At 66.7% G+C, this 55,323-nt stretch carries 60 protein-coding genes, 2 tRNA genes and 1 pseudogene (3 of these 63 only partly in view); 6 read left to right on the top strand and 57 right to left on the bottom strand.

The genetic code is table 11. The features are described from left to right. On the bottom strand, positions 1 to 2 hold a 2-nt sliver of the coding sequence (locus ACWD35_RS17545; RefSeq protein ID WP_451352131.1) for a hypothetical protein. It extends 709 nt beyond the left edge of the window; a 2-nt sliver of its 711-nt coding sequence is all that appears in the window; the start codon is cut by the window's left edge — 2 of its three bases fall inside, at positions 1 to 2; its stop codon lies off the left edge, out of view. Continuing rightward, a protein-coding gene (locus ACWD35_RS17540; protein ID WP_451352130.1) for a hypothetical protein crosses the window boundary here: on the bottom strand, positions 1 to 1,042 show its 5' portion. 2 nt of this gene lie to the left of the window's left edge; 1,042 of the gene's 1,044 nt are visible here — the first part of the coding sequence; it begins with the start codon at positions 1,040 to 1,042; its stop codon straddles the left edge of the window (only 1 of its three bases is visible, at position 1). Before ACWD35_RS17540 ends, ACWD35_RS17545 begins: the two co-directional genes overlap by 4 nt. A 120-nt stretch (positions 1,043 to 1,162) precedes the next feature. After that, positions 1,163 to 1,357 carry a hypothetical protein gene (locus ACWD35_RS17535; protein ID WP_451352129.1) on the bottom strand — a complete coding sequence of 65 codons (195 nt, stop codon included), beginning with the start codon at positions 1,355 to 1,357 and terminating at the stop codon, positions 1,163 to 1,165. A 120-nt stretch (positions 1,358 to 1,477) separates the two neighbouring features. Then, positions 1,478 to 1,738 (bottom strand): annotated as a pseudogene (locus ACWD35_RS17530) (helix-turn-helix domain-containing protein); the annotation flags it as partial. 209 nt (positions 1,739 to 1,947) lie between these two features. Next, the gene (locus ACWD35_RS17525; RefSeq protein ID WP_451352128.1) at positions 1,948 to 2,193 is read right to left on the bottom strand and encodes a hypothetical protein; all 246 of its coding nucleotides are present in this window, start codon (positions 2,191 to 2,193) and stop codon (positions 1,948 to 1,950) included. Next, on the bottom strand, positions 2,190 to 2,573 hold the full coding sequence (locus ACWD35_RS17520; protein ID WP_451352127.1) for a zinc finger domain-containing protein: 384 nt from the start codon (positions 2,571 to 2,573) through the stop codon (positions 2,190 to 2,192). The genes ACWD35_RS17525 and ACWD35_RS17520 overlap by 4 nt, the downstream gene beginning before the upstream one ends. A gap of 157 nt (positions 2,574 to 2,730) precedes the next feature. After that, entirely contained in the window at positions 2,731 to 3,093 is a 363-nt protein-coding gene (locus tag ACWD35_RS17515; RefSeq protein WP_451352126.1) for an HNH endonuclease, read from the bottom strand. Between the two features lie 5 nt (positions 3,094 to 3,098). Further along, positions 3,099 to 3,269, bottom strand: coding sequence for a hypothetical protein (locus ACWD35_RS17510; RefSeq protein WP_451352125.1), 171 nt, complete (start codon positions 3,267 to 3,269; stop codon positions 3,099 to 3,101). Positions 3,270 to 3,365: 96 nt separating this feature from the next. Beyond that, positions 3,366 to 4,448, bottom strand: a complete 1,083-nt coding sequence (locus tag ACWD35_RS17505) for an AAA family ATPase (protein WP_451352124.1) — start codon at positions 4,446 to 4,448, stop codon at positions 3,366 to 3,368. Positions 4,449 to 4,672: 224 nt separating this feature from the next. After that, positions 4,673 to 5,953 carry a PH domain-containing protein gene (locus ACWD35_RS17500; RefSeq protein ID WP_451352123.1) on the bottom strand — a complete coding sequence of 427 codons (1,281 nt, stop codon included), beginning with the start codon at positions 5,951 to 5,953 and terminating at the stop codon, positions 4,673 to 4,675. Then, on the bottom strand, positions 5,950 to 6,468 hold the full coding sequence (locus ACWD35_RS17495) for a PH domain-containing protein (protein ID WP_451352122.1): 519 nt from the start codon (positions 6,466 to 6,468) through the stop codon (positions 5,950 to 5,952). Before ACWD35_RS17495 ends, ACWD35_RS17500 begins: the two co-directional genes overlap by 4 nt. A 56-nt stretch (positions 6,469 to 6,524) precedes the next feature. Next, the gene (locus tag ACWD35_RS17490; protein ID WP_451352121.1) at positions 6,525 to 6,764 is read right to left on the bottom strand and encodes a hypothetical protein; all 240 of its coding nucleotides are present in this window, start codon (positions 6,762 to 6,764) and stop codon (positions 6,525 to 6,527) included. Positions 6,765 to 7,064: 300 nt separating this feature from the next. Continuing rightward, positions 7,065 to 7,280 (bottom strand): hypothetical protein, encoded by a 216-nt coding sequence (locus tag ACWD35_RS17485; protein WP_451352120.1) that lies wholly within the window; start codon positions 7,278 to 7,280, stop codon positions 7,065 to 7,067. A 173-nt stretch (positions 7,281 to 7,453) separates the two neighbouring features. After that, a complete protein-coding gene (locus tag ACWD35_RS17480; protein WP_451352119.1) occupies positions 7,454 to 7,753 on the bottom strand; it encodes a hypothetical protein in 300 nt (99 codons plus the stop codon). Between the two features lie 118 nt (positions 7,754 to 7,871). Continuing rightward, positions 7,872 to 7,943 (bottom strand) — tRNA-Arg (locus ACWD35_RS17475). Positions 7,944 to 7,969: 26 nt separating this feature from the next. After that, a tRNA-Glu gene (locus ACWD35_RS17470) sits at positions 7,970 to 8,045 on the bottom strand. After that, a complete protein-coding gene (locus ACWD35_RS17465) occupies positions 8,031 to 8,327 on the bottom strand; it encodes a hypothetical protein (RefSeq protein WP_451352118.1) in 297 nt (98 codons plus the stop codon). The genes ACWD35_RS17470 and ACWD35_RS17465 overlap by 15 nt, the downstream gene beginning before the upstream one ends. A gap of 149 nt (positions 8,328 to 8,476) precedes the next feature. Beyond that, on the bottom strand, positions 8,477 to 8,890 hold the full coding sequence (locus ACWD35_RS17460; protein ID WP_451352117.1) for an SsgA family sporulation/cell division regulator: 414 nt from the start codon (positions 8,888 to 8,890) through the stop codon (positions 8,477 to 8,479). A 326-nt stretch (positions 8,891 to 9,216) separates the two neighbouring features. Next, positions 9,217 to 12,012, bottom strand: coding sequence for a UvrD-helicase domain-containing protein (locus ACWD35_RS17455; RefSeq protein ID WP_451352116.1), 2,796 nt, complete (start codon positions 12,010 to 12,012; stop codon positions 9,217 to 9,219). Positions 12,013 to 12,326: 314 nt separating this feature from the next. Next, positions 12,327 to 12,578: a hypothetical protein gene (locus tag ACWD35_RS17450; RefSeq protein WP_451352115.1), complete on the bottom strand. Its 252-nt coding sequence runs from the start codon at positions 12,576 to 12,578 to the stop codon at positions 12,327 to 12,329. Positions 12,579 to 13,140: 562 nt separating this feature from the next. Next, positions 13,141 to 13,584: a hypothetical protein gene (locus tag ACWD35_RS17445; protein WP_451352114.1), complete on the bottom strand. Its 444-nt coding sequence runs from the start codon at positions 13,582 to 13,584 to the stop codon at positions 13,141 to 13,143. A gap of 441 nt (positions 13,585 to 14,025) precedes the next feature. Then, on the bottom strand, positions 14,026 to 14,442 hold the full coding sequence (locus ACWD35_RS17440; RefSeq protein ID WP_451352113.1) for a hypothetical protein: 417 nt from the start codon (positions 14,440 to 14,442) through the stop codon (positions 14,026 to 14,028). 170 nt (positions 14,443 to 14,612) lie between these two features. Further along, positions 14,613 to 16,520, bottom strand: a complete 1,908-nt coding sequence (locus ACWD35_RS17435; protein WP_451352112.1) for an AAA family ATPase — start codon at positions 16,518 to 16,520, stop codon at positions 14,613 to 14,615. Positions 16,521 to 16,671: 151 nt separating this feature from the next. Continuing rightward, positions 16,672 to 17,691, bottom strand: coding sequence for a class I SAM-dependent methyltransferase (locus tag ACWD35_RS17430; RefSeq protein ID WP_451352111.1), 1,020 nt, complete (start codon positions 17,689 to 17,691; stop codon positions 16,672 to 16,674). A 65-nt stretch (positions 17,692 to 17,756) separates the two neighbouring features. Then, positions 17,757 to 19,442, bottom strand: coding sequence for a hypothetical protein (locus ACWD35_RS17425; protein WP_451352110.1), 1,686 nt, complete (start codon positions 19,440 to 19,442; stop codon positions 17,757 to 17,759). A 109-nt stretch (positions 19,443 to 19,551) separates the two neighbouring features. Continuing rightward, positions 19,552 to 20,793, bottom strand: coding sequence for an AAA family ATPase (locus tag ACWD35_RS17420; RefSeq protein ID WP_451352109.1), 1,242 nt, complete (start codon positions 20,791 to 20,793; stop codon positions 19,552 to 19,554). A 339-nt stretch (positions 20,794 to 21,132) separates the two neighbouring features. After that, the gene (locus ACWD35_RS17415) at positions 21,133 to 22,191 is read right to left on the bottom strand and encodes a hypothetical protein (RefSeq protein ID WP_451352108.1); all 1,059 of its coding nucleotides are present in this window, start codon (positions 22,189 to 22,191) and stop codon (positions 21,133 to 21,135) included. Between the two features lie 95 nt (positions 22,192 to 22,286). Continuing rightward, positions 22,287 to 23,237: a hypothetical protein gene (locus tag ACWD35_RS17410; protein WP_451352107.1), complete on the bottom strand. Its 951-nt coding sequence runs from the start codon at positions 23,235 to 23,237 to the stop codon at positions 22,287 to 22,289. 271 nt (positions 23,238 to 23,508) lie between these two features. Between ACWD35_RS17410 and ACWD35_RS17405 the strand changes: the two genes are divergently transcribed. Further along, positions 23,509 to 23,979: a LysM peptidoglycan-binding domain-containing protein gene (locus ACWD35_RS17405; protein WP_451352106.1), complete on the top strand. Its 471-nt coding sequence runs from the start codon at positions 23,509 to 23,511 to the stop codon at positions 23,977 to 23,979. Between the two features lie 84 nt (positions 23,980 to 24,063). On the opposite strand, the gene ACWD35_RS17400 is transcribed toward ACWD35_RS17405, so the two are convergent. The 3 genes from ACWD35_RS17400 to ACWD35_RS17390 all read right to left on the bottom strand — a co-directional run bounded on the left by ACWD35_RS17400 (position 24,064) and on the right by ACWD35_RS17390 (position 25,388). After that, entirely contained in the window at positions 24,064 to 24,297 is a 234-nt protein-coding gene (locus ACWD35_RS17400) for a hypothetical protein (protein WP_451352105.1), read from the bottom strand. Continuing rightward, the gene (locus tag ACWD35_RS17395; RefSeq protein WP_451352104.1) at positions 24,294 to 24,605 is read right to left on the bottom strand and encodes a hypothetical protein; all 312 of its coding nucleotides are present in this window, start codon (positions 24,603 to 24,605) and stop codon (positions 24,294 to 24,296) included. Before ACWD35_RS17395 ends, ACWD35_RS17400 begins: the two co-directional genes overlap by 4 nt. 264 nt (positions 24,606 to 24,869) lie before the next feature. Next, positions 24,870 to 25,388: a hypothetical protein gene (locus ACWD35_RS17390; RefSeq protein ID WP_451352103.1), complete on the bottom strand. Its 519-nt coding sequence runs from the start codon at positions 25,386 to 25,388 to the stop codon at positions 24,870 to 24,872. Positions 25,389 to 26,500: 1,112 nt separating this feature from the next. Between ACWD35_RS17390 and ACWD35_RS17385 the strand changes: the two genes are divergently transcribed. Then, on the top strand, positions 26,501 to 27,496 hold the full coding sequence (locus tag ACWD35_RS17385) for an ATP-dependent DNA ligase (protein ID WP_451352102.1): 996 nt from the start codon (positions 26,501 to 26,503) through the stop codon (positions 27,494 to 27,496). 35 nt (positions 27,497 to 27,531) lie between these two features. On the opposite strand, the gene ACWD35_RS17380 is transcribed toward ACWD35_RS17385, so the two are convergent. Further along, positions 27,532 to 29,445, bottom strand: coding sequence for a helix-turn-helix domain-containing protein (locus tag ACWD35_RS17380; RefSeq protein WP_451352101.1), 1,914 nt, complete (start codon positions 29,443 to 29,445; stop codon positions 27,532 to 27,534). 825 nt (positions 29,446 to 30,270) lie between these two features. Between ACWD35_RS17380 and ACWD35_RS17375 the strand changes: the two genes are divergently transcribed. From ACWD35_RS17375 to ACWD35_RS17360, 4 genes are all read left to right on the top strand, one after another. Further along, positions 30,271 to 30,729, top strand: a complete 459-nt coding sequence (locus ACWD35_RS17375; protein WP_451352100.1) for a hypothetical protein — start codon at positions 30,271 to 30,273, stop codon at positions 30,727 to 30,729. Positions 30,730 to 30,804: 75 nt separating this feature from the next. Continuing rightward, positions 30,805 to 31,494, top strand: a complete 690-nt coding sequence (locus ACWD35_RS17370) for a hypothetical protein (protein ID WP_451352099.1) — start codon at positions 30,805 to 30,807, stop codon at positions 31,492 to 31,494. Positions 31,495 to 31,797: 303 nt separating this feature from the next. Then, positions 31,798 to 32,031, top strand: coding sequence for a hypothetical protein (locus ACWD35_RS17365; protein ID WP_451352098.1), 234 nt, complete (start codon positions 31,798 to 31,800; stop codon positions 32,029 to 32,031). Between the two features lie 198 nt (positions 32,032 to 32,229). Further along, the gene (locus tag ACWD35_RS17360) at positions 32,230 to 33,420 is read left to right on the top strand and encodes a cytochrome P450 family protein (protein WP_451352097.1); all 1,191 of its coding nucleotides are present in this window, start codon (positions 32,230 to 32,232) and stop codon (positions 33,418 to 33,420) included. Positions 33,421 to 33,759: 339 nt separating this feature from the next. Here the strand turns inward: ACWD35_RS17360 and ACWD35_RS17355 are convergent, their stop codons facing one another. From ACWD35_RS17355 to ACWD35_RS17235, 25 genes are all read right to left on the bottom strand, one after another. Further along, the gene (locus tag ACWD35_RS17355) at positions 33,760 to 33,939 is read right to left on the bottom strand and encodes a hypothetical protein (protein ID WP_101401362.1); all 180 of its coding nucleotides are present in this window, start codon (positions 33,937 to 33,939) and stop codon (positions 33,760 to 33,762) included. A gap of 439 nt (positions 33,940 to 34,378) precedes the next feature. Further along, a complete protein-coding gene (locus ACWD35_RS17350) occupies positions 34,379 to 35,185 on the bottom strand; it encodes a hypothetical protein (RefSeq protein ID WP_451352096.1) in 807 nt (268 codons plus the stop codon). A 332-nt stretch (positions 35,186 to 35,517) separates the two neighbouring features. Further along, the gene (locus tag ACWD35_RS17345) at positions 35,518 to 35,748 is read right to left on the bottom strand and encodes a hypothetical protein (protein WP_340375811.1); all 231 of its coding nucleotides are present in this window, start codon (positions 35,746 to 35,748) and stop codon (positions 35,518 to 35,520) included. A 38-nt stretch (positions 35,749 to 35,786) separates the two neighbouring features. After that, the gene (locus ACWD35_RS17340; protein ID WP_451352095.1) at positions 35,787 to 36,305 is read right to left on the bottom strand and encodes a hypothetical protein; all 519 of its coding nucleotides are present in this window, start codon (positions 36,303 to 36,305) and stop codon (positions 35,787 to 35,789) included. 276 nt (positions 36,306 to 36,581) lie between these two features. Then, positions 36,582 to 37,070: a hypothetical protein gene (locus ACWD35_RS17335; protein WP_451352094.1), complete on the bottom strand. Its 489-nt coding sequence runs from the start codon at positions 37,068 to 37,070 to the stop codon at positions 36,582 to 36,584. 213 nt (positions 37,071 to 37,283) lie between these two features. Next, on the bottom strand, positions 37,284 to 37,421 hold the full coding sequence (locus ACWD35_RS17330) for a hypothetical protein (RefSeq protein WP_451352093.1): 138 nt from the start codon (positions 37,419 to 37,421) through the stop codon (positions 37,284 to 37,286). Positions 37,422 to 37,533: 112 nt separating this feature from the next. Continuing rightward, positions 37,534 to 40,407: a hypothetical protein gene (locus ACWD35_RS17325; protein ID WP_451352092.1), complete on the bottom strand. Its 2,874-nt coding sequence runs from the start codon at positions 40,405 to 40,407 to the stop codon at positions 37,534 to 37,536. Continuing rightward, the gene (locus ACWD35_RS17320; RefSeq protein WP_451352091.1) at positions 40,407 to 41,150 is read right to left on the bottom strand and encodes an AAA family ATPase; all 744 of its coding nucleotides are present in this window, start codon (positions 41,148 to 41,150) and stop codon (positions 40,407 to 40,409) included. The genes ACWD35_RS17325 and ACWD35_RS17320 overlap by 1 nt, the downstream gene beginning before the upstream one ends. 25 nt (positions 41,151 to 41,175) lie before the next feature. Further along, entirely contained in the window at positions 41,176 to 41,517 is a 342-nt protein-coding gene (locus ACWD35_RS17315; RefSeq protein WP_451352090.1) for a hypothetical protein, read from the bottom strand. A gap of 63 nt (positions 41,518 to 41,580) precedes the next feature. Continuing rightward, the gene (locus ACWD35_RS17310) at positions 41,581 to 41,745 is read right to left on the bottom strand and encodes a hypothetical protein (protein WP_451352089.1); all 165 of its coding nucleotides are present in this window, start codon (positions 41,743 to 41,745) and stop codon (positions 41,581 to 41,583) included. A 15-nt stretch (positions 41,746 to 41,760) separates the two neighbouring features. Continuing rightward, positions 41,761 to 42,066: a hypothetical protein gene (locus ACWD35_RS17305; RefSeq protein WP_451352088.1), complete on the bottom strand. Its 306-nt coding sequence runs from the start codon at positions 42,064 to 42,066 to the stop codon at positions 41,761 to 41,763. Positions 42,067 to 42,561: 495 nt separating this feature from the next. Then, complete coding sequence (locus ACWD35_RS17300; RefSeq protein ID WP_451352087.1) at positions 42,562 to 43,197, bottom strand: hypothetical protein; 636 nt, start codon at positions 43,195 to 43,197, stop codon at positions 42,562 to 42,564. Between the two features lie 345 nt (positions 43,198 to 43,542). Then, the gene (locus ACWD35_RS17295; protein WP_451352086.1) at positions 43,543 to 43,794 is read right to left on the bottom strand and encodes a hypothetical protein; all 252 of its coding nucleotides are present in this window, start codon (positions 43,792 to 43,794) and stop codon (positions 43,543 to 43,545) included. 100 nt (positions 43,795 to 43,894) lie between these two features. After that, positions 43,895 to 44,128, bottom strand: a complete 234-nt coding sequence (locus tag ACWD35_RS17290) for a hypothetical protein (RefSeq protein WP_451352085.1) — start codon at positions 44,126 to 44,128, stop codon at positions 43,895 to 43,897. 240 nt (positions 44,129 to 44,368) lie between these two features. Further along, positions 44,369 to 44,860 (bottom strand): hypothetical protein, encoded by a 492-nt coding sequence (locus tag ACWD35_RS17285; RefSeq protein WP_451352084.1) that lies wholly within the window; start codon positions 44,858 to 44,860, stop codon positions 44,369 to 44,371. Positions 44,861 to 44,893: 33 nt separating this feature from the next. Next, positions 44,894 to 45,403, bottom strand: a complete 510-nt coding sequence (locus ACWD35_RS17280; RefSeq protein WP_451352083.1) for a hypothetical protein — start codon at positions 45,401 to 45,403, stop codon at positions 44,894 to 44,896. 8 nt (positions 45,404 to 45,411) lie between these two features. Beyond that, the gene (locus ACWD35_RS17275; protein WP_451352082.1) at positions 45,412 to 45,840 is read right to left on the bottom strand and encodes a hypothetical protein; all 429 of its coding nucleotides are present in this window, start codon (positions 45,838 to 45,840) and stop codon (positions 45,412 to 45,414) included. Further along, on the bottom strand, positions 45,837 to 46,172 hold the full coding sequence (locus tag ACWD35_RS17270; RefSeq protein ID WP_451352081.1) for a glutaredoxin family protein: 336 nt from the start codon (positions 46,170 to 46,172) through the stop codon (positions 45,837 to 45,839). Before ACWD35_RS17270 ends, ACWD35_RS17275 begins: the two co-directional genes overlap by 4 nt. A 528-nt stretch (positions 46,173 to 46,700) precedes the next feature. Then, positions 46,701 to 48,551, bottom strand: a complete 1,851-nt coding sequence (locus tag ACWD35_RS17265; RefSeq protein ID WP_451352080.1) for an SNF2-related protein — start codon at positions 48,549 to 48,551, stop codon at positions 46,701 to 46,703. Positions 48,552 to 49,135: 584 nt separating this feature from the next. After that, the gene (locus ACWD35_RS17260; RefSeq protein ID WP_451352079.1) at positions 49,136 to 50,032 is read right to left on the bottom strand and encodes a hypothetical protein; all 897 of its coding nucleotides are present in this window, start codon (positions 50,030 to 50,032) and stop codon (positions 49,136 to 49,138) included. A gap of 235 nt (positions 50,033 to 50,267) precedes the next feature. Next, positions 50,268 to 50,582 (bottom strand): VRR-NUC domain-containing protein, encoded by a 315-nt coding sequence (locus ACWD35_RS17255; RefSeq protein WP_451352078.1) that lies wholly within the window; start codon positions 50,580 to 50,582, stop codon positions 50,268 to 50,270. Then, on the bottom strand, positions 50,582 to 51,109 hold the full coding sequence (locus ACWD35_RS17250) for a hypothetical protein (protein ID WP_451352077.1): 528 nt from the start codon (positions 51,107 to 51,109) through the stop codon (positions 50,582 to 50,584). Before ACWD35_RS17250 ends, ACWD35_RS17255 begins: the two co-directional genes overlap by 1 nt. Before the next feature lie 369 nt (positions 51,110 to 51,478). Continuing rightward, positions 51,479 to 54,652, bottom strand: a complete 3,174-nt coding sequence (locus ACWD35_RS17245) for a hypothetical protein (protein ID WP_451352076.1) — start codon at positions 54,650 to 54,652, stop codon at positions 51,479 to 51,481. A 125-nt stretch (positions 54,653 to 54,777) separates the two neighbouring features. Further along, a complete protein-coding gene (locus ACWD35_RS17240; protein ID WP_451352075.1) occupies positions 54,778 to 54,951 on the bottom strand; it encodes a hypothetical protein in 174 nt (57 codons plus the stop codon). A 7-nt stretch (positions 54,952 to 54,958) separates the two neighbouring features. Next, a protein-coding gene (locus tag ACWD35_RS17235; protein ID WP_451352074.1) for a DNA primase family protein crosses the window boundary here: on the bottom strand, positions 54,959 to 55,323 show its 3' portion. 1,477 nt of this gene lie beyond the right edge of the window; 365 of the gene's 1,842 nt are visible here — the last part of the coding sequence; its start codon lies off the right edge, out of view; it ends in the stop codon at positions 54,959 to 54,961.

Raw genomic sequence — 55,323 nt, 5'->3', positions numbered from 1 at the left:
ATGACTGCACCGCCTCGGTCGCCGGGTGGTTGGCCCGCCGTCGTGGGTGGCCGAGCGCGCGGAAGCTGCGCGCCAGGAAGCCGAGGAAGCGGTTGCTGAGGCATGTGGACTCAGGGGTCTCAGCCTGCTGGGACTGGTGCTCGCGGTAGAGCCGCACGGCCAGGTCGATGCAGTAGCAGGTGAACAGGAAGTGGATGTCGTAGTCGCACAGGTCCCACTCCCAGGTGTCCTCGCCGAAGATCTCGCTCTGGTCTTGGAGCCACTTGTGTGCCTCGGACTCGCTGTCGGCATGCCACTTCGCATCAGCGAGGATCTCGGCAGCGCGTTCGGCCGGGGACTCCCGCTCGATGGCAATACCGGCAAGTTCGTTCCAGTCGTGCTCCTTGGCGAGCCGATCGAACTGCTCGTCCGAAAGGTCGTCGGCGCTCCAGAGGCGGTCCACGGCAGCCGCGGCGGCGGCGCGGCGCTGACGCGCAAGCGTCGTGTGGGAGCTCGAGTCGAAGTGCTTCGCTCTGGCCTCGGCCGCCCAGTGTGTCTTCAGGAGCTCCAGCTGTGCTGCCTCGTCGAGCCCGCGCAGCTCATGGAACTGCTTCAGCAGCGTGAGCTGCCGCTCGTGGAATGCCTGTGCCTCGTCGCCGAGCTCCTCGTTCTCCGCCAGGTGCTCACGCACCAGCTGCAGGAATACGTCAGCGTCGTACTTCTTCACCTCGTGCGAACGGCCGCCGCAGAGCTTCTGGGCCCAGTAGCGCACGTCGATGCTCGGCGCGCCGTCGGAGTAGTAGTCGCGGCGCCTCCTTGCGATGCTAAGAAAGTCGATCATGTCCAGTTCGCGGGTGAACATGTAGCCGTCGGCGATGTCGCCGGAGGTGGCCAGGTGCCCCGGCCAGGTGGTGATGTCCCAGGACCACATGCGGGTGCCGGGCTTCTGGATCCGCAGATGGCGGTAGAGACCGTCATCGTGGGGCACCACGAGCTGGTGCTCGGCGGTTTCGCGCAGGAAGTCCGCGTAGGCGTGGGCGTAGGGGTTGGTCGGCTTGGTCATGATGAGTGTGCTGCGCTTTCTCTGACGTGCGGTGGGATGTTGTGGGTGAGGTGGCGAGCACGACGGCATGACGAAGCAGGGGCCTCCGTGGAACGGAGACCCCTGCTTGTTCTGCGGGGCTCAGCTGACCAGCACGCCTTGCTTCTCCTGGGCCGGGAGCGTCGCGAGGACGGCGTCGGCCACTTCCTTCGCGGGGGTGTCGAGCGGTATCTCGCGCTCGTACCCGTGGCCCCAGGAGAAGTCCTGGAACTCCGCAGTGCCGGTGAGCGTGATGGCCTCGATGGGATACGAGCGGTCCGGGAGCCAGACGTTCACGGTGGCTCTGCGAAACTGGCAACCGCCGCACCATGCCTGCCAGCGCAGCGGGTGGGTACTCGTCGCTGCGCCGCCGGATTTCGACGAGGTGGACCGGGCGCCCGGTGCAGGAGAGGGGCGTCAACGGTCGTCGTCCAGGGGCTCCAGGACGTCGGCCGCCGTGATGTCGCCCCGGATCAGCAGGAGGGCGACAGCGTGGGCCCGGTCGTGCGTGCCGGCCTTTTTGTAGATGCGCCGCAGGTGGGTCTTGATCGTGTCCTCGGAGAGGAACAGGTCCGCGCCAGTCTTCGCGTTGGACATGCCGCGCGCCACGCGGACGATGACCTGCTTCTCGCGGTCGGTGAGCGGGTCCGTCAGTGAGGGCGGGAGCGTCCCCAGGTCGCGCAGGTGGCCGAGCCTGCCCCGGTGGAACGCCGCCTCCAGGTGGGGCCTGACGGCCCGCAGGTAGGTGGCGACGACGTTGCGCTGCGACAGCCAGGCCGCCCGCGTCTTCTCTGTGGCGTCGGCCAGGTCGTGGGTCAGTTCTTCGCGCCAGGTCGGGGGGCGCATCTCGGTGGGTTGGGCTGAGGGCATGTCAGCGCTCCTTGCGCTTATGAGTCTTCGAGAATTGCTGTCGAATGCATGCCGGTATCGACGAACTCAACGTCGGGGTCCATGTAGGCGGCAGCCCACACCGACCAGCCCCTCGCGGTGCCGACCTCGCGGATCTTCACGGACCACTCGCGCAGCAACTCTGTGTCGGAAGCCGCCACCAGCGCTTCGGGCGTCTGGGAAGCGGCGTCGTGCCGCTCGGCCCACTGTCGGAGGATCTCGATGAGTGTGTCGCGGGCGCTCACTGGGTCTTACCTCCCTCGGCTTCGTCGAGGATGAGCGCGGCTGCCTGCTTGGCGGACAGCAGCCCGTTCCGCTCCGACACGGCGCGGCGGATCCGCTCGGCCTCGGCCGTGTGGCCGTGGGCGTCGAGCAGCGCGGCGGCGTGCTTGCCGTGCATGCCCCGCCGGGTCTTGGCGACGTCGAGGATGAGGCGGACGGCCGGGTTGCCGTCGATCCGGGCCTGGTTCCATGCGACGGTACGTCCTTGGTGCACCTGGGAGTTGCGGGCGCGGGTGCCGCCGTGGCTCGTGCACAGTTCACCGGCCGCCGAGCCGCAGTCCGGGCAGGCGATGGCGAGCGGCGGCAGGTTGGCGCGCTGCCAGTCGTTCGGGGTCAGGTCCATCAGGCGTAGCCGCCTTTCTGCTCTCCTCGGACAACTCGCGGTTGTCGCGTTCCTGAGTCTCCGGGGAGGTGTAGCGACCGGAAGTGTTGTGCTTCTGCACCGCAGTTCAGGCGGATGATCCAGGCCATGAATTTGCTCCTGATGTGTGTCGGGGTGGTCAGTACTTCTTGCGCCGGCGCGCGAGACGCCAGCAGTAGAGGGGGCTCGGCACGCGGTTGGACTTCCTCCGGTTGTGCCGGCGGCAGAGCAACTGGCCGTTCCACAGTTCAGTCGGCCCACCACGGCTCCAGGGGTGTATGTGATCGGCCTCGGTCCCCGGTGCCTGGCACCGCAACCACAGGGGCGGCTTGTGCTCGCACCGGCCGTTGGCCTGGCGGATGAGCTGCCGCTTCTGGGACCAGCTGAATAGCCGGGCAGGGTCCCGCCAGCGCCGCTTACGACCAATGCCGATGGCGAGGCACAGGATGCCGAGCGCAGCGACGGCCAGGCAGGCGGGCAGCACAGTCGGATCTGGCTGCATGGCGCTCAGTGCGGGTCGTTGCCGAAGGAGATCAGCTCACGCCTGGTCGTCCAGAACAGGTCCTCGGAGTCGATGACCGTGACGAGACGGGCTTTGCCGAGGCAAAGGTTGGCCCTTCGGGGCTCACGATGCTCTGCGCCGGGGTCGGGCTCGGAGACGATGCGGTACTTGGGCATGGTCGAAGGCTGCTTTCTGTACAGGAACGCGTGAGCCGGACAGCGAACCGCCGAGGAGACCGGAGTGGCTCCTCGGCGGTTCGGATGGGGGCGTCCTCAGAAGTCGATGGAGTACTTCGGGGGACGGCGCAGGGTCACCGAGGCGGCGCTCAAGTCCTTTTTGTCGTCGGGCGACTTGTCGTCCTCGTCGCGGAGGTCGGTGAGCGTGAAGGCACTATCCGGGAGCAGGTACCCGTCCTCGGACGGGACGGCGTCGCGCATGCGGAACTGCAGCCCGGTGCCGGCGGCCCAGTCGTTGATGGTCTGCAGGCTGTCGCTGTTGAACAGATCGACACGGCCATCGAAGACGTCGGTGTCGCCGTTCTTCCAGGTGATGTGGGCCTCGATCTGCGAGCCGGCGTGCTCGCTGCGCTTGATGTTCAGGTCCCCGATCACCTCAGCGAACGACTCGCCCAGGCGCAACTCGAAGGCGATCGCCCGCAGGTGGTCGAAGTTGATGTCGTACTTCCGGGAGAAGTCGACGATCTCGGCCACCTGCTTCTCGGCCACTCCGGGCACCTGGTCACGCAGGTAGGTGGCGACCGTCTCGGGCCCGGGGTAGGCGAAGCGCATGTGGTAGTGGAAGCGTCCGGGGCGGTTGAGCATGTAGTCGTTGACGCGATGCAGCTCGTTGACCGACAGGACGTAGAGGCGCTTCGTCGTGCTCAGCCCGTCGAACAGGCTCAGGAACTGGTTCTGCGACTCGTCGTCCTCGTTGGAGAAGACCTTCTCGAACTCGTCGAAGACGACGACGACTTCACCCAACTCGTCGAGGAAGGCGGCCAGCCCCGGCGTGTCGTGCTGCACGAGCACGGTGGGCAGCTTGTGCTCCTCACGCATCCGCTCGGCGAGCAGGCGGAGCATGAGGCTCTTCCCCATGCCCTTGTCGCCGGAGAGGATGACACCGAGCGAACGGTCCATGGCCGAGTAGCCGGTGACGATCCGCCGCACGCGAGAGGCGTGGCTGCCGTAGACGGTCTCTTCGGCGGATGCCAGCGGCTCCGTCTGGCGCAGGCTGTAGCCGGTCATCTGAGAGAAGGCGATCGTGTAGGTGGCCACGGGCAGATCAGCGAAGGTCTGTACGGAGTCCCCGTAGAGGCGGAACTCCCCGCCAGAAGCAACGATCGTGGATGCGGGCATGAAGGCTTCTCGCTTTCGCAGGAGTTGAGTGAAGGAAGTGTCGGCGGGGCAGCGGCACTCAGCGGATCGGAAGCCCGCTGTTGTCCGGGGTAACGGGGGCGCACCCCTGCTGGCCGCTTCGACGAGCCGCGCGGTGCTCGATGCGGTCAACCACCCTGCAGGCCACGCGCTGTGACCATTCGGTGCGTATCGGCCCGCGAACGGTGCGCCGCGTTCCTCCCCGCTCAGCGCGCCGCTCGGCGGGCAATCGGGACGCCAGCCAGAGCGGTTCGAACGGCAGAGCTGCGTACGGTGCGAGCGATCTGCGTGGCCTCTTCCGTGTTCCGGTTGACCGCCCTCACGTGCGATCCGCCGGGAAGTTCCAGGGTTACGTGGGCGACGTTGTGGAACCGCTGCCAGGGCCCCTGAGTGGTGTGGACACCCAGTACCCGGGTGATCCTGGCAAGGGTGACGGTCTGCTTCAGGAACAGCCCTCGCCAGCCGGCTGCGAAGTCCTGCGTGGAGCTGACGGCGCAGCCGCGCCACCACAGAGTGCACCAGCGGGCCCGTGGGGAAACCCGCACCGGGTTGTCCAGCAGCTTCAGTACCTCGGGCCCGTAGATGCGTACGAGCATCTTCTCGGCCTGGGCCCGGGTGGTCACCGGGACAAGGAGAAGATCCTTGTGGCCCACGATGCCGCCGGTGACCTTCACCCAGTTCCGTGAGCGCCAGAGCAAGGGCTGGTGCACGGTGATCGAGGAGATCCGGTCACGCTGCCAGGTGTACTGCCTCTTGTTGAACAGCCCGCTTTCGGTTCGGTAGCCCACCTCTACCTCTCGGACGATCCACCCGTGGTACTGCGGGAATCGCTTGCCGGTGGCGTGCCAGGCCGACCGCAGCCAGGGCAGGGCCAGACCGAGCGTGAGGGCGTGCCCGGAGATGATGAAGGGGACGAAGCTCGTGGCTCCGCCAACGCAGAGACCTGTGATCACCTCGGCGTCCAGCAGGATCGAGAGCGCCAGATCCGTGGCGCTGACCCGGGCGACGACACCCTCGTCGCTCCGCTTCGCCGACGAAGCTCCGGTCCGGACCACCACTGCGTCCAACAGCCGGTTTGCGGCACGCGACCCCAGGTAGGCCAGCTTCGTCGGACCATTCGCCGTGCTGAACGTCATGGCCCGGACGCCGATGGGGCGGCCGAACAGCGGATGCTCGATGTCCACGGTACGGATCTGGCTGAGCTGGATACGACGCTGCACCTGCCACACCAGGCCGTAGCGGTAGTCCAGGTGATCGGCAGTCAGAGTGAAGGCCGTGTTGCGCCAGGAGGCGAACACGAGCGCGATGAAGACCGTCGCCATGACTGCCGCCAGGGCTACGGGCCCCCAGAGTCCGTACTTGTCCGCGACCTTGGCGAAGATGTCACGGTGGTCAAAGACGAACCATCCGATGACACCGATCAGCACCCACGCCCTGCGTACGGCCGTGACGGGGTGCAGGCGGCCGGACTCGATCACATCGCTCACAGCTCGACCGCCCTTTGCCGGGTGAGTTCCATCAGTTCACTGCGCAGCCGGGCGCTTTCGTCGGTGGTGACGGGGCCGATGCTGGAGTGCTCGTGCACCCCGATGGAGATGCTGACGTGTGCCAGTCCGAGGCGGCGGGCCCAGAAGCCGGAGGAGACCTCGACCAGTTGGATGCGGCCGTAGGGGAAACCCTCCAGGGAGCGTTCCAGCAGACCGTGCCGTACCAGTACTTCCTCCTCGTCGAGGCGGTAGCCGGTGAACTGCCACCGCGCCGGAAGCCGGGACCAGGACCAGGCGGCTTTCAGCGGGAAGACGGCCGTCGTCAGGGCCCAGAGTGGATTCCAGCCGAGCCACCAGGGCATGAGCAGGCCGAGGACGGTCGCGACGATGGCGGTGAGGATGACCGCCGAGGTGACGATCTCGATCCGCCACAGGGTGATGACCTTGCGCGGCAGCTTGGTGAATTCGACGTCGTCCGGCTGGAAAAGCGCGTCCTGATAGAGGTGATCGGTCACGAGGACCTTCTTCTCCCTTCCTGGCTTTATGCACCGCCTGAGGCGCACCTGGCGCGTCACGACGGATTCTCCGTCTCGCTCGGGGGCTGCGGGTGCGGAACGCCGCTGTTCTTGCCAGCCCAGTCATGGTTGCGTTCGGCGCCGCACCAGCAATGGTCGAAGCTGCCGATCGGATGGCCGGGGAAGCCGATGCCTCCGCTGCCCTCGTCGGCCTGGCGACGCTGGCCGGACGGGCGCCACGCTGCGAACTTGCCGGCCACGGCACGGATGGTTCGCTCCCGCTTGGGGAACGGCATGATGGACAACCTCCAGTTCAAGCTGAGCAGTTCAGGGCCTTGGCCTCGATGGCTTTCAGCCCGGCTGCTCAGATTCGGCGGCGTCGTTGATGTCGAGGCTAGGAGTGCCGCTGGTGTCAGCGAAGTCGCCGGAGTCGCTCCCGCCGGAGCTGGGCAGGCCAGTCGCGCTGGGGCCAGGTGGCAACCGGGGCCCGGCGCAAGTGCGGTAAGTAGGCGTGCGCCTGGCGCGGTCCGGGTGGTCTCGGTGGCATGCTGCGCGAGCGTGGAGGCTGCTCACGGGTTCAGCGGCAGTCGGGCTGGCTAGTCGCTCCAGTCAGCCGGGCGCTGTGCGAAGTACGTGATGACCGGCCCCGCGTCGTCGAAGGTCACGGTGACGCTCGTGTCGTCGCTGTCGATGTAGACCGGCTGCTCCGCGTACGCGCTGCGGATGTCTTTCTCAGAAAGGGGATCCGCGGTTTGCTGATCGGCCTGACTGACGCCGAAAACGCCACTCACACGGACATACAGGTACGCCACAACAGCTCCAAGGTCGGACGCGGGAAAAATTCGGGTGGACCAGGCCGGCAACCCTTGCCGGGGCCGTCGGGCAGGGCGGGCCGAGTGCTCGCAGGAGGCTGCGGACGAGCGCTGGCCTGCTCTCGATGTTCAGCGCGTGTGTGCCCGACGGGCGCTGCGCGCCGCGCAGTTGGTCAGAAGATCTCGCCGATCACGTCAAAGATGTACTGCGCGATGACGGCCGCAGTGCCCGACGGCAGGAGCCTGGTGTCGGTGTCCCCGTACTGCGTGTACGCCTCGTCGATGTTGCGGATGCGGAGCACGCCCTCCACCTCCTCGTCGGGCGCGATGGTGAAGTACACGGGGTCGCCGTTGCTCAGGAGTGCCGTATCGGGGGCGGTGCCCGGCTCGGCACCCCACTGGTCACCCAGCAGCTCCACCGCGGCGCGCGCGACATCGTACGCAAAGTTCTGCTGCTCGGTGCTGTCGGCCATGGGGCGTTCGTCCTCACTCTCGCTGATGGGACATCTCAGGGGGCGCGGGGCCCGGCGACCTGCTCATGGTGGGCAGAGGCCTGACGGCGCACCGCCGGGCGGAGCCGCGGCGTCGGTGCGCTCCCACGAGGATTCGAACCTCGATCTCCGGATCCGTAGTCCGGCGTCCTCTCCGTTGAACGACAGGAGCCAGCGGCCGCGTTGGGCGGTGCTGCGTACCCTCGGCGGGATTTGAACCCGCGACCTCCCCGATGAGAGCGGGGCGAGATAGACCGGACTACTCCACGAGAGCAACAGCCGTGTTCCCCGGGGCGGCGTCCCCGGGGAACACGGGGGTAATGGCGGTGCCCCAGGGAGTTGTGCGGCTCGGCGATGCGGCCCTGGTGGGCGCCGAGTGTGGCGTCGACGAAGGTCTGGGAGCGGCGGAACAGGCCGCCTCGCGTGAGGGTGTGCATTCCGCCGGAGAAGAAGCCGCGCCGACCAGGACCTTGCCGTCGTCGTCGAGGTGTGCCGACGGGCTGAGGATCTGGTCGCTCAACCGCTGGACGGTGCCGTCGGCGAAGCAGTTCTTCATCAAGCAGGAGCGGTCGATCACGAGGTAGACGGCGGCGCGGTCGCCGAGGCCATCGCTTTTGCGGAGGCTGCTGCGCGCCGCTCGTGTGACATGGCGGCGCGGATCTTCTTGTGCTGGGCCCGTTGCGGGCGTGCGGGGCGGTGCTTGGCTCAGTGGGTCAGAAGCTCGTCGAGGAAGCTGTCGATGTCGACGGATTCAGACTCCCGGCCTGCGGGGACGACCTCGAAGGTCTTGGCGAGCCATGCCTTGACGGAAGCTGCCGGTCCTTCAAGGCGGGCGTATCCGTCGGGGGATTCCAGTTCGATGCTGAGGCAGCGGTTTTGGTGAGGGCCGATCGGAGTGATCTTCACGTCGCCGATGCCAGCGGGTGCGGTGAGGCCCTGGTCGAGCAGTTCCCGAGCGAACGTCCACCGGACCACCTTGTCGGGCGTGACGTCAAAGGAGAACTGCACCGCGTAGGGGTCGGTGTCCTTGTAATACAGCCGCACCGGGACGAAGACACGCGTGTCCGGGCCGGCCACGAGCGTCATGCGGATCTTCAGTTCCAGGCCGGGAAGGTCCATGGGTGGATTCCTGTTCTTCGGCGGGAAAGCGTGGTGGAGGCGGGCGGCGGGAGGCAAGGCCCGGCGCTGCTCAAACACCGCCGTGCCGCCTAGCTATAGCTAGGTCGCTGTGCGGGAGGGGGACATGGCGGGTGCGGCTTGCTACGCCTGGCGTTCTGCCAGAGGTAGTGCCAGGCTTCGGCGTGGCTCTCGGCGAGCGGTTCGTCGTACGCCTTCGTACCGGGCGCCCTGGGGCATTCAGGTGTGTGAAATGTGGAAGACCGCAGGGGCGGGTGTCTCGTTCGTCGAGAACACCCACCCCTGCGGCATGGGATGGCGGCGGTTGGTCAGACGGCCGCAGTGACCGCAGAGCGATCGTCGGTGTTGCCGGGAGCAGCGCTGTCATTGTCGTCCAGGAGGTCCGGATCGATGCCGAGGGCGCGAGCGGCGTTCCTCTTGTCGCGCTCGGTCAGAGCCGTCACGATCTGCTCGTAACTGCTCTGGATCGGCGGGTTCTTCACGGTGCCGTAGCCAAGTACGTACTGGCTCTTCATGGCACGAGTGAAGGCGACGTAGAACATCCGCTTGACGTCCTGGGTCATCTTCGTGTCCTCCCTGTAGAGGACGACAGCGTTGTCGAATTCGAGACCCTTGGCACCGTGGATCGTCGAAACGACCATGTCGGCCTTGGACTCGAGGTTCTTCCGCTTGCGCTCCTGGTTCCTCTGCTTGTTGATGTTCAGCTTCTGCTGGTTCCGCTGAATCTCGAAGGAGAGCAGGTTGTCGCGCAGCCGATCGAAGAACGCCTTGTGTGTGAGCGTGCCCTGGTGGCAGAGCGTGACCCAGCCGTTGATGGTCGCGCTGTTCTCGATCCACCACTCGGAGATCGTGCGCAGGATCGCCTTCTCAACGTTGGCGTTGGCAGCGTTCTTTGTCAGCTTGTCCATGTTGTCCTTGATCCCCTGGGAGACCACGAACGCGGCGTTGGCCGACGGTGCCTGCAGGACGTCGTTCCAGAAGAACTTGATGTACTTCGAGAAGATGTCCGTGGCGTAGACGCGATCGCTGACCAGAGAGGCGACGCGGCGGTCCGGGTAGCGCTTTTCGAGCACATCCTGGATCAAGGACACCTCGCGGCGCGAGTAGGCCAGGAAGGCCACCTGCTCGCCCCGGTCCAGGCACTTGTCCACGTAGTCGGGGATGACCGTGTTGCGCACGATCGCCTGCAGGTCCTGGGTGACGAACCCGATGAGTCTGGCCACCTCGCGGTACTCCAGGGTGACCTTCTCCTGGAACGAGTCCGCCGTGGGCATTGCGAGCGAGTTCGCCTGCAGCTGGATGTTGGCGAACTGGTTGGTCTCCAGTCCGCCGAGCACGACGTTCGCGAAATCCAGGATCTCCTGGTTGCTCCGGTAGTTCGTCGTGAGCCTGAAGGTCGCGAAGACCCCCGAGCCCTCCAGCGTGTTGAGCGCGCGCGGGTTCGCCGAGCGGAACTCGTACAGCGTCTGCGAGGCATCGCCGACGATGAACAGGGACTGAGCGTGCTTGGTGATGTACTTCAGCACGTAGATGAACTCAAACACGCTGTTGTCCTGCACCTCGTCGATGATGAGGTACTTCGACTGTACGTGGGCCGGCTCGGCCATGTCGTCGATCTTCTGGTAGCAGATGATGATCTGCAGCTCCAGCGACGTCTGCTCGATGCGGTCGAGCAGGGCGATCACCTCGTCGAAGTGGCTCTCGACGAAGGTGTTCAGGGCCGTGAACGCGCCGGTCCTGTTCTGGTCGACCTCCAGCAGGCGGTGGCGGAACGTCGCCGCGAACTGGCTGTTCGGGTAGAAGATGTCGATCGAGTTGATGATCGTGTCGATCGCCGAGACCTTGTGCCTCGGGTGGTTCATCGAGTAGATGTCAATGATCATCTTGGCGATCGTCATCGAGCCGACGTCCGGGTTCTTCTCGGTGATGTTGTCGGCAGCGGCGTTGGTGAACGAGAGCACCGTGATGTCCGAGGCGGGGACGCCGCAGGCTTCGAGGTACTTGATCCGTTCGAGGATCACGGTCGACTTGCCGGTGCCGGCTCCCGCCTGCGTCATCACCAGCGGCTCGTGCGTGGTGAGCGCGTCGAGCTGCTGCTTGGACAGGTAGGGCGGCAGATTCGGAGGCATGGCCGGCTGCGCAGGCACGATCAGCTGAGGCTTCATCTGCTCCAGATGGTCGAGCGTGTGGTTCATCAGCAGGCTGAGGTTCTGCTTCGACAGCTTCGTGGCGATCTGGTCGGAGAAGGTCGCATCCACCTGCTTGTGGATCTGGCGGTAGGCCTCCAGCGGGACGTTGTAGTTCTCCAGGTAGCGCAGCTGGACGGCGAGCATGTTCAGCTGCTGCTCCGTCGGGCCCGCGGGCATGTCCTGGATGTAGCGGCAGACCTCGTCGGCAATCGCCTCGGAGTCCCAGATCTGGGCCAGGCGCGTGATGCGCTCGTAGATCGAGTACTGGCGCATCCACTCGTCGAACTCATCGCCGAGGCTGGAGGCCGTCAGGCCGGCGGATGTGAGCACGTCCTGGACGTAGTCACGGGCGTTCTCCAGCGGGCTGGTGTCCCACTGCAGGAAGACGGCGGCGTGGTTGCCGTAGCCGACCGAGCGCGAGACGGCGGTCGCGCACTCCGGTTCGGGCAGCCCCTTCTTGAAGAAGTACAGCTCCATCCGGTACTGGATGACAAGGTCGCGCGTGGACTTGCCGCCGGACTTGTCCTCGTAGAACACGAGCGCCTGCGGGGTCATGTCGAAGACGACGTCCCAGTCGTCGAACTGGCTGGACGAAGTGTCCACAGCGAAGCGGTCGTCGGCGCGCGGGCTCGGCAGGGTGAAGGACCCGCCTGCGTTCAGGGCACGGCGCGTGATCGGCGCGAGCGGGATCGACGTCGTGGTGATGTCGTGCTGCGTCGAGCTCTGCTTGACCTCGATATCGGCGGCCATGGCGTAGGCGGTGTTGGTGGCAGTGTTGATCGGCAGCAGAGACTCGTTGAGCAGGCCAATCTTCTTGCCGTTGCCGGTGAGCTTCGAGGAGAAGAACTTCGGGTCGACGGCCTTCTGAGCAACGGCATTGGCCGAGAGGTCGAGGTCATCAAGCAGGACAGGCATGTCGTTGCCTTTCTTCAGTGGATCGAGAGGCGGATTGAAAGAAAGCACGAATCGCGTCGCACGGCGATTCCAACAAGAGGTGAATAGTCAATCGAATGCTCGAAGGCGAGCGAAAAACGCAGCGACGGAGCTGGGTCATGGGCGCAGGTACGAACACGGGGGGCTCTTGTCAGCCGACGAGCCCCGCCCGTGTTCCGCTCAACCCACCCGTCAGGGGCCGTTAGGCCCCTGAGTCCGGGGTATGTGGCGAAGCCACATACCCCGGACACCGCGCGCTACCCAGACGCGCGGTCGTTCATCAGCGGCAGCTCACCTCACTTCGAGGTCGAGTCCGAGCGCCGGTCGGGACCATCGACGGCAGCATCGCCGGCATCGAGATCCCAGGGACAGGCCGTGACGAGGGATCCTGCGGGATCGACCTCGATCAGGCCGAGCTTGAGGCCCAGTTCGCGGAGTTCATCGGTGCTTCGGACATGGGTGGTGAGGTTCGCTCGGGCCGCGGCGGAGAGATCCGTGGTTCGCTTCCGCAGCTCCAGGAGCTGGAGTTCGGGGAGCTTGGTGAACATGGCTGTTCTTCCTTATTGGGGGGGTGACGACGCGGAACTGTGGACCCGGGCGCAGCAAGGCCAGCAAGGAGGCCCGGGGGCACAGCCGGGTGGAGAGGGCGCGGGCTGGTGGCGCGGCCAGTGGCGTGAGCATGCGAGGGAATGAATGCACCGTCGCGCAGGGCGGGTTAGCCGAGCAGGCCTGCACGGATTAGCCCCGCCCACACCGGGTGCCGGCTGGGGGTCGGGATGCAGAGGCTGCGACATGTGCTGAGCTGACGATGGCGAGCGGGGCAGCGTGGAACGGGACGGATCAACGGGGAGCCAGGCCCGGGGGCAGGGTGGCGCGCTCCCGGGCAGGGTCGGGTCAGGGCTTGTCGCGGCGTAGCGTGACGCGGGGTTACTTCTTTGCGGCCCCGCTGGAACAGCTTGATCAGGCCGTCCAGGTAGGGCGTGGTCAAACTGTCTCGAAGGCGCCCTGCGCGACCGCAGCCTGCCGGCGGTGTGACGTACCGTTCCGGCGGCAACTCCCGGTGAACAGGCGCCCAGCCCGGGGCGAGTGTGGGGCGGGGGCAGCCTGTCTTCACTCTGCCGCGGTGACGGTCACGTTCACGGAGACCATCTGCTCGGCCAGCGCACGCAGCTGGGCGAGCTGCTCGGGGGTGAGGTGGTACCTGCTGGTCTCCTTGCTGGACGCCGAACTGATGGCGTCCACCGAGGTGATGCTCACGGACTTGAGACCCGCGAGGCGCTCGCGCTCGACTGCCCTGGCCTTGTCCTTCTCCAGCACATCCCACAGGAACTCGGCGACCTTGGCGGTCTTGCCGACCTTCCAGCCGTCGGCGCGGCGGACCTGATGGCCGTCCGGGTCCGTGATGACGATGGCGCCGACGTCCTCACCCCACATGCCGGTCAGGAGGACGGCGTAGCCGTTCTTCGTGACGGCCTGGGCCCGGACGGCGTTCTTGTACTTCCTGGCAAGGCTGGCGATCTCCGCAGCGAACGCGCTGCGCTGGTCGGTGGCCATGTGTCTCCTCCTTCTGATTGGTGTTCGTTTTCGCCCGGCAACGCCCGGTCGCCCGTGCCGTCCGGCGAGCAAGCCGCGTCTTTCGGGGTGGGTCGGCGCGGAACGGGGAGCGGGGTCCTGCGCCGGGATGGCTGGGGACGTTCCGCGCAGAGGGTTCCTGGCCGCCCTCAGGGGAGGCCAGACAGCCAAGGGCCCGACCGCTCCATCGCACGGTCAGGAGCTGCAGGGGCGTCCTTCTAGCCGGACCGCCATTGCGCCAGGCGGCGGCAATCCGCCCCAGGTCCAGCGGCTGGTCGGACGGGCAGCGGCCGCGAACGCGTGACTGGGGGCTTGGGGCTGTGGGGTGCCCTAACCGGGGGCGAATGCGGCGGCGGCTTCGTGTCGGCGCCGGAGTCTGGAGGTACGTACTGCTAGAACATAAAGAACCAGAGCAGGCCGGGGTCAGGCATAGTCACCGGGTGTCAGCTCGACGCCGGGCTCGACCCGGTACGACGACCAGCGCACGACCGTGTCCGTGTCGCCGACGATGTTGTACAGAATCTGCTTGTTCCGCGTTCCGGACGGGTACTCGTGCCAGTCCTCGGCGTACTCGCGAGCCAACTCCACAGTGGGGAATGGGATTTCGACCGGCTCGCCGTGGAAGTAGTGAGTGGCGAGGGTGCCCCCGATTGGCATGATGCGGAATCGCTGTCCTGCGGGAGGCAACTCCCCGTCGAAGAGCCACCCATCCGTCGAATACCAGCCCCTGGCCTTGCCGTTGTACTCGGCCTCAGCCTCTTCACGGGTCTCGTACGTGGTGAGCGTCGCCTTACGGTGCTCACGATGGTTGCAGGAGTCCGACCAGCCGGGCGTACGCACGTAGCAAGGCTTGGGTTGCGGTATGTAGCCCGGTTCCGTCTTTGCGCAGCAGGGCTCGAGGATGCAGACGGTGAACATGACACTCCCTCCTTTCAGAACGTGCCGTCGGACCGGCTCCGCGGAGCTTCGGCAGTACTCACCCTGGACCTAAGCGGAGAGCAGGCCGCTGCTCAGTCGTCCGACGGGGATGCCGAGGCTGTGCCGCCGGTCTGGGCAGCGAGCAGGTAGTCCTCGATCCAGGTGCGAACAGCCTTGTGCGCCGGCCGCGCACCCTGGGAGTCCACGTAGGTGGTCTTTTCGATGGCGCGCAGCTCGTCGTCGGGCATCGACGCGGGCAGCGCCTGGGCCAGCCGCGGCTTGGCCTCGACGATCCGTTCACGCTGCTGCTCGTAGTCGGCGGCCATGATCTGCCGGTAGGTCTGCCGGTCGATGGGGTTGAACCCCACGACCAGTGAGAACCGGCCCAGCAGTTCGGCGTCGAAGAACTGCTCCAGTGCCTTGTTGAGGCTCTGGTTCGAGATGGTCTTCGGGTTGTTGCCGAAGCCGATCATCTTGCCGTCGAGCGAATCACGGGCGGCGTTGGTCGTGCAGATGACCAGGGCCTTGGAGAAGTCCAGCATCTTGCCATGGGCGTTGCGGATGTAGCCTTCGTCGAACGCCGAGAGGAACAGGCGCTGCACGGCCTTGTCGGCCTTCTCGAACTCGTCGAGCAGGATCACCCGGTGGGGGTTGGACTCCAGCGTGTCGAACGGGAGCTCCTGGTTGGAGTCCGATCCGACATAGCCGGGAGGTGAGCCGATGATCTTCGACGTCGACCATGCAGCGTGGTACTCGGTCATGTTGAGGATGATCGGCTCGCTGCCGGTCGTCTCCGCAGCGATGATCTTGACCGCCTCGGTCTTACCCACACCCGAGGCCCCGGCGAACAGCCATGTCGTGGGCGTCTTCGTCGGGAACAGGTGGAGCTCTTCGCGGGCCAGACGGTCCGTGAGCTTGGCGAGCACGTCGTCCTGGCCCTGCAGGCGGCTGGTGAGCGTGGCGCTCAGCGCGGCGACGTCGAGGTCCTTGCGCTGGACGTTTCCGGTCATCAGTCGCTTGGCCACATCGCGCACACGGGTGTTCGTCAGCGGCACCTGCGGGATGGACCGCAAGGTCTGCGCGAGTGCCGTGTCGCCGGCGTTCTCGGCCTGGACGATGAGCTTCTTCTGCTCCAGGACCCGGTCAGCCATCGCGCGGTCGAGCAGCGTGATGGCGTTGTCCGGACGGTGCTGGCCAGCCCGGGAGTTCGCTTCAGCGATCTGCACCACCGAGGCCAGGACGTCGTCGGAGACCCCGATCTGGTGACGGTAGTGCGCCATCAGGCCGGGACGGACCGTGGTCATCACGACCAGCGTCTGCTCCACGCTCAGCTCGTCGACGATGAGCCGGGTGAAGCGGCGGGCGAAGGCCGGGTCCTCGTCGAAGGCCCGAGACTCGGTGCTGGTGGTCGCGCCGATGACGGACATGTCGCCGCGGGCAAGGGCCGGCTTGAGGATCTGCGAGATCTTGCGGCCGACGGCGTCGCCATGGCTGCCGGACCCTCCGGTGATCTGGTGGATCTCGTCCATGAACAGGATGGCCTTGTTCTTGGGGTCCGAGGCGAACTCGACGATCGCCTTGACCTTCTCCTCCAGCGAGCCGACGATGCCTGTCCCGGCGATGATGTTGGTGATGGGCAGCTCGTAGATCGTGTGGTCCTTGAGCTGGTCGGGAATGAGGGCGTCGCCGAGCGCTATGCGCCGCGCGATGTCCTCGATGATCTTCGTCTTGCCGACGCCGGCGGAACCGACCAGCAGAGCGTTGGGCTTGGTCTTGCTGATGATGACCGAGAGGACCTGCCCGATGAGCGTGTCACGGAACATGGTCGGATCGGCGTTCTTGAACTTCTCGTTGTAGTCGACGAGGAGCTCCTTGACGTCGTCGGCGCTGCCACCGCTGGACGGCAGTCCCACGGACGGGAACTGCGGAGGGAAGCTGCCGCCACCGCCGTTGCCCTTGTCGTCGTCGGAGCCGCCGGGTGTGAAGTTGCTGAGACCCACCGGGTCCTCCTTCGGTGCGGGTCGCTCGGCGTGGTGGCGCGCTGGGCGGATGCGCCACGGTGTCCCGAGCAGGGATATGGATGAGTGAGAGAGAAAGTCAGGGGTCGTCAAAAGCGGCACTGCTCTTGACGGTTTTCGAGGAGCGGCATGGTCAGCTGACCTCGATATCGCCTGGCACGGTGGTGGGTGCAGGCTTGGTGAGCGCGGCGGCAACCTCTTCGAAAGCGGCGACCGCCTTGCGAAGATCAGCGACGATCTCCGCGGCGATGTCGGCCGGGTTTCCGAGTTCTTCCGCGTCCTGGGCGGGGATGTCGCGCGCAGGCCAGACCGTGGGCCGGGCGTCGGCCGGACGGGTGGCAGGAATGGTGACGAGGACGGTGTCGACGGTCGTCCCGGACTGGGAGAACGCCCGGGCCGGAAGTGCTTCGACGAGACCACCGCGCTGTTCCACGAGCTTTCGGAAGGCTGTGGTGCTGCCAGTCTGTTCAGTGACGGTCCACGACATGACCGACACCAGCAGCCCATTCGGTTTCAGGAACCGTAGGGCGTGGGTGACGTGGGTCATGTCGGTGCCACGGGTGAACGGTGGGTTCATCAGCACCCGGTCGAAGCGAGGTTCGGCAGGGATGGTGAGGAAGTCAGCGACCTGCACCCGGCGCGCCACATGCGTATCGGACAGGACGGTGGCGTATCCGGGGTCCCGTTCGATGCAGTCCACGATCGCACCGCGGGCTGCTGCGGCTGTGGCTATGGCACCGGAGCCGGCAGACGGTTCCAACACGGTCATGCCGGGCTCAAGGGCGGCCAGAGCGATGAGCTGGTCGACAACGGGTTCGGGTGTGGGGAAGTACTGAGCGAGGGTGCGTTTCTCCCCCAGGGTCACGACCTCACCGGTGGCAAGCACTGGGGCGAGCGCCTCGGCGGCGTGGACGGGGAAGAGGTGCGCCCCCTCGGTCTTCGTCCATCGACCGCCGACCGCTTCGAGGACCTCGTTGACGCGCTGGTACAGGGTGGGAGCCAAGCGGGGGCCGACGAGCATCAGGCGATGGCCATCAGTCTTGGTACGGCCTGACAGGGCTGCGAGCACATCCGTGGGGATTCGCATCGGAGGTTCCTTTGGTGCGGCCGAGCAGGGATTGGATGGACGAGAGAGAAAGTCAGGGGTCGCCAAGAGCGGTGTCGGCCGGTGGAGTTGGTTGCACGGCACCGCTCTTGGCGGTTCTTGGGGCAGCAGGGTCAGACGACCATGCCGAGGAGCCTCTGCCGGATGCTCGGATCGATGTGCTGCATCGAGTCGGCGTAGCGTTTTGCCAGGTCAACCATGAACGACCAGTCCATGGCGGAGCACGGTGCGTAGTACAGGTTCTTCGGGTGGTCCTGACGCGTGGACGGCGGCAGCCAGTCGAAGTCGGTGACCATGAGCGAGAGCCTGCGCTGACGCATGCGGCTGGCGTTGATGTACTGCCAGATCTGCGTGTACTCCGTTCCGCCCGACACCTTCGGGATCCTGCGGAACTCCTTCCAGATCTGAGCCGTCGACTTGTTCTCCGTGCGCAGCATCACCTCCTGGGACAGGAAGTGGCTGAACGAGTTGAAGTACAGGTTGATGTTGAGCTTCTTGGCGATCCGGATGAGCATCATGACCGCCTCCTGGTAGTTCTCCTCGGAGATCGAACCGGAGGTGTCGATGTAGATGTGCAGGTCGGGCATGTACTGCACCGAGGTGATCCGGCCGGGCTTGTTGAAGTCGTCCGGGTTCCGGCGGTTGGCCTTGAGGAAGGTCGCCTTCGTCGTGCGGAAGATGTTCTGCGACTTGTTGACCTTGCCCATCCGGCGCAGCACACGGGTGATGTCCTTGAGCAGGTCGAGCTTGCTCGGCGGCTGCTTGCGGAACGCCACCTGGGCACTACGGCTGCCAGGCTGGCCCGGTTGCTGATTGGCTCCCAGGGCGGCGGCCCGGGCGGCTGCCCGTGGCAGCGATGTGAGCTTGGACAGCGACGTGTTCGAGACGACCTTCACCGGCGAAGCCAGCGACTGGTTAATGAGGTTCCACTCCCCCGTGATCTTCGCCGCGGTGGCCCGGGCATGGGCCTCGACGTTGACCAGGACGAGGGAGCGCGGGCAGAACAGCTCCCCGGCTGTGAACGGCAGGACGCCGGTGTCCAGGGCGGTGTTCTGCTGGCTGGCCTGGGCCCGCTGCTGCTCGACGTAGTTCATGAGCATGTGCACGAGCACGCGGGCGAAGGAGTGCTCATCGTTGGCGTCAGAGTCGTCCTTGCGCACCAGCAGCGACTCGGTGAGCCCCTTCAGGGACAGGGCCGTGAAGTCGTTGAGCAGCTTGGTGGTGGCCGGCGGCAGCGCGCTGGCCATCGTCTGCGTCTGCTGGGACAGCCAGATCTTGAAGTCGTCGAAGGCCGCGGAGGACTGGAACCAGAACCCGAGGGTGTCGGGGTGGAAGGTGTAGGCGATCGAGGCGAAGAAGGCGCTCTCGTCGCCGGTCCCCGCCAGCAAAGCCTTCGCGGCCGGGAGGACATCAGCCTGCGCGGTGTAGAGCACCCGCGGGGAGGGCGCGGGCATCTTGTTCTGCTGCCCGGCCTGGACGGCGAAGAGCTCGGCGACCGGCAGCGGTGTGCCCTGGTCGAAGTTGATCAGGGTCTGCCCGAGCAGCTCCTTGACGGTCTGCTCGCTGGCCACGTTCAGCGTTTCGCCGAGGCAGCTCAGGACCAGATCCGGGATGTCCCCCGTCAGATCAGCGCCCTGGGCGTCGGTGATGCTCGCCGGGGCGTTGGGATTCAACGGCTCCAGCAGCGGGTCGATGAGGGTCTGCTGGATCGCCGGCATCGGGTCGTAATCACCGGTGCACGAGATGGTGTGCAGTGCATCGAGTACGGCCGGCTTCTGGTTCGTGACGGTGATCGTCATGGGTCGTGGTCTCCTTCTGAGGACAAGGCAGCGGCAGAACGCCGCCGGTGGTGGGGAGTTGCAGCAAGGACTGCACCGCAGCAGTCCCCCACCACCAGTGAGCGAGCGATCAGAGGAAGGCCGAGAGGACCGGCTTGGCCTGGTTGACGATTGGAGCGTCGATCTCCATGAAGGCCTCCAGGTTCTGGCGGTCGATCTGCTGGCTGGTCACCATCTCGATGAGCGTGCGGGTGTGCTCCGGCTCGATCTGGGTGATGGCCTGGGCCAGCTGCTCGATGAGGCGCGCGTTGTCCTTGCTCTCCTTGAGCGCGTACAGCAGCGACCCGGACTTCTCGTTGTCGGTCAGCGTCGCGATGACCGCGGCCATGTCGGTCATCGTCGCTGCGGCCTTCAGGCTCTGGTAGCAGTTCGGCTTCGGGACGTTCACCCGGTTGTGCTGCACGCCGCCGGCGTTGCTCGCCAGGTCCTGGGCGATGGTGGCCACGAGCTGCGTGGTGAACATGGTGTCCCCGACGTAGGCCTCGATGGCCTCGTTCAACAGCGAGGTGTCGCGGTCGCCGATCTGGATCGGGGTGGCCAGGTACTGTGCCAGCTGCTGCGGGTCGGCCGCGTTGAGCCACTTCGACAGGTTGTCGATGGTGCGCGGCGTGGTGAGCTGGTTCATCTCCTCGCCGCCGTCGAACAGATCGGCCATCGTGACGTTGCCGTTGTCGTCGTCGTCCTGGCCGTCGGCGACGATGGCCTCGGGTGTTGACTTCTGGAAGATCAGCCCGGGGTGCTGCGTGAGCACCGCCTTCACCCAGGGGTTCATGTTGTCGCCGAGGACAGACATGAGGGTGGCGGCGTCGGGCTCGACGTGGAAGATCGCGAAGCGGGACAGGCTCGCCTCGTCGAGCGAGGTGACGTTGCCCCTGTCGTTGCCGGCCACGATGATGCGGACGTTCTTGGGCAGCTCGACGTACCCCATGCGGCGCAGCGTGACCAGGGTCAGCGCGCCGGAGGTGACGTCGGAGGTGGTGCGGTTGATCTCGTCGAGGAAGAGGATCGGCCACTCACGCGGGTTCTTCTCGGCGTAGTCGATGCACTCCTGGATCACCTGGTGCGGGTAGAAGACCTGCTTGTAGCTCTGCGTCCCGTCGTCCTTGGTGTACGGCACCAGGCGCGCACCGGTGAGGTCGGCCTTGTCGGCGAGCTGGTTGCACGGCAGCGTGAAAGCCTGCGTGCCCATGGAGTAGGCCAGGTCCTCGACGAAGCTGGACTTGCCGATGCCGGGTTCGCCCATGAGAGCGGGCGTCGCGCCGACCTCAAGTGACTGCCTGATGAGGGTCGTCAGGGTGTCGTTGAACTTCATATCGATGTCTTTTCTGTGCGTGGGCGAGGAAGAGAGAGAAAGACAAGAGATGTCGGAGGACGGCGCTGCTGCTCTCGGCGTCGCCGAGGCTGCATAGGCCGTGAACGGTCCTGTGGCGCGGGCCGCGCCGTCGGAGCCTGGCGGAGACCTGTACTCCCGCCATTGGTGGCGATGGAGCCCCGCTGCACATCGCCGCCCGATCGCGCTCCGCGCGATCCAGCACTGTCTCCCACCTGTGCTCGGCCCCGCCGCAGCACCCGTCACCCACCCCACCCGCTGCCGGAGGCAGCAGATGAACCAGGAGCAGAAGCAGCAGCAGGAACAGGCACAGAGCGTCAGTCAGTTGGTCGACGAGGAACGGGCCTCGCGGTCGGCCACGAGCGCGGCGGCTCGGTCGAGGAGGAAGGGCCGGCCGTTGCGCCGCTCGCTGTGCTTGGGGCGCGCAGGGATGACATCGACCGCCGCCTTGTAGAGCAACCACGCGGTATCGCCCGTCGAGTACTCGACGCCGAGGGCGCTGTAGGCGCGCAGTTGCGTCCGCATCCAGCCGTAGAGCGACGCGAGAATGGAGAACTCCCAGCGGGACATGTCGTGGTTGAAGTCGCCGGGATCCCGGAGCTGATGGCGTGCACTGACCAGGGTCTGCTCGACGATCGCCTGTGAGTACGGGATGTCGGGCATGTCCTCGGCGGTGTCGACATCTGATGCTGAAGCACCGGAGCTCTCGCTGGCGTTCACGGCCAGCTGCGTGTAGAGGTCCTCGATAGAGGCGAAGGCCGGTGCGATAGTTGCTGCGTTGACGTGAGCGACGATGCGATCGGGCACCGGTTGACGGGTGAAGGTCGACCAGTGGTCCAGGAGCAGCTCGTACCAGCCGTGTTCCTCACGCAGGACGCGCTTACCGGCGGCCACGGGGAAGTCGTGGAAGTTCGTCGGCAGCGGCATGACGAGATGGAAGCCCTGGCCGGACATCGACAGCTCCGAGTAGAGGATGCCCGGCAGCCGCAGCAGGTCTGTGGCCACACCTGGCGGGCAGTCGGCCTCGATGTCGAGGACGAGCAGCCCGTCAGTCTGGGCCTGGAGGTAGAAAGCGGTGTTCGCGGCGTTCGGTATCGCCGCGGTGAGTTCGTCGAGGGTGAGCAGGCAGGTCTCGTCCAGGGCGAAGGCTCCGCGTAGTGGGCCGGTGTGCTTGCAGCTGGACGTGCAGCCGGCGAGCAGGTGCCGTACGTCGATCGGGGCCTTGCGCTTCGGCGGCCTGGTGGGATCGTCGGGGGTCTCTTCCCCGATCTGTCCGGAGATGGTCCACCGACAGGCACTGGCGAGAGTGCGGATCGCGGGGTTGCCGTAGAACTGCGGGAACCAGGCATGGGGGTCGGCTGGAGTCATCGTGGGACGCACGCTTTCGATCGGAGGCGTCAGGAGGGGAAGAGAAAGACAGGACCCCCGTACTGCACGGATGCGAGTACGGGGGTCTCATCGATGGTCAGCGTGGATCAGCCCTGGTAGGTGATCCCCGCCTGCTGGGCCGGGCCGGAGCCGTTCCAGGGGCCGGTGGCCACGGGCGAGCCCACCGCCGAACCGGCGTCCTTGAGGGAGGCGTTCTCGGCCTCAAGGCGCGCGAGCTTCTGCTCCAGGGTCTCCTGCTGGGCAGGAGCCGGAGCCGGAGCTGCGGCCGCAACGGCAACCGGAGCAGGAGCAGCAGCGACGGGCGCAGCCACGGCGGTCGCCGGGGCCTGAGCCTGAACCGGAGCCTGCGCGGCCACGGCCACAGGTGCGGACGCCGGCTGCGGGGCCGGGAAGGACAGGCCGTCCTCCACCTCGGTCGCCACCGGGACGGCGGCGGCAGGGGCAGCACTGGCAGGAGTGGCCTGAACGGGACGCGGCGTGCCGTTGAGCACGATGCCACGCGCAGCCAGCTCAGCCTGGTCGATGCCGCCGGCACTGTAGTAACGCGGCGTCTCGTGAACGATCACCTGTTCGAGGGCCAGGCCGCGGTTGTTGAAGTTCTTCGGCTTGTAGGTGCGCAGCACGAGCGTGACGTCGAGGCCCTGCGCGAGCTCCTGGCCGGACTCGTCCTGGTCGTAGGTGCCGTCGCCCTTCGGAGAAGGGATCGCGATGACCGGCAGGGTGCTGCCCTTGGAGTCGATGGAGTAGTTGGGTCCGGTTTCGGGCCGCTTCGGGGAATCGTAGCGGCGCTCGGAGACGAACTGCTCTTCGAGGGTGGGGTTGTTCGGATCGGCGAACTGGACCTCGGCGTGAATGATCGTCGCGGTGGTGTGCGGCTTGCCGACGGGGCTCATGCCGTTCTTCGTCTTGCGCTGGTCGCTGGCGACGAGCTCCGCGCCCTCGATGAGGCGGGCGAGTACGGCGAAGCCGAGCTTCCCGCGGATGAAGACGTTCTTGCCCTCGGTGATCTGGCTGGCGGAGATGGAGTAGTTGGCCATGGTGGTGCGGTTCCTTCGTTCGGTCTGGCGGTCGGTGGTTCGGGGGTCCATTGGGGGGCTATCGGACAGGATTCAGACTGCCATCCAATCCCTTATTCTATCAACTTCAGTTCGGCTATGAATAGAATGTCAATGCCGGACAAGAATGGTTGTGCGCGCTATTCAAAGAGGAGTTGGGACAGGGATGACGGCTACGATTCAGAGGCCAGTGGGGACGGCGTTGAAGCCGTCGGCGCAGACGAGAGCAGCTGCCGGGAGTCGCGCCGGCCCGATGGGCTTCGGCAACGGACCCGTCATCGCCGCCAGCGTCATGGTGGGCGGAGCGGCGCTCTTCGCCGGATGGGGCCTGACGCAGCTCGCGACGTCCGACGGCGGCATCATCCAGGCGCTGCAGGGCAATCACGCCCCGGTCGAGGCACCGGTCAATCCCGGTGAGAAGAACGCCGGAGGCGGCAGCGCCCAGCAGCCGAGCGAGGGCGGCACGGGGAAGCAGGACGAGAACGGGGCGAGTCAGGATCCGACGCCAGGTCGCGGTGACGAGGACAAACCCAACGGATCGGGTGCACCGGCCGAGGCGAAGCCCGCGCCGAAGGCGAAGCCATACACCATCAAGCCAGGCGATACGCTCACCGCGATCTCAGGGACGACGGGGGTGCCGATCGGCATCCTGGTCGAGACGAACAAGATCCAGAATCCAGATCTCATCTACGCGGGGGCCTCGCTGCTCATCCCGCTGGTGTGACGACCCGGCAGGGCGGCACTGCCGCGTACCGAGCCTGATTCGATGCCCTGATCGCCGTGAGGCGGTCAGGACATCGTCGTCTTCTCAGGCGGAGGACTCTGCTTCCCGGCGGGCTTGCAGGTCCATCAGTCGCGTGTGCGGCTGGTGCAGCTGCTCGACCTCGTCGTTCATGGACCGGATGTCATCCGGAGCGTAGTCCTGCGGGTATTCGAGTTTGTACTCGCTGAGCAGCTCGATCTTCGCATCGACGAGATCGAGCGCTGTGCTCAGATCGAGGATGTCGTCCAGCGTGAGCCCGGAATTGGCGGAGGCGGTCATGCTTCGGTCCTGGGCTCTGCCACCCAGTGGCTGCTCGAGGTCGGGGGAAGGTTCTGGATGTCCAGCCAGCGGTTCATCGCTTCATCCTGGTCGGCGACGCCGTCTGCTTCTTTGTGCAGGGCCAGAAGCGTGATCCACCCGGTGGGGACGAGGGTCGCGATCTCGAACTCGGCCGGGTCCAGACGCTGGACGACGCGGTAGAGACTTCCCTCAGGGGCCTGCCAGATCGTGGTCTCGCCGCGGTAGACGCCGGCGCGGTTGCTGTGGAACTTGACCGTCAGGTCCTCCATGCTCAGCGGTTTGCTCATGGTTGCTGCTCCTGGACGTCGAAGGTGCCGAAGACGAACTGCGTGGCCTCGTAGGGCTCACCGCGAGGCGTCACCCGGGACCGGCGTGAGCCGGTCCACGGTATGTCTCCCCGCAAAGCACTCGGCCCGGGTTCGACGCCCGGATCAGCTGTGCTAATCCCCTCCCCTGTTGCGAAAATGCAGCACTGTAACAGCGTCAGAGATCAGAAAACCCCGCCGGCCAGGCTGCCGGCGGGGTCGTCTGAGGTACGAGGTCGTGGTCTCTCACGCCGCATCAGTGTCATCGGACTCACCCCGGCCAAACAGGAATCCGCGGACGTCACCGTTCTTCATCATGTCCTGCAGATGCGCCAGGAACACCGCGCGCTGCGTGGCCCGGCGATCGGCCAAGGAGTCGTATTCGCGCAATACCTTCAGGTTGACGACCCAGCCGTTCTCGCGAGAGATGGCCTGGTCAAGCTGAGAGTCCGGCACGATGTCCATGCCGGTGAAGTCGTGGTCGAACTCGGGCGCGATGTCGAGGTGTTGATTCGGCTCGTCGATGTAGAGCGTGTCGACGCCGACCTGCCGGCCGGCCTTGTCGAATGCCACGAGGAACACACGGTCTGCCCTGGTGGTGTTGTCGACGTGGACCGCTGCAACGTTCGTGTCACCGATGAAGCTCGTCTGCTCGAACCGCTCGTACACGCGAGCACGAGCGTCATGGCACCACATGATGCGCCGGGCTTCGTTGAAGCCTTTGAACTCGTCGGAGTTGGACGCTTCTGGGTGGGGGTGGCTCATCGGTGCGCTCCTTCATATGCGAGATCCGGGAGGTTTGCGATGCCAGGGGGCGTATTGGCTACGACACATGCCTCGAAGCAGCGAGCCTCAGTCGTTCTTCACTGCGGCGCGGCAGGAGCAGCTGCTGGGAGCTCGCCTCGCTCCTGCTGCGCGCCGCTCGCTCGGGGGAAGCAGATCTTCCCCGGGCGGAAGGGCCAGCCATGGATCTGGTAAATCCGCGACCGGCTCGGACGCGCCGTCGGGCGTGGTCGGGTACTAGCTACTCAGCCCGGCTGCGCCGAGGTCCTTCGTACGGTCCGGCTGGGCCCAGGAGCATCGGCGGTGAGCCGTCACTGTGGTGCGCGGTGCCGGCTGCTCCGTCGCGTGCTTGGAGGTCATGCAGTTCGCCCCGTCTGGCTCGGGGGGCCTTCTCTCATGAAAGTCCAGCGGCCGCGCTGTTCTCACGCCGCGCACTGGTCTACTCTAAGCACCGCCGACGTGCTCGAACAGGCCGGTGGAAGGCCCCAGTGGTTCCTCAGATCTGCTGGTGGTGACTCTGCTGAGAGTCGTTATGCACAGGCCCTGGCACGAGCCTGGTTTTGCGCTGTCGAGAGCGGGTGCCGGGACGGTGGTTGGAGCCACCCTCTGGTGCCCGCCTCCTGGTGCATGCGGCGCATTCGTTGCCGCTCACCGGGCCAGCTCGCCGCTGGCCTGTTCGGCTCCACCGCGGGCGAGTTCGGCTTGTGCCTCACTCGTTTGGTGGTGGGGTCGGGCTTGCATCGGCAACGCTAGACATATGCTGCGGGCGATGCCATTTCGCCAGTGCACAAACTGACCATTGACACCTGTTGGCATTGCACCAGTCGGCCGCGTGCCAGCACGGAAGTGCACCTTCCTCATGACGGTCGTGTCGGGGGTGCACACATCCCGGTTCCCGGCATGACTCATCCGGCACTTGGCAAACTTTGCACCACATTCACAACACCACGCCTCGACCGGCCAGTTGGTCGACAAAGCGCCATTTCACCGGTGGACCTTTGTGACCTCGGCAGGGTGAGTTTACCCCCTCTCGACGAGCCGCTTTCCTCGTGTCCTCCTTGGGTCGGTGAGGGGTTTGTGGTAGCCCCTCCGATGTGATCGAGCTTCCCGCCGAGCCGATGCTGGCGACACCCGTCGAGACGTTTGCCATCCCGTTGAATTGGTTTGCCGAACCGAAGTGGGACGGCTTCCGGGCCTTCGCAGCGCGGGCTGCTGATGGTTCCTCGGTGCTGCGCTCGCGCAGGGGCGGTGAGCTGGCCGCGGCCTTTCCGGAGATCACCGATGCCATCGGCCGGCTGGACTGCTCCGTCGTCTTCGACGGCGAACTGGTCGTGTGGGAAGAGACCAGGCTCGCGTTCGAGCGGCTCACACAGCGGCTGCACCGACGGGGTGCCGCCGCGCAACGTGCCGCGGCCGTCTGGCCGGCTCACTATGTTGCCTTCGACCTGCTCCATCTGGACGGCCGGAGCCTGCTTGAGCGTCCCTACGTCGAAAGGCGGTGCGCGCTGGAGGACTTGTTCCGGCGGGAGGGTCTCTCGGCGCCCTGGACGTTGTGCCCGTCAACCAATGATGCGGAGGTGGCCCGCGGGTGGCTGGCCTGGTCAGCGGCCGGCGTGGAGGGCTGTGTGTTCAAGGACGGCGGCGAAAGCTACAGGCCAGGGGCGCGCTCCTGGCGGAAGTTCCGCGTGCGCGACACCCTCGAGATGGTCGTCGGTGCGGTCACCGGAGCGCCGCGCCGCCCCGGGATCCTGCTGCTCGGCCGGCACGACTCGGAGGGACGACTGCGATATCTGGGACGTACAAGCGCCTTGCCAGCCGCCCAAGCCCGAAGTGCGGGCGGCTTCCTACGCCCGGTGCAGACGGATCACCCGTGGGCTGGGCGGTCCTTCTCTGCCAGTTGGGGATCACAGCAGAAGCTGAAGGTGTCGCTGGTCGTTCCGGAGACGGTCGTGGAGGTCAGCGCGGATATCTCCCGGGACGCTCGAGGCCGTCTGCGCCACCCTGTTCGGTTCGTGCGGGTACGAGCGGACATGGCCGTCGCCGACGTGCCACCCTTCGAGGTCCGCAGGCCAGAGGGGAGAGGGAGATGAAGACCGGGACCCGCGCCGGGCGCTGGCGGCGACGGTCAGCAGGCGACCACGGACAAGCCCGGACGATCTGAGCGCAGATCAGGCTGGCCCGTGACGACGTGCAACGAGAACTGGAGATCGCGTGCGCCCGCGAGGGTGGCAAGATCGCGCTGCATGTGGTCCTCCACGGCGCGCAGGTGGGAACGCACCGTGACCTCGGAGAGACCGAGCGCGCGGGCTGCGGGCTCGACGTGTGTGTCGAAGGTGAGCCAGGCGAGCGCCGTGGACTGGAGGTCACGCCGGTCCGCCTGGACCGGTCTGACCAAGGTCTGTGCCCAGGCGTGCACGTGGGGGGTTTTTAACAGCCGTCCCAAGGAGGGCGGTTCCGAACCGGTCAGAACCGGCGCAGCGGAAATCTCTCGTTGCGTGACCAGTTCCATGGCCAGGGCGACGGCGATGCGGTCGCTTATGGACGCGAAGTCCATGCGTAACAGTTCAGCGGCTCGTGAGGCGCGGCGCATGACCGTGTTGCGGTGCAGGCGCAGCCGGCGGGCGGCCACCGTGTAGGGGTAGGCGAGGGCGGCAGGAAGGGTCTCGCGCATGGACTCCCACTGCGTCTCGTCGCACATCAGCGGGTGCAGCAGGCGGCGGGCCCAGTTTTGCGCTTCAGCCTGCGGCAGGAGACTGACGAGGTCGGAGCCGTGCACGGAGAGGGCCACGGAGTCCGGCTGGGAGGCGGCGAACCTCTGGGCGGTGATGGCCTCGTGAAGTGCGTCGGCGAGCAGGGTCACGGAGTAGACCCCGCTGCCGCCCAGTGACGAAAGGGGTCCCAGGGCGGCCACCAGCCGGGTAAGTTCGGCAGAGACCTCTGCCCTGGTGTCTTTGTCGGAGCGGATCGGATGCACGATCAGGATCCGCCGGTTGTCTCGCGGGTCAGGGACGACAAGGGCCTGCTGGCCGACTGCTGCGTTGCAGCGGCGTGCAGCCAGGTCCCGGCGTGCCTGCTGGGTCTCCACAACGAAGACGCGTGCGGTTTCCGTTTCCAGAAGTCCGGGCGCCAGATTGGCCATGACGCGCCGCGCCTTTTCGACCTCGCCGTCCAGAAGAAGCTCGAACGCCGCGCTGTGCGCCGCGCGGGACGCGTCGGAGGCTGCCCGGTACTCGCGGTGCGCCTGGTCGACGAGGCCCAGCAGTTTTGCCGCATGCCGCAGCAGCCGCAGGTCAGCCTCGTCGAATGGGGTTCTGCGGGCCACCGCGAGGACGGTGTCCGCGGCCGAGGCCGGGGCCAGCGAGATGAGCTGGGTGTGGGGTCCGGAAAGCGTCTCGGGGAGAATTCCGTCGACGGACTGCCGGATGATGGCTTGGGCCAGTTGCTCGGCGGCCGTGGCCGGTGAGGCGGCGAGGACGCACTCCGGTTCGCTGACCAGGACCTGACAGTCGAGGGCCCGAGCGAGCCAGTCCGCGATGCGCTGCATGGCCCGGGCATCTGCCAGCTGGGCCGGCAGTTCCTGTACGAGCGAGCTGAGTTGGGCAGCGCGGCGCTCGGCGAAGATCAGGCGGGACTGCTGGATCTCCTCGTGCACCCCGTCCCAGGACTCGGTGGGCGCGGACGAGGTGAGCAGGGCGATGCCAAACCGGGCGGCCCGGTCCACGATGTCCGGGGGGAACGGCTGGCTTGCGCCGAGGGCAGCACTCACGGCCAGACCTGCTCCGCCGTCCCGGCTCATCCGCTGGAGCAACAGCTCGAGCACCGTCGTGATGCGGCCTCGGAGACGGAAGGGCGATGTGCCGGTGATCAGGACGAGCGAGCCATCGGGCAGAGTCGACGGGACTCCGCCTTCCAGCAGTTGTTCCGGCGTCATCGTCACCACGCCGTTGATTTCCGTGGTCTGGGCACGCCGAGAACCGCTTTCCACGAATGTCAGTTCGAGTTCAGGCTTATCGGTGGGCAGTGAGCCCAGGCTCGGCATGACGTGCTCCTCGGGAGTTGGGACGAGGTGGTGTAGCGCCCCTGGCACCGGCTGGCCGGCATGGGCGCGCGGCGATCACGGCCTCATGGCTCCACTCCCGTCAACCCGCGCTGCCGACCGTGGAGTCGCACCCTGACACACCCGTCCGCCGAGAAAGGGGAAGCCGGGGATGTAGCGCAGCCGTCCTCTTGAGGCGGCGCCGCGTCTGGGGTGCCGCCGTGCGGGCGAGGATCCCGGTCGGGAGTCCTCTTCCGGCGCGGAGCACGCATACCCGGCGAAGGGCCACGCGACGGCGAGGACGATCCGGCAGTTCTCCCCCGGCGGCCGCCCTTCTAGACCGAGAGCGGCGGCGGTCAAGAAGCGCACGCGGCATGGTCGGCACTCCGCCGCGCGCACTCTGGCCAGCGTGGTCGCTGCTGTTGGATGCCAGTTCCATCGTCAACTCTTCCCCCCCCTGCCGGTGCAGCGCCAACCTGCAAGCGCGAGCCCGTAGTTCGGCAAACACCAACGCCGTATCCCCCGCCGTCGCGCCCACTCTTCGGGTCACTGGGGACCCAGCGCCCGGGAGATCATTCCCGTACTACGGACGTGACGGTCAGTAATCAATCCGCTTCACAGGGTTTCATTCTCCCTATCGCGATCCTGCCTTGCGCCCCCGATCATGTCAACTAAAGTACACAGCAACGAACCCAGCCCCGAGTGAGCGAAAGATCGATACGTGGTGGTGTGCAGTCTTCAGCCGGACAGCTCCCGGGCCCTGTCCGGCAACTCCTGCCTGTGCTGAGGCGCAACCGCCGTCCACTGGCGGAGAGACTCAGCGCCCTGATGGCCTCCCGTCGGGATGCCAAGGACCGCGCGTTCTCGTCGCGCACCTTGTCTGCTGCCGTGGACGCACTGCCCGGCGATCACCCGTCGGTGTCCCACGCTGCCATCGCCAAGCTGGCCAAGGGAGCCCAGGACAACCCGACCGTGGGAACCATCCTGGCGCTGTGCGAAGCTTTGGGCGGTGTTCCACCCGCGCACCTTCTGCCGCACGACAGCTACGGCGATCTCAAGGCCCTGGAGGCCTTCGAGGATCCTTTGCTGCGCCGCGTACTGGCACTACTGAACGGCATTCCTCCTGACGAGGTGCAGAACGTCATCGCGGACCTGGAACGCCGCCGCGGTGATCTTGGCCTGGAGCCGGTGCCTGACGAGACGGCCCAGACGCAGGGCAGGCGCCAACGGCGCCGGAGTATGGACGAAGCCGCACGGTATGCGGCAGATTCATTGGAGGGGCTGTAAGTGGTCGACGGCATAGTCTTCGGGACGTGCACCGTAGCCGGATTGGTGGTCACGGTGCTCTGCACGCGGAGGGCCGTGGGCAATCCGCGGGTCTCCACCTGGGCGATCGCCCTCGCCTTCGGGGTGTGCACACTGGGCGTCCTGTGCGCCGTCCCCGCGGTGGCCGATGCGCTGCAGCACATCACGGGCGTGCACAACGTCGGCAAGCTGGTGGCTCACATTTGCGCGGTCCTGTGGTGCGCCTTCCTCCAGATCACGATGGTGGACCTGGCCTACCGGCCCGAGTATCTGAAAGCCGCGATGTTCCAGCGCGGCTTCGCCGCCGCGGTGGAACTGATGATCCTGGTACCGCTCTTCCTGGCCACGAACCGACCCGATGTCGAGTTCACAACCGAGTACGTCGATGACCCGAAGGTCGCCGCCTACCTGCTGATCTACCTCTCCTACGTCCTGGTCACCTGCACTGAACTCGCATTCATGTGCGGCAGGACGGCACGCCGTAACTGGGGCATCAGACCGTGGAGTGGCGTCGGCTTCGCCTTGTCCTCCGTGTCGGCGGCCCTCGGCCTGGCGTACGCGTTCTCCAAGGGCTCGTACATCATCTTCTACACCCTCGACAATCCCTGGCCGCTGAAAGCCGAGGAGGTTGTGAGCCCCACGCTGAGCGGACTGGCGGTGCTGTTCCTCTTCGGCGGCCTGACGCTCCCCATGATCGGTGCCCTGCGTGAGCGCCTTCGCGACAAGAAGGCACTGACCGGAGACTAATTAGCAGTGAAGCCGAATGTGGACATCAACGGGGAAGGCCCAGCTGCCGTGGTTAGGGAATGGATGGCCCGCCTGGCGACGGCCGGCGGCCGTGTGGAGTGGACGGAGCCGGAGGACAGGGATGGCTGAGGGACGCGAGTCCTGAAACGAAGAAAAGCCCCCGGCCTCGCCTGCGCAGGACGAGGGCCTTCTTCGGCTTCTACGAGGAGGCTGGCAAGCCGCTGCTCTCCCGCCAGGGTGGCTCGCTGTTGCCGGTCCAGCAGATCGACGAGACGTTCATCGGGCGCCACTTCGGCCAGAAAGATGAGCTTCGGTGTCAGGACACCGGACAAATTCGACGAGCACCTCCTGAACATCCGCTCCAGCCTCACCGGCATCCTTCGCCACTCCTATCGCCGCATCACTTTCCTCGGTCTCACCCGGCCGAACCAGCACCCCTTCCAGATCTTCCAGGAGATCGACGACCGGTCCCGCTCGGAGGCCCGCCGAGTCGAGATCTACACGGACGACACCCTGCTGTGCTCGAGCCCTGGGTGAGCCGGACTGTCTCCGCCGCATCAGTGTTCCAGATCTGCAGAAATCATGCGAAATTGCTGCTTGTGTCCTCGAAATGCGGCGCGGAGCCGACTATGTATCGCGAATCATGCCGGGCATAGCGGCCCGGAGAGGGCCAATCGGGCGGCCGGGCCAGAGCCCGAGAACCGCTCATTCCGTCGGGCGCCTTAGGGTGGGCGCATGGATCTTGCCGACGATTTGACAACCCGCCCATACGATGTATATCAGAGGCTGCGGACCACCTCTCCGGCATACCGCATCACGGGAACGGATGGGCAACCTGCCTGGCTCGTGACCCGGTTCGACGACGTTCGCGCAGGCCTTGCCGATCCGCTGCTGTCGCTGGACAAGACGCATGCGCGTGAGGGCAATTACCGGGGGCTGTCCCTGCCTCCGGCTCTGGACGCCAACCTCCTGAATATGGATCCTCCCGACCACACACGTCTGCGTCGCCTCGTCGGGAAGGCCTTCACCCAGCGCCGGGTCGAGCAGCTGCGCGCGCCGATCCGCTCCACCGCCGACCAACTCCTGGACGCTCTGGGCGCGGGCGGTACCACAGACCTGATCACCGCCTATGCGGCCCCGCTGCCGATCACCGTGATCTGCGATCTCCTCGGCGTCCCGGCAAGCCACCGCAGGGACTTCCGCTCCTGGACGACAGCGCTGATCGCCCCGGATCCGGCCCGCCCCCACGAAGCCAAGAAAGCCATCGTGGCCATGCTGGGCTTCTTCACAGAGCTCGTTGCCCACAAGCGGCGCGAGCCGGCCGACGATCTCCTTTGCGACCTGATCGCCGTACGGGACACGGAGGGCGACCGGCTCGCCGAGGACGAGCTGATGTCCTTGGCCTTCCTCATCCTCTTCGCCGGCTACGAGAACACCGTCCAGCTGATCGGCAACGCGATCCTGGCCCTGTTGCAGCATCCGGACCAGATGGCGCTGCTGAGGCAGGACCCGTCCCGGATTACTGCCGCCGTCGAGGAGTTCGCCCGATTCGAGGGCCCGGCCTTGCTTGCGATCCGGCGCTTCGCGATCGAGGACGTGACGATCGGCGGCGTCCGGATTCCGGCGGGCGAGACGGTACTGCTGTCCTTGTCCGCCGCCAACCGCGACCCGGACCGCTTCCCGGACCCGGACCGCCTGGACCTCGGCCGCGACGCCGTCGGCCACCTGGCGCTCGGCCACGGCATCCACTACTGCCTGGGCGCACCCCTGGCCCGAGCCGAGACCGAGATCGCCCTGGCCGCGCTCCTGGAGCGGTTCGCGGATCTCGAGCTCACCGGGAAGGAACCTCGGTGGCGGCCTTCGCTGCGCGCCCGCTCACTCCTCGAGCTGCCGGTGCGCTACGCAGGCACCCAGGCCTCGTCCTGACCAGGGCACTCGCCGAAGACGCCGCTGCCCTTCCCGGCGAGGGCAGGGCAGCTAGATAGCGTCCCTTCTCCTCATACCGGTGTCAGGACAGTGGTGTCGGCGTGATGCTGTCGGCGTAGCTCGGACAGCGGCAGTGGGTAAGCAACGCCGTTACGGCGCTGCCTGAGCATCGAGACCGGCTTACCCAACAGGTCTCGTATGCCCTGTTCCTGGGCCTCAGCGAACGCGAAACGCTCCGGCTGGACTTTCAAGGTGAGCTTCCACTGCTTCTGGCCGGCCCGGACGCACAGCCCGCCGCAGCTGTGCGGCACGGCAGGCAAGGTGTGCGGCAACCGGGGGTCAGGGCTTGCGGTCGAGGTTCACCGTCATCGTCGGCGTCCACTTCTCGATGGGGCGGCGTACGGCCCTGCGCTCCCTGACAGCCTCCTGCGCCAGGCGGTTGGCCTCCTGCGCGTCCGGCGCGTCCACCTCGACCTCGGCACCGGCGTGAGCATGAAGAAAGACTTTGTACCGGGGCATGCGTTCCTCCAACTGGCCACAGACTGAGCGGGAATACGGCGCGGCCACAATCGGCGCGACAGTGATCTGTAACGGCGCTGTGCAGCACGGGACTTGCTGCTGCCCTGGCCGCCTGCCGCGCTGTGCCGCACCCAGAAAGCTACGGTCCTGCTCCCCCTGCTGGCAGAGCGGTGACCAGGAACAACACCGCCGCACCGCTGCGCGCTGGTGGCCGTGGCGGACCCGGCAGCCAGACCGTGGGAGTGTCGACGGTTCGGCGCGGGCTCGGCAACTGCGATCGATGCGCCCGGCCGGCTGGGCGGGCGGTGTCCGGGAGACGGCAGCACGTGGGGCCCGAACCCGGGTTGCCGGGTACGGGCCCCACCACGAACGCGTGGCTGCCGCTCAGCGGTCCCGGCTGCCGGGAGTGTCACCGGCGTCGGGGTGGGCTGGTGATCCGTTAGGCCGCCCACTTTCCGGACCGTTCGAACTCGCCGGTCGTGAGGTCCACGATCAGGTGGTCGCCGGGCTGCGGCGGGGTGTCGGCGGCGATGTCTGTCAGCAGGTCCCGGAACATGTCGTCCAGGTCGGCGTACAGCTCCTTCTCGTCACCGTCCTCGGTGAAGTCCTCGAACTCGTCCACCGACCCGTCCGCGTGGTGGAGGTAGACCCTCGACTCGTTCCAGAACACGCCGTTCTCCGCCGGGGAGTCGGTCACGAACTCGACCCGGGCGACGGGCTCGCCTGCGCTCGGGGGGATGTAGAACAGGGCGCGCAGAACGTCCACGAACATGGACTCGCGGCGCCGGATGCTGGCGGCCGTGAGGGAGCTGGCGGCGGCCGTGAGCTGTTCCAGCGACCAGTGGGCGGTCGCCTGCTCAAGGGCAGCATGGTCGGCCAAGAACGAGGCGCTGAGACGGCCCACGCGCATGGGCCGGGCCGAGGTGGCGGCCAGGTGCGCCGCATCGCCGGTGGTGACGAAGCTGTTCGGAGCCAAGTCGGTGGTGCTGCCGTGCTGCTCCTCGTACAGCTTGATCAGGGTCGAGCAGACCTTGCAGTCCGTTGCCGGGAATTCCTCCAGCTCCGAGTGGATGCGGCAGTTGCCAGCCGCGTCGACCGGCCAGCCATGGCGGTGCTCCAGCCAGTCGTTGTAGTCCATGCCGGTCAGCCCGACGAACTCGTACTGCTCAGTCGGCTGCTTCTCCCACTGCTCGCGCAGCCTGTCCATGAACGCCTGACGATTCACTGAGCTGGTGTCCTGAGACACATGTTCTCCTCTCGTTTACTTGCGGACACCACGTCCGCATGGAGCCCTGGCCGGGAGGCGAGTCCGGCTGTGGTCGGTGTGTGGTGGCCCGGCCCCGGTGGAGGGGGATTTGGGGGCCTGGGGCCGGGCTGGGGTGGGGTGGGCGCGGACCGGTCCTGGGGGCCGGTCCGTCCTGCCCTGGTCTGGGTGTTCCCGGGGCTCTGCGGCGCGGAGGCCGGGGCACGAGGGGCGCGGGGCCGGGGCCCTGCGGGGGTGCCGGCCGGGCGGGGCCCGGTGCGCGCCGCCGGGGGCCCGGGGTGGGCCCGAGGTGGGGACGTGGGGGCCCGGCGGGGTCAGTTCAGTACGCGGAACGTGCGCCAGTCGGCCCACTCGATCCAGGTCGGCCATTGCGGAACGGACCCGTCAAGGATGCGCGTGGCGCCGTTCTGCTGCTGGTAGTCGAGGAGTCGCACGCGTCGGGTGGCGGCGATGAGCACGGTTCGGGAGTCGACCATGACCGAATCGTCGACCTCGATCAGCTTTCCGATGTGCTCTGCCGACAGGTCGGCGAGAGTTGTGCCCATATCAGGTGCTGCTCCTTGGTGGCGGGTGGAGGGGTTAGTTAGGCGGCCTTGTAGCTGTTCAGCTTCTCGGTCAGTTCGGCGCGGGCGAGCTTGAGGGCCTGGATCTTGCCGTTGATCTTGTCGATGGCGTCCTGGACGGCTTCGGCGCGCTTGGTGTCGAGGAACTGGGCGTAGGCGGCCTCCCGCGCCGGGGTGGCCTTGTCGGCCTGGTAGGTGGTGACCAGCCCGGTGACAAGGTCCTGGACCTTCTCGAAGGTCTCCTTGCTCGCCCGCTCGGCGGGGGCGTTGGTCGGGTAGGCCGCCGCGAGCATGGTCCGGCGGAACTTGATCAGCGGCGCGGCCCCGTTGTCCGTGTCGGCGGTCAGGTCGGCCGGGTTGACCAGGTGGTGACCGACCACGTACGGCTGGTCGCCGTCGCCCAGCATCGGGACGTCGGTGCGCTCATGGCGGTCGATGCTGCCCTTGCCGAACTGGATGTTCAGCAGGCCCGCCACGGCCGGGGCCAGCTCGTGGTTCGGGTGGACCCCACGCAGCTGCCCCTTCCCGACACGGCGCAAGCGCGGGGTCGTCCGAGTCGACGCCGTTGGTGATGGCCATAGCCCGATACGACTCATACAGCGGCACATCGGAGTGGACCAGCAACAAGTCCACTCCCCACATCCTGACCTTGAGGTTGTGGGCCACGGTTCGCGGCAGCACGGCGTAGGCGCCCTGCTCGTCGACATCGTCAACACCCCGGGGGTTCATCACTCGCCGGAGGGGCGGCTGAAGAAGCTCACTGAGCCGGGGCCTCATACCGTCGGAGCCTGAAGAAGTAGACCGGCTCCGACAGCTCACCTGTCGAGGCCAGCCGGCTCACGGGTGACCACGCACACCTTGTCGTAGCAGAGCGGGTCTCGGCTGCCGTCCTCGAAGACGAGCGCGTAGCCGGTCACCGGCGAGTTCGGCACTACTGCGGCGAGCCGCTGGAAGGAGAAGTTGTACGTGTGCGCGGGCTGGAGGACGCCTCGGGCCTCGTCCACCCCGTGCGGGTCGTCGCGCCAGTACGCACGGCAGACCAGCTTGCCAATCAGTTCCCTGCTACGGCAGTACACCTCGTCAGAGGTGCTGATGTACTCGTACGCCCAGCCCTCGGCCGCCGCCTTCGCCTCGATCTCCGCGTGCCGCCTACGCACACGGTCGTAATGCCGGTTGTCGCTGCACCGTCGGCAGCAGCTCTCCCCGTTCTCCGGGTCGGTGAAGACACCCGGCTCCTGGAAGGAGAACAGCTCGTCCGGCTTGTGTCCGCAGCCAAGTATCTGGTGGTGGTTGATGAGTTCCATGCCGCTCCTAGAACGTGACCCGATTGCGGAGCATCTGCAGACCGTCGTTCGGGTCGACCGTCGACATCTGGTGGCTGTTCAGCAGCAGGGTTCGAGTCGTCGTGCTGGACGTCGTGCCGACCGCGAACGCCTCGGGGTCGACGTTGCGTTCGCGCCGTACTCGGCGAACCGGTCCGCGCGGTCTTCCGCCTTCTCGTACCGCTCGGCCTCCGCCTACGCGAAGCTGCGCCGCGTGGCGTTGTCGATGACCCGGCACACCTTCAGGCCGAGTTCCAATCGCAGGGCGAGGGACAGCCGGTCAATGCTCCACGTGTCGGCCTTGTGGTCGCGCGCGCGTGGTACCGAATCCACGCCCCGACCGTCTTGGACCAGCGGATGCCCATACCGCCCCGGCGCCCGTACCGCTTCCGCTTCAAGATCTCCCGCACGCCGCCGGGTGGGTGTCACCTTCAACGCTCGTTCCCTAGGCGCGGCTGTGGCGAATGACGATGTCCGCCGCCGCCTCGTCGTCCACCTCCGTTATGACCTCGTCGGCGTCGCTGCCCGCGCGGGACTCGTCGGCCGCCTCGGCCTGCTCCTCGGCTGCCTCGTCGTTCTCGGCCTCGGCGGCCTCCATGGTGCGCGGCCCGTCGAAGTAGCCGGGAAGATCACCGGTCTTGCACCCCAGGTCAGCGGCCACGCAGAACGCACACCGGCCCACGGTGTTACGGGTCTCCCACAGGGTGACGCCTTCCAGGGTGTGAACGTCCGTCATGCAGGTTCCGAACCCGTCCAGCTTCGTCACGACGTACCCGGCGACCACGCCCCCGTTACCCCGCTGCTCCCCGTTGTGGGTGCAGGCGGGGCGGCTTTCGCCCCGGGAAAACTCGACGGCCGCACCACACGAGCAGCACCCGCCCACCATGACCGGCGCGGCCGTCTCGGCCTTCGCGTCCTTGACGGGGTAAACGCGTCCGTCGGCGGACCGGTACAGCGTCCCCGCCTCGATCAGCGGCACCACACGGGCAGCGGGCACCCTACGGCCCGCGTGCCCGAACCCGTCACCGCGCTGCCACAGCAGACCCGCCCCGGCCCACTCGACCACCTCGGCATCCGTGCCCGGCTCGGCGGTCTGTACGAACTCACGCGACGCCCACAGCTTCGGCGACTCCTGCGCCTCCGGCTCCTCATCGGCGGCGAGCACGGCGAGCGCGGCCCTGCCTGCGTCCATGGCGGCCTGAAGGTCGAGCCGGTACACCCCGTACCGCTCATCCACCGACGTGCACAGCGCGTGCCAGGTGTCGGCCGTGGCGTCGGTGAGGTTGGCGGGGATCGCCAACAGCGTGTCGTCCGCCTCGGTCGTGATCGGCTTCTCAACGCCGTTGACGTTGTACGTACGCGACACGTGCCGCTCATCGTCGTTCGAGCCCTCATCGAGGCGGACCGAGGTAGCGCCGGGCCGGTACCGGGTAATGACGTGCCCGATGTACGCGGCCGACAGCACCGCCGCCGCGTTCTCGTCCAAGCCCTCACGCCCCAACGCGTCGATCACGGCGAGTTCGTCATCAGTCGGCGTCGCGGCCTTCAGTGCCGCGCGCTCTTCCTCGGCCTTGCGCAGCGCTGCCGCCTCCGCCTCCGCCTTGGCCTCCGCATCGGCGGCGGCCTGCGCGGCCTTCTGCTCCCCGGGCCAGGTGTCCCCGGCCGAGAGCCAGTGATAGGGGCCGTCCTTGACTGCGGTATGCCGGGTATCCTTCTCCGGCTCGGTCACGGCGCCGATGCGCACGGCCTGAGACCAGAGGCGGAACGCGGCCTCACCCTCATCGGTGAGACCGAACGCGCGCACGCCGGGGGCGACGGCGTACACCTTCACGAACCCGGCCAGCCACAGGCCCGGTACCCGCTGCTTGTTGATCTTCGCGGAAACGTCGGCCTTGTCGGGGGAGACGTCAAAGGCGGTGAACCCGTCGGCGGTCTCGCGCACCTTGCCCTCACGCATCCATCCGAGGGCGCGCCACTGGTCCCGGCTGAAGTTCAGCGACTGGGCGGCGTCGATGTCGTCGGGGGTCATGGTGTCGGCGTCCTGTGCGGCGTGCCGGTCCAGGTGGAGGCGGGCGGCGTCGTCGGCCTCATCGCGGGAGGTGTACACGTACGCGGCGGAGACGTCGGCCACCGGGTCGCCGTACTTGTTGAGGGCCATGGAAACGGGGCTGTGCCGGTCGCACTCGGCTACCCACTTGGTCTCGCGGACGTCCAGCGCGACCGCCCGCGCGGGGGTCGGCGTGTTGTAGGCGTCGCCGGAGGCGGGGACGTCGGCGGAGAGACCGGGAACGGGCTTGCCGTCGGCGTGCGCCCTGACGATGTCGCGGATGTCGTCGGTAAACGGCTCGTTGTTGATCACGGACGGGTGGGCGATGCGCTCACCGTCGGGGGAGACCACGATCCACGGCCACTCGCGGCCGTCCTCCTGCACGATCGTATACACCTGCCCGCGCGTGGTCGCGTGCCACAGAAACCCTGTGATCCGCTTCACCGTGATTCGCCGCTTACCCGCCATGTCCGTGTGTCCATCCGTGTCGTTGTCGTGGTCCTGCTGTCTGTCGCTGTCGCCCGGAGGAAGGGCGGGGAAGTCCTCGATGCCCCGCGCTGCCAGTTCCCGGCACTCCCCGCACCGCCAGTCCAGCGGCCACACCCCCCGGCAGCACCGGCGCGGCGCGGTGCGCTCGGCCTCCTGTGCTGCCTCGCGGCGGGCCTCCCGGCGGTCCCGGATCTGCGCCCGCCGCATCAGGGCCTCGATGCGCTTGCGGGTCTTCTCCGCCTCGACGCCCACCCGCTCCGCGCCCTTCCAGACGACGGCCAGGCGGCGGCGTTCCTCACCGCCCCTGGGAAGCACCGGCAAGGCGTGCGCGTCCTGGCCGGCGTGGCTGTCCCACTGGCGGGCGCGGCGGGCCTTGCGAACCGACGCCATGACGTCGGCCTCATCGCGCAGCACGCCCGGCCCGGCAGCCTCGGCGAGCCTGAGCGCCTCGTGTCCGTCCTCCGTCGCCACGACCAGGCCCGAGGCGTGACGCGCGAGGTATCCGCAGCGGGCGAGTAGCCGCACCCGCTCACCCTTGACCCGCCGCCCTGTACGGCCGTCCGCGTCTACCGCGTGGAACCCGGAACCGTCGCTCTTCAGGCCACCGGCGACAGCCAGCCGCACCGTGTCCACGAACGCGGCGCACCAGCCGAGAACGGCCATGGTCCGCGCGGCGTCGCTATCCGGGCCCTGTGAGCCGGCCGCGACCTGGGGGCCAGCGACCAGCGCCAGCCGGGGGCGGGGAGCCGCCCCGAAGAGGGCGGCCGTCGTCTTGCTGCTCATCAGGCCCTCCACCCAACGCGAGCGGGGTCGCGGTCGTAGCGCCGGAGTGCTGCGCCGGTGACGAGCTCGACGGTCTGGGCGGTGACCTCCGTCTCGCGGGAAGCCATAGCCGTGGCGGCAGCCGTCTCAAGGCGGCTGAGCGCCTGGCGCACGTCGCCGGCGGACAGGTTCGCGATCAGTTCGAGCACTTGAGACTCTGCGCTGACGTGGCCATCGAGGCCAGGGTCCTCATTGAGCGCGCGGGCGAGGAGCTTCACGATGTCGGCGGTACTGATCGGCTTGAGCACCATGAGGATCGAACGCGACACCAGCGCAGCGCTCACGCTGAAGCTCGGGTTCTCGGTCATCGCGCCGATCAGCGAGATGACGCCGTCCTCCACGGCAGGCAGGAGCACGTCCTGCTGATCCTTGGAGAAGCGGTGGATCTCGTCGATGAACACGAGCGTCCGGGTGCCATCGGCGTCGAGCTCCTTCCGGGCCGCGGCAAGCACCTTGCGCACCTCGGCGACGCCCGCCGACGTGGCAGAGAGCTCGACGAAGCGGCGGCTCGTCTGGTGCGCGACGACGCTGGCGATGGTGGTCTTGCCGCATCCGGGCGGGCCGTACAGGAGCACTGAGGTCGCGCCGCGGCCGGACACGAGCAGTTCGAGCGGCGAGCCAGGGAAGACGAGGTGCGCCTGGCCCACCACCTGGTCGAGCGAGGTGGGCCGCATGCGGGCGGCCAGCGGTAGGTGGCTGGTCATGATGTCCTTTCCGACCCTGCGTCGTTCAGGCGTCGAGAAGTGCGCAGACGGGGCACTCGGGTGCTCCCGATGGCGCGGCGCGCTGCACGGTGTAGCCGCATAGGCAACCGTGGGGTGTGCCGTCGCTTACGTGCATGAAGGCGTGTTCTCGCCCCCGGATCCGATTGCGGGCATCGGTGATCTCACCGGGTTCGGCGAAGGTGATGCTGCTGACGCCCATCGGGGCGCGATTCCCAGCGATGGACTTCTTGAGGGCCGCCACATTCGGGTCGTCGTCATCGACGTCCAGCCCGGTGAACGTGACGTTCTGATTCGCCGGGTTCGGCTTGGGGATCTTGCGGGGCCTGCCGGCGGTGAAGTCCTGCATTGTGCTGTCACTCCTCTGTCGTGTGTTGGGCTTCTCGGCATCTCACGCTGTTGCGGTGCCGGATCAGCCGAAGAGATGGGCGTGCTGTTCGTCGCTCAGGTCGATCTCGGCGCTCTGACCGGTGGACCGGTCGATGACGGTGAGGACGCAGGCGTCGTCAGCGGACGGCTGAGCTGCGCTCTCGGTGACCTGAGGCTCAGCGCCTTGTTCGTATCGATAGTCAGACACGCCGTCAGAGTGCGTTCACGAGAGGCCGGAAGGGACCAGGTCGTTCCAGAGGGGTTCGACCCTGACGCTGATAAGTTCGATGTCAGTGCCCGGGCTCTCCTCGATTGCGCGTGCGAAGCGCCGGCGCAGGGCCGCAGCCTTGCTGCGGGCCTTCTTCTGATCGGCGAACGGGCCGACGGTCCGTGTGAAGGTCCGGGTCTTTCCGGTCTTCGGCTTCGACTGGCGCATGAGGATGACGACGGCGAAGCCGCTCGCCTCGGCCGCCAGTAGCTTCTCCCACGAGGGGTAGGTCTGGCGGGTGGTGTTGCTGTAGGCCTGCATCAGCGAGCCTCCTTGTCGTTGGGGTCTTGGTGATCGGGGCTCGTGTCGTGGTACCAGCCGTAGTCGCGCCGGTCGCTCTTCCCCTCGCACCAGCGCCCGTCGCACGAGTGCAGCCAGGGCGGGTGGTGGTGGAGGTGCGGGCATGGCCGGAATGGAGCGTTAGGCAATCGAGTCCCTTTGGTGTCTGGTTGGCGACTGATGCGTGTCCCGGTCGGCGCACCGACGGGTCTCATCGGTGTCTTGCTCGGTGCATCGGTCATCGGCGTCGCCCTCGCGTCTAGCCGGTGGCCGCAAAACGTTTCGTCAGGGACGTCACCGGGACCCGGGAGGACTCCTGACGAGACGTCGACGTACAAGCAGGGATCGGGCCGGGTGTTCGCGCACCCGGCCCGTTCCGGCATCGGCCCCGCACCTGGGTCGGGCTACGCCGACCCAGACCCCTGAGGCCAGCGCCCGTAGGGCGCGAAGCCGAGGGGAGCCGAGGGGGTCACTCCGTCAGCCATCGGAGCGTGACGCGAGGTGCTCCTCCCACTGGGCGAGCAGTATGGCGCGAAGCCCGGTGGTGAGCAGGGCCACGGCCGCAGACAACTCGCGGGGCGTGGTCAGCGCGCCCATCTGAGCGGCCGCAGCCGAACTGCTTTGCCCAGCAGCGGCATTGAGTGCCGCCTGAACGGCATGGCGGACGGTTTCCGTGACGCGCATCTGGACTTCGGTGTCCTCCAAGTCGGCAGCAGTGACCTGCCCGCGCCCCATGAGGCGGTTGGTCTTGGAGGCGACATCAAGGGTGGCAAGCGCGTCGTCGTCCGCCGCGGGGGCGAGAGCGGAGAGGTTCGCGCCGCCGAAGGCAGTACGGAAGCGTGACGGGCAGTGGGCGTGAAGGTCCATGGCGAGCTCCTCGGCGAGGCCGCGGACGGCTACCAGACCGTACGTGCTGGCCAGTTGCGTCATGAGTCCGAGCGCTGCGTGAAGATCCCCCTGCCTGAGGGCTATCAGGTAGGCGTCGGTGACGGTGCGTATGAGCTTCTCGGGAAGCGCGGTACTGGACACGATATTTTCCCCGTTCAGGTGTTCGGGTGGCTGCGCGCCGGCGAACTCCCAGGTGCTGGGGTTGTCCCAGTCGTGATCGGTCATGAGAGCGCTGCTCCTTGAGCTTGTTGGGTACGGCAGCTGGCTGGGGCCAGCAACGAAACTGCCGGTGGAGCTGGGCTGGTCGTTCCAGCACGGCCTCACCGGCAGGCGGGTGTTTCTTTGGCTCCCGAGCCGGCTGTGCCGGCCCAACGCTTGCGCTTCGGAGCGGGTCTTCGAACTACCCATCGTGGTCACTGAGGTCGATCACCGCTGATTGGCCCGTCGCGCTGTCGGTGACGGTGAAGACACGGGCATCCCTGTCAGTGGCACCGTCGCGGCCGAACTGGTCTGCCCAGACCTGGCGAGCGGCCCCGAGAGCTGTGCTTCCTTCAGCGTCGATCTCCCAGCTCACGCGCCACGTGTTGTCGCGCGATCGAGCCCTTCGGGCACAGACGCTTCATCCTCCTCGAAGTTCTCGCGGAAGTGCGCGAGCGCTGCGCCAGCGTCGTCGGCGCAGATGCCGGAGGCTCCGACCCCGCGGTCGGGGACGACGGTCCAGGCGTCGCCAAAGGCCCACATGCGAACCTGGTCGATGTGGGATTCGGGCGTCCCGTGGTCGTCGAGGACTGCGGCGAATATGTCGAGCCAGCCACCCTGCAAGCAGTCGCAGATCGTCTGGATGGCGACCGCGTACTTCTTCTCGGGGTGGAAGATGGCGAGCCAACGGCGCGCCCTGCCTCATCGGCTCCCGGGGTTGCGGTCAACCCTCCTTGGGGTGATCGTCAATCGGCAGAACGGTGTCCAGATCGACGACCTGGCCCACTCGAAGGGTGTTCAGTCCGCGCAGCATCGCGATTTCACGCTTGCGCTGCGCGATACCCGCGGGGCTCAGGGGCCGGCCGTCCTGCCTGAAGTCGCCCTCTTCCAGAAGCTGTTCCAGCGCAATCTTCCAGTGGTTGACCTGGTATTGCGTGATCTTTTGCATGCGGGCCATGCGTCAGTCCCTCCTCGAAAGGCGTGATGTGGATTGGATGTCGTGCGGCACGACCTGGTCCAGCGCGAGCACGTCGTCGATGACACGGGAGTTTCTTCTTCAGGTGGCCGGCGGTCACTGGCTCTTTTCCCAGACCCTGAAGGCACGCCGGAACTCGGGAGAGTCCTCTTCTTCTGCGTGGACCAGGGCGTCGAGGTACTCCTCCAGCTCCCGCTGGGACATCTTGCGGGGTCCGTCGAGTCAGCTATCGGAGTCTCCCTCGGCGGCGCGGCTCTTGCGGGCCGAGCGCCGGCGGATGCTGGCGGCGAGGCGGTCGTACTCTCGACGTGCCTCGCTCGCTCTGACACGGTGATACTCAGCCTGTCGGTTGTGGTCCCCGATTGACTTCTCAAGTCGGGTGAGCTCGCGGCGGAGACTGTGCTCTCTGTCGCCCCAGTAGATCTCGCGCACGGCGGCGGTTAGCTGAGACTGGTGCATCATCAGCCACTCGCCGGGGATCCGGGCCTGGACGTGGGATAGCATCCCGCGCTTGAACTGGAGCACGACCTCGCCGTCGCCCCTCATGGAGGGACGCGCGAAGGCGACGCGCGGCGCGCCGAGGAACGGCTTGAGCCGCTCGGGCACCGTCTCCGCGGGGAACTTCGCGAGCACGCGCGAGACGAGTCCGGCGATCTCCTGGAGGTCGGCGTACAGCTGGATCGTGGCGTCCAGGGTTTCAGTCTTCTTGGACATGGGTGGTCCTTGTCAGTGGTATGGAATCGAATGTCAGACCTTCGAGGAGGCGACGATGAAGGCGATGCCGTCCTCGTGCACCCACTCACTGACGATCCGCAGGGACCGCTGGCAGAGCTGTTCCCGGAACGAATCGAGTTCGTCTGGGGTGAACTCCCAGAGCCGACCGCGAGAGAAGCCCGTGGCGAGCGGTGCGCGGGCGTAGACGTTGATCCGGCTGGCGGTCGAGCTGAACTCGACGCTGGGTGGGATCTCGCGGCCGGCGGTCTTGTCCTGCTCGGTGGCGTAGCCGAGGTGGTCGCCGTAGGGCGTGTCGCTGTGCACGAGGAAAGCGACCTGGTCCAGCGCCGCAAGGTGCTCTGACGTCGGGTACTCGGGCCCACAGGCAGCCAGCAGATGCTCGTAGCGGTCGCAGAGCTCGCTCTGCTTGCGGTGATGCGCCTGCACGGCCTGGGTGTGCGCCTGGTCCTTCTCGTTGATCGTGTTGCGCAGCGCAAGGATCTCAGGGGTGTCGTACGGGGTGCCGCTGAAGATGACGGTCATGATCGGTTCTAGGTCGCCAGTTCGGTGAAGCGGTCGAGCAGTTTCCCGATCAGCTGCCAGACGTAGTCGTCGTTCTCGTGCTCGGCGAGCCAGGCTGCTGCGCGCAGCGACGCGGCGTCCTCGCGGTCTCGAAGAGCATCAGCGAGGGCCTGCGGCACTGCGTTGTCCCAGGCGAGGGACACAGCGCTGTCGACGATGTTGATGGCGCTGCGGATGTTCTGCTTGCGCTCGAGCAAGTCGGCCCGCTGGGAGCTGCGCTCCTTGAAGCGAGCGAGGTGCCCTGCGCAGCAGTTGTCGAGCGGTCCGGGCTCCTCGGCATCTCGGTAGGAGCCGAGATAGCGATCGGTCTCGATCGACTTGTCGTACAGCGCATCGAGGACGACGGCCTGCTGGTGCTCTGTCAGCTCGATGCTGATGGTGGGCCCGGCGGCCGTCATCGCGAGGCTCCTTCGTCTTCGGGCACGACTCCGTTGGCGCAGAGCCGGGTGAGGGCAGTGAGCATGTCCATGCGGTGCCCGCCCCAGTGGACGGTGCGGTGGCTCTGGAAGTCGACGACGATCACGGGGGCCTGCTGGTAGCCGAGCTTGTCGGTGACGTGGCGGTGGTTCGCATCGCCGGGCCCCAGATCGATCTTCGAGTAGGCGATGCCGCGGCGGTCGAACAGCTTCATGGTGGCATCGCAGTTCGGGCATTCACGTGGGTCGTAGATCGTGATCGTCGGCATCGCGTGCGTGGTCCTCGGGAGATCACTGCCCGTGGTGGGGGTCATGGGGCCGTCCTACGTATCGATGGCCAGACGCGCCGTCAGAGCGCGCTCGTGAGGAGCCATCAGGGGTCTGGTTGGCGGCTGAGACGTGTCTCGGCCCGGGCACTGACGGGTCTCATCGGCGTCTTACTCGGGGCTTCGGCGATCAGCGTCACCTTCGTGTCTGGCCGGTGGCTGCAGCGCGGCTTGCTCAGAGCATCACCGGGGCCGAGGAATGCTTCTGACGAGACGTTGATGGATTTCAAGGGAACGGGGCGGGTGCACCAAACACCCGGCCCGTTCCGGTATCGATCCCGCTCCCGGGTCGGCTATGCCGACCCAGACCCCCGAGGCCAGCGCCCGTAGGGCGCGAAGCCGAGAGGGTCACGCTCTCACCCATCGGAACGTGACGCGGAGTGCTTGTTCCACCGGAGGGCGGTGATCTTCTTCATGAAGGAGTCCTCTTCTCGATCATGCGTGTTCGGTGAGCGGTCGCCGCAGTGACGGCCCGGCTGTGGGATCACAACCGGGCCGTCGTCGGATGGGTGTGGGTTAGACCCGCTCGGAAGCCCAGAGGTCGTTGAGGTCCTCGCGGATCTCTTCCTCCAGGGCGGCGAGAAGCGCCTGCTCGGCGTTGAAGTCGCCGGAGACGGCCTTGATGAGGTCGTCCTGGACCTTCTGCTTGCCAGCGAGCACCGAGGGCATCCGCTCGTCCTGCGTGCCCTTGGCGATGAGCCGATGGATGGTCACCGGCTTCGTCTGCCCCGTGCGGAAGAGCCGGCCGTTGGTCTGCAGGTAGTGCTCGAGCGAGAACGGCAGGGTGTACCAGATCATCGTCGAGCCGCCGTGCTGCAGGTTCAGGCCGTGCCCCGCGGCGGCCGGGTGGAGCAGCATCACTGGGATCTGCTTGGCATTCCACCGGCGGACCATGCCGCGCGAGCCGTCGAAGGCCTGCGCGTCGATGCCTGCCTTCCGAAGCCGCCTGAGCAACTGCTCCTTGTCGGACTTGAAGTGATAGGCGATGAGCACGGGCTCGCCGCCGTTGTTCCGCACCAGGTACTCGGTCATCTCGATCTTCTTGTCGTGGATGACCTCGTACCGGCCCTTCGTGGCCGGGTCGTCAGGATCGGCGGTGTAGAGCGTGCCCGAGGCGAACTGCATCAGCTTGCTCGTCAGCACCGCCTGGTTCGCGGCAACGATCGATTCGACGCTCTGCGTCAGCTTCCCGTCGTCGTCGGTGTAGGTCTGCACGATGTCCAGGACCAGGTCGCGCTTGAAGTCCTTGTAGGCCTGGAGCAGGTCCGGCGGGAGCGTGACATTGACGTCCTGGATGCTGAGCGCCGGGAGCTGCAGGCTCGTGTTCTGCGCGCTCATCACCAGGTGCGAGATGGCCTGATGGATCTCAGCCTCGGCGTTCGCCGTGGGGATCCATTTCGCCGCCGTCGTGGTGCCGGGCGCCATCTTCGGCGTGAACCAGCGGTTGCGGTACGCGGTGATGTTCTGCCCCAGCGTCTGCCCCTGGTCGAGCAGGTAGACCTGGCTCCACAAGTCGTGGAGACCGTTAGGGCTGGGTGTTCCCGTCAGCTCGATGAGTCGGTTCATGGCCGGCCGCACCGTCGCCAGGGCCAGGAAGCGCTGCGAGTCGTGCGACTTGAAACCCTGGGACTCGTCGATAATGACCGTCTGGAAGGGCCAGATGATGGTGTTCTGACCGTTGATGTTCTGGACCGGCAGCTGGTCGACCAGACCGAAGCGGCACTGAGCGCAGCCTGCGCCGGAACAGGTTCGGCAGTCATAGGCTTGCCACGTCGCCAGGGGCGACTTGAGCAACTCCTGAATCCAGGAGCGGATCTTGGCTTTGGCGGGGACCCGATTGTTGGCGTTGCCGGCGACCAGAGCACGGTACTCGTCGATCAGGTCGTCTTGGCCCAGTGGCCCCCGTGCCTGGAGCAGACCCAGGATCGCCGTCGCCTCCGGTGAGATGGTCGGGGCAGGCACTCCGGCCGGCACTGGCGTGATCAGCTTCGTCTCCTGGGACGGCTGAGTCAGCAGCTCCTGGTTGATGAAGTACATCGTCGGCGGATCAGTGGCGACCTCCTGGAAGCGTTTCAGGCGATTGGCCTTGGAGAGCTTCCTGTCATTCTCGTCGACGATGAGCGACTTCGTCCGGATGGGGAATCCCCACTTCTCGATCTCGTCGATCCAGGTGGAGCGGGCGATCGCTACGGGCGCTATGACGAGGATGTGACCCATCGGGCGGATCGTCTGCAGGACACAGAGGGTCGTGAGCGTCTTGCCGGCCCCGATGTCGAGCCACGCGCCGGCGAAGGGGTGGTCGACGAGGAAGTCGTGGATCTGCTGCTGATGCGGCAACAGCGAGATCGAGGACGGAGCGGTAGCCATGTTCATGTTGCTTGTCCTGACTGGTCTTCCAGTGGCGGTCAGACATCTCATGCTGTTGGGATGTCGAGCGGGCTGGGAATCGATGTGGTGTGACCATGCGGTTGCTTAGTCGTAGTGAGTGAGGGTTCCGAGGCGCTAAGAGAGCTCGGGCCTGGAGGCCGCCGAGACAGTCCGCACGCAAGGCGGCACATCCGTTGGAAGGTGTGGGTGCGTTCCCAGATCAAGGTCTGACAGGCGCGGGCGACGACCTTGCTGGTCTGGTCATGCGCCCGGTCCACCGGCCGCAACTGGCCACGGTCGATGCGGACCACGTCGAGCAAGCGTGAGCGCGACACTTTTGTCGCTCTGGTGCCCCGAGGGGGGGCATACCGCCCCTTGAATGGGGTCACCCGCCGGGGATTGATCGCACCGACCTAGAGAAGGGGCCCGGTGACGATCCGCTCAGCCGGATCGAGGTGCCCGTCGGCGGTGGCGAGGAGCCGCAGGGCGCGGGCCAGGCCGCCGCCCGGGGATTCGTGGCTGTAGCAGCGGCTCAGCTCTCCGCCGTCGCCGCATGCAGGGCAGGGGCTAGCGCGCGGCGGCGGTTACTGATCCTCCGTGGCGATGTAGTTGCCCTCGATCTGCTGGGCGGCCTTGATGGCGTTGGCGATCCACCAGCGGTGCTGGCTGGCCTGCATGGTCTGGTCGGTGGGGATGTTGTGCTGGTCGGCGATGGTCCACAGGGTCTGGTCGCCGGCACAGTCGATGTCGTTGTGGACGTGGTCGGGGTCGGGGTTCTCGCAGTTCCAGCCGACGAGGACGGCCCAGAGCAGGGCGTCCAGCTTGTCGGCAACCCAGTCACGGGAGTCAAGGGTGATACGAGTGCGGAGGTTTTCGAGGGCGGTCTTCACTCCGAGGAGGGCGGGCACCGTGAGGCTGTAGCCCACGGAGTAGGCGCGGGCCAGGCTGCGGAGTTCGGGGACGTCGGCTTCGGCGTCCCAGAGCCGGTCGTACAGCTCTGCGAGGGACTCCTCAGTGTGCTCGGCCAGGGGGAGTCGGTGTTCGGGGTCAGTGACAGGCGGGGCGGCCGGCAGCGCACCGGTTTCCGTGAGGAGGTGCTGCTCCCATAGGGCGGCGAGGAGACGGTGCCAGCGCTGCGGGACGGGGGACCAGCCGCACGGGCAGGCCACGGACCAGCGGCCGGAGGGCAGTTTGAGGCGGCGCGGCCAGTGGCTGGTGACGAGGTCCTTATGGTCGGGGCAGATGTGGCCGCCCGCGGGGAAGATGCTGCCCGCGCCGAGCGTGCACCAGCCTTCCCCCGACCACTCGGGGCGCATGGGCGAGCCGGCCATCGTCGCCATGGCGTCGAATTGACGCAGACACCCAGGCACCAGGCAGGTGCGGAACACTGGGGTGTTCGTGAGGGAGTCGATGTGGACGTATAGGGCTTCGAGCTGGTCTTCCGTCAGGTCGGCGAGCGGGATGCGCTCTTCACGGATCACAGTCAGATCTCCTCCGTGGCGATGTACAGGTAGCCGGTGCTGGTCGGGCGGATCCGGTCGAGGCAGATGCGGGTGCGGGTGCGGCGGCCAGGCTGGGCCAGGACGTAGTCCCGGCCGATGACCAGCTCGACGGTGGCGTGCGTCTCGTCGATCTCGAAGATCCGCCGACTGGCGCCAGCGGACTATCAACCTGGTCTCGCATTGCGACGGTTGGCCCCGGCGGGCCACCTCTGGATCATGGTGCTGTTATCCGCTGATCGGATGGGGACTCGAAGAGGTGCGCGATGAACGCGTCGACGCTCGGATTGTCGTCGACGACGTGGACCTCGGCCCCGTACCGGCGCAACTTGGCGTGCGTGAGCTGTTGCAGCTTCCGCAGCCGACCGCCGGGGCGCTTGACCTCGACGAACACGGTGCGGCTTGGGGCGACAACGATCCGGTCAGGCACTCCTCCTCGGGCCGGAGAGACGAACTTCAGGCACAGGAAGCCGTGCGCCCGGCACTGGCTGAGGAGGTAGTCCTCGATGGTGCTCTCGCGCGTGCGAGCCATCAGCGCTGTGCCGTCTCGTCCGAGGAGGCCGTCGGCACGCCGTACTTCAGCTCACCGGGCTCGACGAGGCGGAAGCCCCTGGAGTGCTTGTGCATCCGGAAGACGCTGATGGTCGAGCGCCTCGTGCCGTAGTGGGCCCGGACCCTGGCTCTGCCGCTTTTGATGAACTCGACGACGACGCGGCGCTGGTTCTGCCGGGTGTCGAGGTCCTCCCAGATCTGGCCCCGGCGGACCAGGATGCCCTCGCGGGTCGTGTTCTTCTCCTGCTGGGCTTGGGCGTCGTCGTCCTGAGCGGAGGTGTCGGTCGGCGCGGCATCGGGCACGAGCTCGTACTTCTTCAGGAACGATTCGGATTCCACAATTCCCGTAGCCGGAGCCGTCCACTGATCATAAGCCTCCTGTTGAGCCTGCATCTGTTCGGGCGCCAGAGCAATACCGTTGGACAACTTGCATTCGCTGATGACTACACCACCTTCGGCCATGAGAAGTCGGATCTGGCCTTCCTTGCCGAGTTCTTCGTACGCCATCATTTCTCCTTTTTTTTGGATCGCCAACCGGCAACCCAGTCAGGAATATGATTGGGACACCACACGTCACCGTCGCGTTGGAAAAACCATCCCAGATTCTGTGCTCTCTGGTTGTCCCATCGACTACCCGTCACGAAGAACTGTCGACATTGCTTGAATTTACATTCTTTCTTCACGGAATGGGCGTTCATTGCCCCCCTCAACTCTCTTGTTTACGGCAAGCCGAACTCGCCTTCAATCTCAATTATTGCTCAAAATGAATGACTTACGCGAATTCACTCCAATGGCTATGGAAAACTACAGGGTGCCGCGCTGCGTTGTGTCGATACGGCCCGGCACCCTGTAATCCGCTGGTGATGCAGACGCTGATCAGGCGGCGTTCTTCCAGTTCTTGGTGAACGTCTCGTTGAGCATCTGGGTATAGATGTCGAGGTCGAGCACCCCGATGAGCTGCTTGCCCCGGGAGGCCGGCAGCGTACGAAGGTCGTCGTTGACGACGAGCACCGACCAGCACGGGTCGATGCCGTTGATCCGGCGGATCACGACGTCCTGGTCATCGGGCAGCAGAGTGAGGCCGTCGGAGGTGCTGGCCTCGCTGCGGTTCTTCGCCCACCCGTGGTGGCGCAGGATCTCCAGCGCGATCGGGTCACGTCGCACCCCGGCGTTGCCGGACTCGCGCCGCTTGCTCTGGCTGGCCGGGTTCACCTTCCATGCGCCGGCGTTGTGCAGGCTCACGGCATCATCGGTGCCGTCGTGGACGATGAAGACCCGGTTGACCATCTGCAGGGCCCGCGGGTTCACCAGCTGCGCATCGGCGTCCTCGTTGTCGTCATGGTCGGGCCCGGCGCTGACCGGGTCGGCGGCGAACGGGTAGGTGATTGATCCACGCGAGGCGGCGAGGACGTTCTGGAACAGCAGCAGTGTCCGCACGGGATCGGCCGGGTCGATCGCCTCCTCGATCATCTTCCGGCCCAGCACGGGATCGAACGGCTCGGCGAGAGCCCCCTCTCCCCTGTTGGCGACGGTCTGCAGGTAGCGTGCCAGGGCGAAGTCGATCACGGCCGGGTGGGCCAGCGACTTCGTCGGGGTAGGACCCGCGTGGCAGGCCAGCGTCCCGCCGGAGGCGGTGATGATCGGGCTGTCGGCGACGCTCCGGTCCTCACTGGGCGACTCCAGCTCGAGCCGGTTGTTCGAGTCCTTGCTGATGAGGAACATCAGGTCCGGTTCGATGTCGATACCGATGGCGGCCTGCTGCTCGGCGAGCACCCGGTTGTTGGTGGTCTCATCGAAGCCGTTCTCGCCGCCGACGACGGAGTAGAGGCCGTCGGTGTTCGTCGAGATGATCCGCGCGCCGGCCAGCGTCTGGGCCTGCCCGATCCGCCAGCTGAACAGCTGGCCGATGATCCGCATCGAGATGGTGCGGTTGTTCATCCTGATCGGGGTCCGGTGCGCGGCGTCAGCAGCTCCAGAGGCCGAGTTGAGGATCAGCTTCGTGCCGTTGCGCAGGGTCGTGAGCCGGGCCTTCTCCTCGGCGGAGATCCCCGGCCTCTTCATCTCGAAGCCCAGGCGCTCCTTCTCGAAGAAGATCGTCGTGTAGCGGTCCTCGCCCAGCTCGGGGTTGTAGAACGCCCTCATGTTGCGCAGCAGGTTCGGGTAGTAGCTCGTGAAGTCCTCGTGGACGACGAGGCCTGCCGAGGTCCGTGCGAACTTCGGGTGCAGCTTGGTGGATTTGTCGGCCTTCGCAGTGAACAGCGTGGGGGCCTTCCTCGCCGGCTCATCGCGATAGACGGCCTTGACCGCCGAGGTGACGGCCAGGACTATCTTGCCGTCGAGCACGGTCCCGTCGGCCAGGCGCACGTGCATCGCCTCGGTGTCCGGGCGCTGAGTGTCCAGCAGCTGGGCCGGATCCGGTACTTGGGCCTGCGCGCGCGCGAGCTGCTCGGCCTGGTCCGGGTCGTCCTTCTTCGGCTTGCGGTACTTCACCTTTTTCGGATCCGAGCCCAGCAGCACGAGCCGCTTGTCGACGGCCGCGCCGTCGGGCAGCGCGAGCAGGTTGTGCTGGCGCTTGGCCTCGGCGACGAAGTCCTTCGCGTCCGGGTAGAAGAGCTTGGCGAGGCCGATCATGGCTGCCTGTTCTCGGTGCTCGAAGGAGTCGGCGTCGAAGACTGTCATGTCTGCCTCGGCTCCGTGGATGCCGCCTGTGCTGAACGTGGCGAAGCACGATGACGGAGAGGCGTCACGGTGGAAGTAGGGCACGTTGTTCGGCGTCTTCGGCAGCTCGCGCAAGGACTTGGCCGGGAGGTCGAACAGGTCGCGGTACTCCTCGGAGTCGTTGAAGTTCTGCCCCTCGATCGAGCGGTAGTAGTTGACGACCTGCATGAACTGGCGGTGCGCCTTCGCCTGTGCCGGCGTCGCGGCCGGGTCCTTGGCAGGGTCGGGGGCCACGTTCTCCTCGAAGAAGCGCACGCACTCGTCGAGCACGTTGACCTGGGAGATGCCCTGCTCCTCGGCCACCTCCCTGGCCGGATAGAGGAACGACACGGCCTCGATGTCGTTCAGCGAGGTGTACGGCGCCAGGATGCGGCCGACGAACTTCGCCGAGGACGAGTCGATGGTCAGGCGGTCCCGGCGCACCGAGCCGTTCTTGGCGTAGACGGTCTCGGAGTACTGCGCCAGCAGGCCGGCCTTGAGGTCGAAGTTGCTGGCGTAGGCCGGGTGCTGGAAGAGCTGGGCCAGGCCCAGGCAGTCGGAGACGTTGTAGGCCAGCAGCTCGTAGAGATCCTCGATCGCGGCGATCGAGGTGTCGTGGCTGAGCTTTTCGGACTCCTTGATCTGGCGGCCGAGCATCCCGAGCAGGCGCTTGAGGCTCACCTTGGTCTGCAGCTCGTTGAGACGGGAGACGTCCAGGTGCCGGCCCGAGTGCATCATGGCGCGGCGGATCTTGGCGGCCGGGCCGTCCCAGCCGAGGTAGCCGGGCATGTACTCGATGTGCTCGTTGAACAGCTTGTCGTTGTGCTCGCGCATCTCGCGCGCGGTGGTCGGCTGGACAAGACGACCGGAGTGCGGAGCCGGGAAGGTCTCCATCAGGTACAGCGCGAGCATGGTCATGTCGTAGTTCAGCGAGTTGTACCCGGCCAGGAACGGGTGCTTCAGCGGGTCGTACTCGGGATCCGTGTCGCAGACCGGGCGTAGGCTCGCCGGATAGGACGAGACCTCGCTGCGGTCGTTGACCTGGTCGGCGTTCGAGAGGCCCATCAGCTCGGCGAGGCGGAGGTTGCCCCGCTCGCCGCGCAGGTTCCACAGCTGGACGCTCACCGCGGGCAGGCCCGGGTTGGAGCGCACCACGGCTTCATAGAGTGCCTGCGGGTCCACGGCGTCGGAGAGCTGCTGGTCGTCGGCGAGGAAGAAGATCTCCAGTTCGTCGACGGCTCTGCCGGGCCGCGGGGTGTAGGCGCACAGAGTGAAGACGTCCGGCAACGACTCGATGTCGTAGAAGGTGAAGCGCGCCTTCGAGGCCGTGACAGGTGTTCGCTGTGTGGTCATGATGGGGATCTCCTTTCGTCGGTCCGACCATCACGGCCGGTGTCTGGGGAGGAGGCGCGCGTGGCCTCAGAGGGAGTCGTGAAGAGAGCGCCGGCGTGGGGTTTCCATGCGCCGGGACGCCTCACTCATGAGCCGGGCCTTCTCCAGGGGGTCTGCCGTGATCTGCGAGCGGACGATGAGGTGGTGATCCGCTGCTCGCGCGCGACGTCGGACATCGCCGTGATCAGGCGGCCCTGACCGCGCGCGAGTTCGAGTACGGCACGGGTGAGTTCGCCGAGTGCGCCAGCAGTTTTAGCCATGGGCGCATCAGTCCTGTTCGTCAGTGGTGTCGCCAGTCGGGGCGGATGCGCCCGTCTGCCGGAGCAGTCCGCGGTAGTTGGCCTGCAGCGTCGGCTGGGATTTCTTCTTCGGGTCGCTGCCGGTGTAGCCCGGGTGCATCCACTTCTTCAGCTCGTACTCGGCGATGAGCACCTCCGGGGTGTGCATCATCTGGCCGGGCCGGATCTTGCGGTTCTTGTCCGGGCAGTGCCACAGGGCATCCGGCCGGACGATCGCCACGAGGTCGGTGATGAACTGCTTGTTGCTCACCGGGGAGCCCGACGGCGAGACATCGGCGAACCAGGCCTTGTACAGGTCGTAGAGGAACGTGAACGGTGCCAGGTCCCAGACCA

Source organism: Streptomyces sp. NPDC002671, assembly GCF_053592475.1.
Note: the sequence above shows the minus strand (reverse complement) of the source record. Positions and strands in the feature narration are given on the sequence as shown.

Coding starts and splice junctions, on each gene's coding strand:
- ACWD35_RS17285 (WP_451352084.1), bottom strand. CDS start 44,860: ATGTCCAAGAAGACTGAAACCCTGGACGCCACGATCCAGCTGTACGCC.
- ACWD35_RS17450 (WP_451352115.1), bottom strand. CDS start 12,578: ATGTTCACCAAGCTCCCCGAACTCCAGCTCCTGGAGCTGCGGAAGCGA.
- ACWD35_RS17265 (WP_451352080.1), bottom strand. CDS start 48,551: ATGGCTACCGCTCCGTCCTCGATCTCGCTGTTGCCGCATCAGCAGCAG.
- ACWD35_RS17465 (WP_451352118.1), bottom strand. CDS start 8,327: ATGAAGAACTGCTTCGCCGACGGCACCGTCCAGCGGTTGAGCGACCAG.
- ACWD35_RS17250 (WP_451352077.1), bottom strand. CDS start 51,109: ATGGCGTACGAAGAACTCGGCAAGGAAGGCCAGATCCGACTTCTCATG.
- ACWD35_RS17345 (WP_340375811.1), bottom strand. CDS start 35,748: ATGGGCACAACTCTCGCCGACCTGTCGGCAGAGCACATCGGAAAGCTG.
- ACWD35_RS17445 (WP_451352114.1), bottom strand. CDS start 13,584: ATGGCCACCGACCAGCGCAGCGCGTTCGCTGCGGAGATCGCCAGCCTT.
- ACWD35_RS17480 (WP_451352119.1), bottom strand. CDS start 7,753: ATGGCCGACAGCACCGAGCAGCAGAACTTTGCGTACGATGTCGCGCGC.
- ACWD35_RS17360 (WP_451352097.1), top strand. CDS start 32,230: ATGGATCTTGCCGACGATTTGACAACCCGCCCATACGATGTATATCAG.
- ACWD35_RS17335 (WP_451352094.1), bottom strand. CDS start 37,070: ATGGAACTCATCAACCACCACCAGATACTTGGCTGCGGACACAAGCCG.
- ACWD35_RS17270 (WP_451352081.1), bottom strand. CDS start 46,172: ATGACCCCCACCACGGGCAGTGATCTCCCGAGGACCACGCACGCGATG.
- ACWD35_RS17515 (WP_451352126.1), bottom strand. CDS start 3,093: ATGCAGCCAGATCCGACTGTGCTGCCCGCCTGCCTGGCCGTCGCTGCG.
- ACWD35_RS17305 (WP_451352088.1), bottom strand. CDS start 42,066: ATGCAGGCCTACAGCAACACCACCCGCCAGACCTACCCCTCGTGGGAG.
- ACWD35_RS17410 (WP_451352107.1), bottom strand. CDS start 23,237: ATGGCCAACTACTCCATCTCCGCCAGCCAGATCACCGAGGGCAAGAAC.
- ACWD35_RS17510 (WP_451352125.1), bottom strand. CDS start 3,269: ATGCCCAAGTACCGCATCGTCTCCGAGCCCGACCCCGGCGCAGAGCAT.
- ACWD35_RS17455 (WP_451352116.1), bottom strand. CDS start 12,012: ATGCCTGTCCTGCTTGATGACCTCGACCTCTCGGCCAATGCCGTTGCT.
- ACWD35_RS17405 (WP_451352106.1), top strand. CDS start 23,509: ATGGGCTTCGGCAACGGACCCGTCATCGCCGCCAGCGTCATGGTGGGC.
- ACWD35_RS17245 (WP_451352076.1), bottom strand. CDS start 54,652: ATGACCACACAGCGAACACCTGTCACGGCCTCGAAGGCGCGCTTCACC.
- ACWD35_RS17460 (WP_451352117.1), bottom strand. CDS start 8,890: ATGGACCTTCCCGGCCTGGAACTGAAGATCCGCATGACGCTCGTGGCC.
- ACWD35_RS17290 (WP_451352085.1), bottom strand. CDS start 44,128: ATGGCCCGCATGCAAAAGATCACGCAATACCAGGTCAACCACTGGAAG.
- ACWD35_RS17520 (WP_451352127.1), bottom strand. CDS start 2,573: ATGGACCTGACCCCGAACGACTGGCAGCGCGCCAACCTGCCGCCGCTC.
- ACWD35_RS17375 (WP_451352100.1), top strand. CDS start 30,271: ATGGCCTCCCGTCGGGATGCCAAGGACCGCGCGTTCTCGTCGCGCACC.
- ACWD35_RS17255 (WP_451352078.1), bottom strand. CDS start 50,582: ATGGCTCGCACGCGCGAGAGCACCATCGAGGACTACCTCCTCAGCCAG.
- ACWD35_RS17275 (WP_451352082.1), bottom strand. CDS start 45,840: ATGACGGCCGCCGGGCCCACCATCAGCATCGAGCTGACAGAGCACCAG.
- ACWD35_RS17505 (WP_451352124.1), bottom strand. CDS start 4,448: ATGCCCGCATCCACGATCGTTGCTTCTGGCGGGGAGTTCCGCCTCTAC.
- ACWD35_RS17395 (WP_451352104.1), bottom strand. CDS start 24,605: ATGAGCAAACCGCTGAGCATGGAGGACCTGACGGTCAAGTTCCACAGC.
- ACWD35_RS17300 (WP_451352087.1), bottom strand. CDS start 43,197: ATGACCGATCACGACTGGGACAACCCCAGCACCTGGGAGTTCGCCGGC.
- ACWD35_RS17380 (WP_451352101.1), bottom strand. CDS start 29,445: ATGCCGAGCCTGGGCTCACTGCCCACCGATAAGCCTGAACTCGAACTG.
- ACWD35_RS17355 (WP_101401362.1), bottom strand. CDS start 33,939: ATGCCCCGGTACAAAGTCTTTCTTCATGCTCACGCCGGTGCCGAGGTC.
- ACWD35_RS17280 (WP_451352083.1), bottom strand. CDS start 45,403: ATGACCGTCATCTTCAGCGGCACCCCGTACGACACCCCTGAGATCCTT.
- ACWD35_RS17325 (WP_451352092.1), bottom strand. CDS start 40,407: ATGAGCAGCAAGACGACGGCCGCCCTCTTCGGGGCGGCTCCCCGCCCC.
- ACWD35_RS17240 (WP_451352075.1), bottom strand. CDS start 54,951: ATGGCTAAAACTGCTGGCGCACTCGGCGAACTCACCCGTGCCGTACTC.
- ACWD35_RS17400 (WP_451352105.1), bottom strand. CDS start 24,297: ATGACCGCCTCCGCCAATTCCGGGCTCACGCTGGACGACATCCTCGAT.
- ACWD35_RS17365 (WP_451352098.1), top strand. CDS start 31,798: ATGAGCTTCGGTGTCAGGACACCGGACAAATTCGACGAGCACCTCCTG.
- ACWD35_RS17490 (WP_451352121.1), bottom strand. CDS start 6,764: ATGCCGTTCCCCAAGCGGGAGCGAACCATCCGTGCCGTGGCCGGCAAG.
- ACWD35_RS17320 (WP_451352091.1), bottom strand. CDS start 41,150: ATGACCAGCCACCTACCGCTGGCCGCCCGCATGCGGCCCACCTCGCTC.
- ACWD35_RS17315 (WP_451352090.1), bottom strand. CDS start 41,517: ATGCAGGACTTCACCGCCGGCAGGCCCCGCAAGATCCCCAAGCCGAAC.
- ACWD35_RS17390 (WP_451352103.1), bottom strand. CDS start 25,388: ATGAGCCACCCCCACCCAGAAGCGTCCAACTCCGACGAGTTCAAAGGC.
- ACWD35_RS17425 (WP_451352110.1), bottom strand. CDS start 19,442: ATGACGATCACCGTCACGAACCAGAAGCCGGCCGTACTCGATGCACTG.
- ACWD35_RS17420 (WP_451352109.1), bottom strand. CDS start 20,793: ATGAAGTTCAACGACACCCTGACGACCCTCATCAGGCAGTCACTTGAG.